A 56,050-nucleotide genomic window follows, 5' to 3' on the forward strand; every position below is an offset into this window, starting at 1 on the left:
ACGACGACAACCGCCGCGTCCTCGCCGTCCTCGCCTACCTGGACGGGACCCGCCAGGCATAGGAAGTCGGCCGGTCCGACTTCCTATGCCGGGGGCTTCGCGGCTGCGGGGGTGGTTGGCTGCTTCCCGGGGCCGGGTGGGTGGGGGCGTCGGTACGATCGCTGTATGGGTGGTGTGGAAGAAGAGGCCTGGGACACCGATGCGGCGGAGCGGGCGGTGGCAGTGCTGAAGGCGGTGGCGGACCCGTCGCGGTACCGGTTGCTGTGGGCGCTGAGCCGGCGGGAGCTGCCGGTCAGCGAGCTGGCCGAGCTGCTGGGTGCCCATGTGGCCGCGACCTCGCAGCACCTCGCGAAGCTGCGGGCGGCGGGCCTGGTGGTGGCCCGCCGGGAGGGGACGCGGATCTTCTACCGGGCCACCGAGGTGCGCGGCCTGCTGACCGAGGCCGCCGTGATCGCGAACGACCTGCCGGGTCGGGGCGGCGACGGCGGTGGAGACGGCGGCGCGGCCCCGGCCGCCGCGATGGTGGAGCAGCCCTTCGCCCGCGCCGCCCGGGCCGCCCGCGCCGTCCGGGGCGTGCGCCACCGGCCCGTGACCGATCAGCCTGCCTGACGGATCGTCATCTGCCGTGTGAGGTCGTGGCCCGGCTGCTCGTGGGGAGTCCGCAACGATTCGACGCCGTGCCGCTAGGACGGCTCCTCGCCGTCGCCGTCGCGGATGGCCTGGGCGCGGCGGAACAGTTCGTCGGTGCGGTCGGCGAGCACTCCGCCGAGGAGCAGTTGCGGATGGTAGAAGGACTTGGCGGCCTCGGCGACGGCGGTCGCGGACAGGTCGATCTGGTCGAGGCCGGTGCGGCGCAGGCCTTCGATCGAGGTGCCCCAGACGACCTGCGTGATGCCGGCCCATGCGCAGGCGCTCATGCACATGGGGCACGGTTCGGCGGTGGTGTAGAGGGCGGTGCCGGCCCATTCGGGGCTGCCGTAGGGCTGGGCGTAGTCCTCGATGGCGGCGATCTCGCCGTGCTGGATCGGGCTGTCCGCCGATGCGGTGCCCCGGGCCACCACCCGGCCTGCGCGCACGATGACGGCGCCGAAGGGGTAGCGCTCGTCCTTGCGTCCCTCCTCGATGGCCGCGGCCATGAAGCGTCCGTGGTCGTGGGAGGCCGCGGCGGGTGTCGCGGTCGGCAGTAGCAGTCCCGCCGCGCCGACCGTGCCGAGGAAGTGACGCCTGTTCAAGGGCATGGTGTCTCCGTCGGGTTGGGGTTCCGGTTACCGCGGCATTGTCCCCGGCTGGGCCTCGTCCAACCGGTATTCCTGCCGTGCCGCGTCGTAGCCGAACAGGCCCGCGTAGCGGCCCCAGTCGGTCGCGGTCTCCAGCTGCCGGTCGACCTGTTCGCTGGTGTAGTGGTGGGCGAGCAGGTCGCGGAAGAATCCGGCGCGGAGGGTGGTGCCGGGTGCGCCGCCGAGGCTGTTGGCGATCAGTTTGACCAGGGGGACGTCGAGGGCGGCGCCCGCGAAGAGGGCGCGGGAGTCCTGGACGTCGGCGTGGGCGAAGGCGGTGCCGTCCTCGGTGAGCAGGAGGTCGTCGCCGTGGATCTCGGCGAAGCCGAGCAGGTCGAGGGCGTCGACCTGGGGGAGCATGTCGTCGATGTCGAGGCCGAGTTCCTCGGCGAGGTCGGCGAGGTCGCAGCGGCCGTCGCGGTGGGCGATCATCTCGGCGAGGCCGGAGAGGCCGTCGACGCTGGCGGTGGGCAGCGGGGTGTTGGCCACCGTACGACGGTCCAGCCGTTCCGGGTCGGGGCGTTCCGGGTCCGGGCGGGCGGCGGGGCGGGTGTCCTTGGGGCGGCCGGTCATGATCCGGTAGACCCGGTCGACGAGTTCGTCGAAGGCGGCGGAGCCGCGGTCGCGCGGGCGTTCCAGGCCGACTTCGACGGTCTCCCGGATGGTGCCGTACGGGCGGGAGCCGAGGACGACGATGCGGTCGGCCATCAGCACCGCCTCCTCGATGTTGTGGGTGACGAGGACGACGGCGCGAGTGGGGAACTGGCCGGAGTCCCACAGCTCCATGAGTTCGCCGCGCAGGTTCTCGGCGGTGAGCACGTCGAGCGCGGAGAACGGCTCGTCCATCATCAGCACGTCCGGTTCGACCACCAACGCCCTTGCGAAGCCGACGCGTTGGCGCATGCCGCCGGAGAGCTCCTTGGGGTAGGCGTTCTCGAAGCCGGCCAGGCCGATCAGGTCGATGGCCTGCTCGGCGGCCCGGGCGCGTTGGCGCGGGGGCACTGCGCGGGCTTCCAGACCGAGTTCGACGTTCTGCCGGACGGTGAGCCAGGGCAGCAGGGCGAAGGTCTGGAAGACCAGCGCGGTGCCGGGGTTGGCGCCGGTGAGCGGGGTGCCGCGGTAGCGGACGGTGCCGGAGCTGGGCGGGAGCAGGCCGGCCAGGCAGCGCAGCAGGGTGGACTTGCCGGAGCCGGAGCGGCCGAGCAGGGCGACGATCTCGCCGGCCCGGACGGTGAGGTCGATCCCGGAGAGCACCGGCAGTTCGCCGTCGGCTCCGGCGTAGGACTTGGTCAGGCCGGAAGTCTCCAGCAGGATCCCGCCGTCGCCCGTTTCCGTAGCAGCGGTGGCGGGAGCGGGAACGGGAGCGGTACGGGAGAACGGGAAGCGCATCGGACGGAACCCCAGGGCTAGAGCGAGTAGCGGCGCTCGGCCAGCCGGTACAGGCGGCGCCAGAGCAGGCGGTTGAGGGCGACGACGTACAGGCTCATCACCGCGACCCCGGCGAGCAGGTGCGGGTAGTCGCCGCGTTCGGTGGCCCGGGCGATGTACGCGCCGAGGCCGGTGGCGGTGAGGGTGGTGCCGCCGAAGGTGACGACCTCGGAGACGATGGCGGCGTTCCAGGCGCCGCCGGAGGCGGTGATGCCGCCGGTGACGTACGCCGGGAAGGTCCCGGGGATGATGAGCCGGCGCCAGCGCTGCCAGCCGTGGACGCCGAGGTTGTCCATGGCTTCGCGCAGGTCGCTGGGGATGGCCATGGCGCCGGCGATGGCGTTGAACAGGATGTACCACTGGGCGCCGAGGGCCATCAGCAGGACGCCGCCGAGGTCGATCGACAGGCCGGTGCGCAGCAGCAGCCAGACCACCAGCGGGAAGAGGAAGTTGGCGGGGAAGCTGGCGAGGATCTGGACCAGGGGCTGGGCGATCCGGGTCAGTCGGGGGGAGAAGCCGATCTTCACGCCGATCGGCACCCAGACGACGGTGGCCACCGCGACCAGGACGACCACCCGGGCCAGGGTGGCGAGGCCGAGCAGCAGTGGTTCGCCGAAGACGCCGAGGCCGGTGGCGTGGGCGAGGTAGTGCCCGAGGTCGATCAGGCCCCAGAGCACGATGCCGCCGGAGACCAGGGCGAAGGCGAGGTCCCCGGTGCGCTGCCGTGCGGGGCTGACGGCGAGCGGCCGGTCGTCGGTGCCGAAGGCCCGTCCGGCCCGGTTGAGGGCGTGGCCGAGGGGCCGCAGCGCCCGGCCGAGCAGAGCGGGCAGGTGGGAGCGGCGCAGCAGGTCGAGGACGGTGGAGCGCTGGACCTCGGTGGCCTCGGACTGCTCGTTCTTGAAGCGTTCGGCCCAGGCGGTGAGCGGCCGCCAGAACAGGAAGTTGACGCCGATGACGAGGACGGCCATGGTGGCGATCGCCCAGCCGACCCGGCCGAGGTCCCCGGCGGCGATGGCGGCGCCCGCGTAGGAGCCGACCCCGGGCAGGGCGTAGCGCTGGTTGTCGACGCTGATGGCCTCGGAGGCGACCAGGAAGAACCAGCCGCCGCCGAAGCTGAGCATGCCGTTCCAGACCAGGCCGATCATGCCGGAGGGCAGTTCGACCTTCCAGAACCGCATCCACCGGCTGAACCGGAAGGAGCGGGACAGTTCGTCGAGCTCGCGCGGCAGCGAGACCAGTGAGTGGTAGAAGCCGAAGGTCATGTTCCACGCCTGGGACGTGAAGATGGCGAAGACGGACGCGCATTCGAGGCCGAGCATCGAGCCGGGGAACAGCGCGAGGAAGCCGGTCACGGCGACGGTGAGGAAGGCGAGTACGGGCACCGACTGGAGGATGTCCAGGGCGGGGATCAGCACCCGTTCCAGCCGTCGGCTGCGGGCGGCGGCGTAGGCGTAGCCGAAGGTGAAGCCGACGGAGACGACGAGCGCGGCGAACATCCGCAGCAGCGAGCGCGCCGCGTCGTACGGCAGCCGGGCCGGGTCGGTGTCCACGGCGGCGTCGCGGGCGGTGGAGAACCGTACGGTGGTGCCCTGCCCGACCCGCAGGGCGAGGTAGAGCAGGACCAGGACGGCGGCCGCCACGACCACGTCCACCCAGGTCATCCGGGCCAGGCGGCTCGCCGTCCGGGACGGCAGCGAGCCCCGGGACAGGCCCGGGGCGGACTTCGGGAGGGACACGACGGGGACCTCCGGTTCGCAAACCCGGGCAGTCTGCTCCCTCCCGACGTCCGTACGCAATTGAACCGGTGCTCAGACCGCTGTTCGGGCCGCCGTCAGGGCCTGCTGCTCGGCCGCCTCGACGAACTCCAGCAGGTTGCCGACCGGGTCGGTGGTGTAGAAGCGGCGCCGGGGCGGCAGGCTGTCGTCCCAGACCACCTGGGCGCCGAGTTCGGCGAGCCGCAGGGCGAAGTCCTCGATCTCGCAGACCGCCATTCCCGGATGGGCCTTGGTGTTCGGACGGAAGCGCTCCTCGATGCCGAGGTAGAGCCGCACCCGTCCGCCGTCGGCGGCGAACCAGCAGCCGCCGCGTCCGGTCAGCGGCTGGGGCTTGGGGATCTCCGCCATCTGCAGCACGTCGCCGTAGAAGGCGCGCAGCAGGGCCTCGCTGCCGGGCGGCGCGGAGAGCTGGACGTGGTCGAGGGCCGTGATCACTGCGGCCTCCTGTCGAAGGGGGTGGACGTGGCGTGCCGCCGGGCCGCGGTGACCAGCAGCCGGGCGGTCGGGGTGGGCAGGTCGAGGTGGTGGGCGATCCACTGGGGGTCGTGCCCGTGGGTGGCGAACACCCAGGCGGTGTAGAGCCGGTTGAGGCCGGGGGCACCGGGGGAGAGCAGGAGCGGGCGGACCTGCTCCATCGGGAAGCCATCCAGCGAGCGGGCGCTGAACCACTGGGCGTCGTCCTCCGGAGCGGCCTTTCCGTCCCGTCCCGCCGGGCTCGCCCGCTGCCGGCTGTGGGCCAGCAGCAGGGCGAGCAGCAGCCCGGCGACCGAGGCGCCGATGAGCACACCGGAGAGGAAGAGCCGCAGGGGCTCGGGGGCGACGCCGACGGCGAGGCACTGGAGGGTGAGCAGGAGCAGGACGCCGCCCAGGGCCGTCGTTCTGCCGGTCCGGGGGAACGGGATGGCTGCTCTGGTCATGCGGTGTCCTCCTTCTATGGTTCGGCGCGGTGGTTCGGTGCGATGGTTTTCGGCGCGGTGCTTCGGTGCGATGGTTCAGCGCGGTGGTTCCGCGCACTGGTGTTGTGCACCGGTTCAGGCGGCGCGGACCAGTCGGGGGTCGTACTTGTAGCCGATCTGCCGGACGGTGGCGATCGCCTCCCGGTGGCCGGGGCCGAGCTTGCGGCGGAGCCGGGCTATGTGGGTGGCGATGGTGCGGGTGTCGCCCGTGTCGGGCCGGCCCCACACGGTCTCCATCAGCTGGCGGCGGGAGTGCACCCGAAGCGGATTGCCGACCAGGTGTGCGAGGAGCTCGAACTCCAGGTACGGCAGGCTGAGTTGCTGGCCGTCGATGGTAACGGTGCGCTGCTCGGAGTCCACCACCAGGCCGCCCGGGCCGACCACGGCGGGCAGCGGAGCGGGGGCGGGGCGTCGGGCGGCGGGGGCGGGGGCGTGGTCCGAGAAGATGGCGTCGAGCCTGGGGTAGCGCACGGCCATGGCGATGCTCCTTCGGCTGGTGGGGTCGGTCGGTTCAGTGCCCGGCGTGCCAGGAGGCTTCCAGCCGGGGCGTCCCGTCGGGCGCGGTGACGGTCCGCCAGCTGGCCCGCCAGCTGGCCCGCAACGGCAGCGGGCGGTCGCCCGGCAGGGGCGCGGCCGGCGCGGCGGCGCGCAGGACGGGGCTGTCCAGCGGGCTCGCTGCCAGGCGTCGGCCCACCGCGGCGAGGGCGGCGCGCAGTCGGCCGCGGTCGGTGGACGGAAGGGTGGGCTGGAAAGCGGCAACGATGGACATGGCAGGTCACCTCCGTGACAGGGCGGCTGAAAGCGAACAAGTTCTCTGAAAGACACGTGAATTGATGGTGCTTCGGTCGGCGGCGCCGACGGGTCCGGGCCGACCTCAGTGATTGAGCGCGGTCTGGACGATCTTGATGATGACCATGATCATCGCGATCAGCAGGTAGGCCCGTAGGGCACCCATCCCGATCTTGCGGGCGGTGGACATGACCGGCTTCTCCAGGGTCTCCAGCGGGGGCATCCGCCAGTTCTCGCGGCCGGTGCGGTCGATCGGGTCCTCCTTGGTGCCCCGGCGGCCGAAGGTGAAGAAGTACCCGGCGACCAGCACGCCCGCGACCCCGCAGCCGGCCATGATCCACAGGATCGCGTCCGAGCTGATGTCCGGCCAGACCACGGCCGCGGTGAGGATCAGCGACAGCGTGACCAGCACGCCGACCACGGCGGCCGTGAAGGCGTTGGTCTTGGGGCCGTTGACCCAGGGGCCGAGCACGGCCTTGTCGTTGCAGAGCAGCAGCAGGAAGACCGTGGCGGAGGGCAGCAGCACTCCGGCCAGCACCTGGACGAACTGGGTCATCAGGCCCTGGGTGTAGTCGTTGGACAGCAGGGTGATGGCCGCCGCCGCGACCACCAGGCCGGCGTAGATGCCGTAGAAGCCCTTGGCGCCCTTGACCCCGCGGTGCAGCGAGTGCTTGATGCCGAACACGTCACCGATGGCGTAGGCGGTGGACAGCGAGACCGCGAAGGCGCCGATGATCGAGGCGTCCAGCAGCGCGATGGCGAACAGCACGCCGACCAGGTGCCCGGCCTTGTCCTCCAGGCCCTTGGCGACGCCGGCCGCGTCGGAGAACTGGCCGAAGCCGTCGGTGCCCGCGAAGGCGGCGGCGGTGAGGCCCATCATGGCGGCGGCGCCGATGATCACGATCGCGATACCGATCCACAGGTCGGCCTTCTCGTACTTCATGAAGCGCGGGGTGATCCGCTTGTCGATGACGTACGACTGCTGGAAGAACAGCTGCCAGGGGGCGACGGTGGTGCCGACGATCGAGATGATGACCAGCATCACGGCGGCCAGTTCACCCGTGGCGCCCGGCATGCTCGGCACCACGAAGTCGTGGGCCATCTGCGAGGTCTTGGGGTGGACCATGAAGTAGATCGGCACCAGCAGCAGCGAGCCGATGCACAGCGTCACGGCGACGCGCTCGAAGCGCTGGAAGGAACCGGTGAAGGCCGAGGCGATGATGATCGCCGCCGCCAGCACCACCGAGGCCGCCTTCGGCAGCCCGAGGTACCCGGCCGCGAGTGTCACCCCGATGAACTCGGTGACCAGGGTGAGGGCGTTGAGCAGGAAGAGGTCGATGACGCTGAACGCGCCCCAGAACTTGCCGAACCGCTCCAGGATCAGCCGGGCGTGTCCGACGCCGGTGACGGCGCCCAGGCGCAGCACCATCTCCTGGTTGACGTACAGCACCGGGACGAGCATGAGCAGGGTCCACAGCAGCTGGGTGCCGTAGTTCTGACCGGCCTGGCCGTAGGTGGAGAAGGCGCCGGCGTCGTTGTCGCCGACCATCACGATCAGGCCGGGGCCGATGATCGCCAGCAGGGTCTTGAGTCTCGCCGAGAGCCCGTGGCGCGGTGTGTCGTCATCGAGCCGGATGGTGCCGAGCGCGCCCTTGATGTCGCCGACGTGGGCGTCGTCGAGCACCGCCGAACGCGGCGGCGGGACCTTGGAGTTGAGGGTGGCGTTGGTGGTCATGGCGTTCCTCCCGTGAGCCCCGGGCAGGCGGGGCGGTTGGGGGCGCACGGCAGCAGCCCCCCTGCGTGCGGGCACGGCGCATCGGCCCGCGGCGGTGCGCGCGCCCGTACGGGCACGGCGGAGCCGCGTGCATGGGTGAGTGATGCCGACGTACCGTCAGATGGACGTGCAGGGAAGGTTGTTACCGCGTGCCGGAGGTGTACGGGGCGTACGAGGACAGGCGGGGGTAGGGGCTACTGTGGCCCGGACTACTGCAATCCATGTCTCTCGCCTCCTCCCGGTCGACGCACCCCGTGGTGCGTGTCATCGACGCGGCAAGGAGTTCGCCGGCGCGCGGAACGGCAACCGGTTCACCCCAACTCGTCAGAGCTTTGGCACTCCACGGCGTGTCCAACCCCCCTGGGCCGGAAGCCACTTCGGATCAACCCTTAGGTCGGGAGGATCTGTCCTAACCCTGGGCGTCTCTCGACGTCGTCGGATCAGTGGCCTGTGTCCGTGAAGAAGCCTCACCGAACGAGGTGCCTTCTTCAAACCTCCAGAAGCATAGACCGGCCGGAGCGCGATACTTGCGCACTTGGTAGAACCTTTACCCTTCCGGATGTGTGCCGGGTGCATGCCGGACGCGCCGGACGTCCCGGACGCATGCCGCGGGTGTGCCACCGCCCGGGTGACGCGGGTTTGACCACGACGCGACCACGGAACGACTTCCCGCCGTACCCGCAGCGGCACGGCACCGGCCCGTGCCCGAAACCGAGGGGTGGCATGGCGACCTCAGGCTCCCAGGGGGCTCCCCGGCAGGCGAGGGCACTGGCGCTCGCCCGGCGGCCGAAACTGTGGCTCTTCCCGGGCGTCCTGTGCGCCCTGGTGGCCGTGGTGCTCTCGCTGCTCTACATGGGCGGCATCGTCAACCCGAACGGGAACCTGCACCGGCTGCCGATCGCCCTGGTGAACGCCGATCAGGGCGCGCCGCCGCCCGGGCAGCCGGTGAACTTCGGCACCCAGCTGACCCGCGCGGTGGTGGCCGGAACGCCCGGGGAGACCGTCAACTGGAAGCAGACCGACGACGCGGGCGCGCACGACCTGATCTCCTCCGGCAAGGTCTACGCCGCGCTCTTCGTCCCCAAGGACTTCACCACCGCCATCACCAGGCTGGCCACCGGCGGGGCCACCGAGCGGCCCACCCTCACCGTCCTCACCAACCCGCGCCTCGGCAGCCTCGGCGCCTCGATGGCCGCGCAGATCGCCCAGGGCGCCGCCCACCAGGCCTCGCTCGCGGCCGGCAAGCAACTGCTGGCCGCCGTACCGGCCTCCGGCGCCCCTGGCCCGGACCGCGGCGCCATCGCCCGGCTGCTGCTCGCCGACCCGTTCGCCGTCACCACCCGGGTCGGCCCGATCGGCAGCCACAGCGGGCTCGGGCTGAGCGCCTTCTACTACACCCTGCTGTCCGTCCTGAGCGGCTTCATCGGCGGCAACATCATCCACAACGGCGTCGACGGCGCGCTCGGCTACAGCGACAGTGAGATCGGCCCCTGGCACACCCGCCGCCCGACCGTCCCGATCAGCCGCACCCAGACCCTGCTGCTCAAGATGGTGATGACCGCCGGGATCATGCTGCTCACCACCTCGCTGGTGCTGCTCTGCACGGTCGGCATCCTCGGCATGGACGCCCCGCACATGGCGATGCTCTGGCTCTTCGCCTACTGCGCCAGCCTCGCCGTCGGCCTCGGGGTGCAGGCGATCAACGCCGCGTTCGGCGGGATCGGGCAGCTGGTGTCCATGTTCGTCTTCATCGCGCTGGCCCTGCCGTCCTCCGGGGCGACCGTCCCGCTGCAGGCGGTGCCCGGCTTCTACCGCTTCCTCGGTGCCTTCGAGCCGATGCGCCAGCTGAGCGACGGCATCCGGGCGATCCTCTTCTTCGACGCGCGCTCCGACGCCGGGCTGGCCCGCGGCTGGATCATGATCGCCGTCGGCGTGGTACTGGCCCTGGCCTTCGGCTTCGGGATGACCCACTACTACGACCGCAAGGGCCTGCACCGCTGGACACCCCAGCCTTCCGACTGATCAGCTGCCCGACTGGCGGTCCGACTGGACGGCCGTCCGGCTGCCCTCGTCCGCGAGGGCGATCCGGTCCGTGCGGGTGTAGACGTTCATCGAGTCGCCGCGCAGGAAGCCGACCAGGGTCAGGCCGCTCTCCTCGGCGAGGTCCGCCGCCAGCGAGGAGGGCGCGGAGACGGCGGCGAGCATCGGGATGCCGGCCATCACGGCCTTCTGGACCAGCTCGAAGGAGGCCCGGCCGCTGACCATCAGCACCGTGCCGCGTGCCGGGAGCAGGCCCTCGCGCAGCGCGTGGCCGACCACCTTGTCCACGGCGTTGTGCCGGCCCACGTCCTCGCGCAGGCAGAGCAGCCGGCCCTCGGCGTCGAACAGTCCGGCCGCGTGCAGGCCGCCGGTGCTGTCGAAGACCTTCTGGGCGGCCCGCAGCCGGTCGGGCAGCGCGGAGAGCAGTTCGGGGGTGACCCGCAGCCCGTCCTCGGCGACGCTCCACGGCGCGGTGGTGCGCACCGCGTCCAGGCTGGCCTTGCCGCACAGGCCGCAGGAGGAGGTGGTGTAGAAGTTGCGCTCCAGCGAGGCGTCCGGGGCGGGCACGCCGGCGGCGAGCACCACGTCCACCACGTTGTAGCTGTTGCCGCCGTCGGCGGTGGCCCCGGCGCAGTAGCGGATCCCGGCCAGGTGGCCGGCGGCGTGCAGCACGCCCTCGCTCACCAGGAAGCCGGCGGCGAGGTCGAAGTCGCTGCCGGGGGTGCGCATGGTCACCGTCAGCGGGCGGCCGCCGACCCGGATCTCCATCGGCTCCTCGGCGGCCAGGGAGTCGGGGCGGTGCGAGGGGGTGCCCTGGCGCAGCCGCAGTATTCTGCGCGGAACGGTCACTCGGCCCATCGTCGTCGGCTCCTCGGGTTCGGTCAGGCCTGTACGGATGCATCCTCCCTCCTGCCGGCGGTGCATGGCTGCGGCGGTGCGTGGCTCGGGCAGGTGGCGGCGGCTGTGGGCGGCGGTGACCGTCAGGCTGAGCTCGCCCACCACGGCCAGGCCGACCACCTGTGAGTCGACAAGCCGCGCCTATCGGAGGTACGGCGAATATCCCCGAACGGTAATTCCGCCTTTGACCTACCGGCCGTTCCCCACGGCCAGCACGACCGCGCTCGCCGCGCCGCCCGGCGTCTCGTAGTTCACGGTCTCCCCGGCGTGGTGGCCCAACAACGCCTTCCCCAACGGGCTGTCGTAGGTCACCAGGGTCATTTCCCGTTCCTCCGCCAGCTCGGAGATCTCGACGGTCTCCTCCTCGCCGTCCGAGAACCGCACGGTGACGGTCGATCCCACCCCGATCACCTCCGTCGACGGCGCCCCGGCCACCTCGGCCTCCCGCAGCCGCCCCTCCAGCTCGGCGATCCGCCGGTCCAGTCGCGTCACGTCGGAGGCCCGCTGCAGTTCGTCGGCGGCATCCGCGGGATCACCCACCGGATCGTCCCCACGCAGCGTCGCGGCCACCTCCCCCCGCTCCACCCGCAGCTGCGCCAACTCCTCGCGCACCGCCCGCAGCCCCTCGGCACTGATCGGTTCCGGCCCACCGCTCATCACAAGCTCCCGGGTCTCTCACGGGACGTTGAAACACCGGCCGTCTCTCATTACCCCACCCCACCGCGCCCCCGGCAAATCCTCCGCCGGAGGCGGCGGCCGGGGGCGCGGTTGTATGGCCAAGTCCCCTGCCGCTGACGGGATCCGGAGGTGGTGGTGATCACCTTTGCGGGCGGGGGCGCGGAGGAAATCGCAGGTGGGAGGCCCGGGCGAGGTGGGGGAGGAGGGGACCGGCCGCTGGGGCGCGGGCGGGCGAAGCTACCATGTGGGCAACACCCTCAGCTCGAAAGATGGACTTGTGACTGTCAACGACGACGTGTTCACGGACTGGAAGAACCGCGAGGAGATCGCGGAGTCGATGATCCCGATCATCGGGCGGCTGCACCGGGAGAAGGACGTGACCGTCCTGCTCCACAGCCGTTCCCTGGTGAACAAGTCGGTGGTCAGCATCCTCAAGACGCACCGCTTCGCCCGGCAGATCGCGGGCGAGGAGCTCTCGGTCACCGAGACCATGCCGTTCCTGCAGGCGCTGACCGCCCTGGACCTCGGCCCCTCGCAGATCGACCTCGGGATGCTCGCCTCGACCTACCGGGCGGACGACCACGGCCTGTCGGTGGAGGAGTTCACCGCCCAGGCCGTCGCCGGTGCCACCGGTGAGAACAAGCTGGAGCGCCGGTCCGCGCAGGACGTCGTGCTGTACGGGTTCGGCCGCATCGGCCGGCTGGTCGCCCGTCTGCTGATCGAGAAGGCCTCCGGCAACGGTCTGCGGCTGAAGGCCATCGTCGTGCGCAACGGCGGCGGTGACGACCTGGTCAAGCGCGCGTCGCTGCTGCGCCGGGACTCGATCCACGGCCAGTTCCAGGGCACCATCACCGTCGACGAGGCGAACAACAAGATCGTCGTCAACGGCAACGAGATCACGGTGATCTACTCCAACGACCCGAGCGAGGTCGACTACACGGAGTACGGGATCAAGGACGCGATCCTGATCGACAACACCGGCAGGTGGCGTGACCGCGAGGGCCTGTCCAAGCACCTGCGCCCCGGCATCGCCAAGGTCGTGCTGACCGCCCCGGGCAAGGGTGACGTGCCGAACATCGTGCACGGCGTCAACCACGACATGATCAAGCCGGACGAGCAGATCATCTCCTGCGCCTCCTGCACCACCAACGCCATCGTCCCGCCGCTGAAGGCGATGGAGGACGAGTACGGCGTCGTGCGCGGCCACGTGGAGACCGTCCACTCGTTCACCAACGACCAGAACCTGCTGGACAACTACCACAAGGCCGATCGCCGTGGCCGCTCGGCGCCGCTGAACATGGTGATCACCGAGACCGGTGCCGCCTCGGCCGTCGCCAAGGCCCTGCCGGACCTCAAGGCGAAGATCACCGGCAGCTCGATCCGCGTGCCGGTGCCGGACGTGTCCATCGCGATCCTCAACCTGCAGCTGAAGCGGGAGACCAACCGCGAGGAGGTCCTCGACTACCTGCGGAACATCTCGCTGACCTCGCCGCTGAAGCGGCAGATCGACTTCATCGACTCGCCCGACGCGGTGTCCAGCGACTTCATCGGGTCGCGCCACGCCTCGATCGTGGACGCCGGGGCGACCAAGGTCGACGGCGACAACGCGATCCTCTACCTGTGGTACGACAACGAGTTCGGCTACTCGTGCCAGGTCGTGCGGGTCGTGCAGTACATCTCGGGCGTCGAGTACCCGACGTTCCCGGTCCCGGCGGTCTGATCCTTTCGGATCGTTCCGGATCGTTTTGGATTGCCCGGTGGGGCGGTGGCCGTGGAGGCCGCCGCCCCTTCGGCGTTCCACGGGGTGGGGCGGTTCGTGTGCGGGGGACCCGGGGCGGGTGGGGTGCGGGGTGGTCGCTATCTTGAGGGGTCACGGACAGCCGTAAGGGAGCGCGCTATGGGGATGGGTGGTCGGCGGATGGTCGCCGTCGTGGCGGGCGGGGTGCTGGTGGGGGTGCTGGCGGGGTGTTCGTCCGGGGGGTCGGGGGATGCCAAGGGGGCTGCGGGGGCCGCGAGTTCGGCGACTTCGGCGGGCTCGACGGCGACGAGTGCGGCTGCCGTGCCGACGGGGAGCGGGGGCTCGGCGTCGGCTGTGGCGTCTGCGCCTTCGGGTGGGGCCGCCGGTGCCGGCGGGAGCGCGGCGCCCGCGCCGGCGGCTGCGGTGCCCAGTGCGGACCTGGAGGGGGCCCTGCTGGATGACAAGGTGGTCGGGCAGGTGTTGCCGGACGCCAAGGTGATGGCCGGCTGGGACGAGGAGAAGCGCAAGGTCGACACCGCCGACCACGCCGTCACCTGCTCGGCGGCGGCGCCGTGCACGGGCAAGCCGCTCAGTGGGTCGGTCCGGTTCTCCTCGGGGGACTTGGTGACCCGGTTCCTGGTGGAGACGCTGCCCAGTCGGGACGCGGCCAGGAACCGGTTGAAGGAGACCTACGCGTCGTATCCCGTCGGGCCGTTCCACAAGGCCGACGCCCCGGCGCTGGGCAGTGAGAGCCAGGCCTTCGTCGGGCCGCTGTCGGCGGGGGACGGGGTGAGCATCGTGGTGCGCTCGGGCACCGTGGTGGCGAGCGTGACGACGGAGGGCGGTCCGGTGGACCTGCCGGCCGCGCGGCGGTTCGCCGTGATGCTGGTCAACCGGATCGAGCAGGCGCAGTCGGGGAAGACGCCGGACGCCGGGCTCGGCGCGGCCTGACGGGGCTCAGGTCACGAGCAGGCCGGGAGTTCGTGCAGGCCCAGGGCCAGCAGGGTGTCCAGGGCGCAGTGCGGCACATCCCAGCCGGGCGGCAGTCCGGTCCGGCCGGTGGGGGTGGCCCGGTCGGTGACGTGCGCGGTGTCGGAGAACTGTCAGGCAGCAAGATGCCAACGGTTCCCGGACGGCGCTGGGCTGGGGAAAGTGACCTCAGCCGCCCGTGATATGTACTCACGTGGGTGGCCGCAGTGGGGCCATGCGACAGATGCCGATGATGTTCGAGGGGGCCACACATGCCGCTGTTCCGACGCCGCACGGGCGGGGAGGGCGGGCAGGACCGCGCCGGTCGGCGCGGGTTCGGGTTCGGGCTGGGCCGACGGGCCGCCGGGGCGCCCGCCGCCGACCGGGCGGCCGAGCCGAGGTTCGACCCGGCCTTCGGGGACGAGTCCGTCCGCCAGGTGCTCGGGCAGGCCGCCGCCGGGGACTGGACGGCGCTGCGCCCGGCGCTGGCCGCGGCGGACGGCGCCGAGCTGACCTGGCTCGCCGGGGCGGTCGCGGACGTCGCCGGGGTCGAGGAGTGGACGGCCCGCGCGGTGGCGGACGACCCGCAGGACGCGCTGGCGCTGCTGCTGTCCGGCGCCCGGCACGTCAGCTGGGCCTGGGAGGCGCGCACCCGCGCCCAGGCCAAGCAGGTCACCGAGGAGCAGTGGAAGCTGTTCCACCAGCGGCTGGACGTCGCCGAGGAGCAGCTGCTGGAGGTCGCCGAGCGGGAGCCGTCCTGGCTCGCCCCCTGGTACTTCCTGCAGATCAGCGCACGCGGCGCCTCGCTGGGCCCGGAGGTCGCCGACTGCCGCTTCGAGGCCGCCGTGCGCCGGGTACCCGGGCACCCCGCCTCGCACCGCCAGCGGCTCCAGCAGCTGTGCGCCAAGTGGGGCGGCTCGCACGAGGCGATGCACGGGTTCGCCCGCTCCGCGATGCTGGCCGCCCCCGAGGGCAGTCAGCTCGGCGAGCTGGTCGCGCTGGCCCACCTGGAGCGCTGGCTGGACCTCCCGGACGGCGAGGACCGCGCCCACCTGGCCGACCCCGCCGTGGTGGCCGAGCTGCAGGAGGCGGCGTTCCGTTCCGTCCTGCACCCGGACTTCGTGCCGGTCCGCGGCTGGCAGGCGAGCTTCAACACCTTCGCGATGGCCTTCTCGCTCGCCGACCAGCCCAAGACGGCGCGGCTGCTGTTCGACGCGCTGGACGGCTTCGTCACCGAGTCGCCCTGGCACTACCTGTCCGGCGACCCGGTCAGGACCTTCCGCGCCCACCGCGACCGCTGCGCCGCGTACTGAACCCCTTCCGCATTCCGCGACCGAAAGAGCCTCCGGTGTCCCCATCCGACAACCCGACGAGTGCGCACACCTTCCAGGTGGACCTGCGCGGACTGGTGGACCTGCTCTCCCACCACCTCTACTCCAGCCCGCGTGTCTACCTGCGCGAGCTGCTCCAGAACGCCGTGGACGCGATCTCCGCGCGCCGCGCCCTCGACCCCGAGGCGCCGACCGCCATCACCGTCCGCGCCGACGACGAGCTGTCCGTCACCGACACCGGCATCGGCCTGACCGAGAAGGACGTCCACACCTTCCTCGCCACCATCGGCCGCAGCTCCAAGCGCGACGCCGACGGCCGGCTGGACGGCGCCGGCCTGGCCGCCGCCCGCGGCGACTTCATCGGCCAGTTCGGCATCGGCCTGCTCGCCTGCTTCGTGGTCGCCGACGAGATCACCGTGGTGACCCGGCACGCCGGGAGCCCGGACGCGCCGGTGATCGAGTGGCGCGGCAGCTCCGACGGCAGCTACACCATCCGCACCCTGCCCGCCTCGGCCAAGCCCGAGCCCGGCACCACCGTCACCCTCGCCCCGCGCGCCGACGCCGCCGAGTGGACCCGCTCCGCCCGGGTGCTCTCCCTCGCCCGGGACTTCGGCAGCCTGCTGCGCCACGACGTCACCGTGATCGACGCGGCCGGCACCGCGCACCAGATCAACCGCACCCCGCCGTGGGCCGCCCGGCACGGCTCCCCGCTCGCCCGGCGCGACGCGCTCGCCGAGTACTGCCGCGCCACCTTCGACTTCACCCCGCTCGACACCATCGAGCTGGACCTTCCGCTGGTCGGCCTGCGCGGCGTCGCGTACGTCCTGCCCGACGCCGCCCCGCCCTCGCGCCGCAACGGCCACCGGGTGCACCTCAAGGGCATGCTGCTCTCCGACCAGGCCGACGAACTGCTGCCGGACTGGGCGTTCTTCGTCCGCTGCGTGGTGGACACCGACGGGCTGCGCCCGACCGCCTCACGCGAGGGCCTGTACGCCGACGAGACGCTGGCCGCCGTCCGCGACGCGCTCGGTGCCCGGATCCGCGACTGGCTCACCGGCCTGTCCGCGAGCGACCCGGCGCTGCTGCACCGCTTCCTCTCCGTGCACCACCTGGCCGTCAAGGAACTCGCCCGCTACGACGACGAGTTGCTGCGGATGATGCTGCCCTGGCTGCCGTTCGAGACCACCGACGGCAACGTCACCCTGGACGAGTTCGCACGCAGCCACCCGGTGGTGCTGGTGACCCGTACGGTCGAGGAGTTCCGGCAGGTCGCCCCGATCGCCGGCGCGGCCGGGCTCGGCGTGGTCAACGGCGGCTACACCTACGACCGTGACCTGGTGCACCGGCTGCCGGAGATCCGCCCCGGCGTCTCGGTCGCCGACCTCGACCCGGGCACCGTCACCGCGCACCTGGACACCGTCGACCCGGCCGCCGAACTGGCCGCGGGCGTCTTCCTGGCGATCGCCCGCGAGGTGGTCGGCCGGTTCGACTGCGACGTCGCCCTGCGCAGCTTCCACCCGACCAACGCGCCCGCCCTGCTGCTCGACAACCGGGAGGCCCGGCACGAGCGCACCCGCGCCCAACTCGCCGACGAGGCCGACGGGTTGTGGGCGGACATCCTGGGCTCGCTGCGCGCCGAGGTGCCCCGCGCCCAGCTGGTGCTGAACCACCTCAACCCGCTGGTGCGCCGCGCCGCCACCGTCACCGACCGCGAACTGGCCGTCACCGCCGTCGAGGCGCTGTACGGGCAGGCCGTGCTGATGACCCGCCGCCCGCTCAAGGCCAGCGAGTCCGCGCTGCTGAACCGCTCCTTCATCAGCCTGCTCGACCACGCGATGCTCGGCCACGAGGCGGCGGGCGCGGCCGGTGCCGGTTCCGCGGGCACCGACGAGAAGGAGGCGTGATGCTGGACACCCCCGACGCGGTGATGGCCGCGCTGCGCGAGAACGACGCCCGCCCGTACGGTCGCACCCGCACCGTCACGGCCGAGGAACTCGTCGACGCCGCCGAGCAGTTCGAGGACACCGGGGTCCGCTCGATGGCCCTGCTGGAACTCATGGAGGCCTACGAGTACGACGGCGAGCGCAGCAAGACCCCGGTGGTCTTCGCCCGGGTGCTCAAGCTCTGGGACGCCGACCCGGACGGCTTCGGCGAGTGGGCCCGCCACCAGGTGTTCTGGCGCTTCAAGTGGGTGGCCGTCGCGCTCCTGGACACCCCGGACGTCCCGCTGGCCGCGATCCGGCGCTGGCACACCGAGCTGCGGGACCGCTACCGGGCGGCCGGCTTCGACCTCCAGCCGTACTACGCCCAGCGCTACCACCTGGCCGTGCACACCGGCACCGACGTCCAGAACGCCTACGAGCTGTGGACGGCCCGCCCGCGCTCCGAACTCAGCGACTGCCACGCCTGCGAGACCCGCGCCCGCGCCGACCACCAGGTCGCCGCCGGGGACGACGCGCGGGCACTGGAGATCCTCAGGCCCGTCCTCGACGGCCAGAGCACCTGCGCGGAGGAGCCCTACCGCAGCCAGGCCGCCGCCCTGCTGCCGCTCCTGCGCGAGGGCCGCCTCGACGAGGCCTGCTCCAGCCACCTGACCGGCTACCGCTTCGCCCGCGGCAGGGCGGGGATGGTGCGGCCGGTCGGCCAGCACATCGAGTTCTGCGCCCTGACCGGCAACGAGCCGCGCGGCCTGGAGCTCCTCGCCGAGAACCGCGACCTGTTCGCCGTCACCGGCGACCCGCTCGGGGTCCTCGACTTCCTCACCGGCGTCGAGGTGCTGATCGCCGCCCTGGCCCGGGCCGGGCACGGTTCGCTGGCGGTCAGCGGTCCGGCCGGCACCGCTTGGACGGTCGACACCCTGCTCGTCCACCTGCGCACCGAGGCCGACGCACTGGCCGCCCGGTTCGACGCCCGCAACGGCACCGACGCGGTGAGCGCCGCCCGGCGCGCCCGGCTGGCCGCCCGGCCGCTGCTGGCCGAGCCGCTGGCACTGGGCGTGCGGGCCGCCGCCGCGCCGGAGCTCGGCGCGGCTCCGGCCGTCGCTCCTGCGGCGCGCCGGGTGGTCGAGCCGGAGCCGGAGGACTTCACCGCCCTGGTGCTGCGGGCCCGCGAGCTGGAGGTGCTCGGACACCCGGACGCCGACCGGCTCTGGAAGCGGATCGCCGAGCGCGCCGCGGCCCCGGACTTCGTCCACCCCGAGGACGCCGAACTCGGCGCTCCCGAGCGGCTGAGCGCCGAACTCGCCGAGCAGCGCGCCCACGACGCGCTGCAGCGCGACGACCACGCCGAGGGCGCGGCGGGCCTGCTGGAGGCCGCCGAGCTGTACGAGCGGGCCGGGCTGCCCGGCCCGGCGCTGATGACCCGCACTCGGACGCTGATCGTCGAACTCGGCGACGTCGAGGGAGCGGTGGTCGACTGGGCGGGGCTGGACGCCGCGCTGGCCGAGGCCGAGGCCCTGCGCGCCGAGGGCCGGATGCTCGACGACGACTACCTGATCATCCTGCAGTCGCGCGCCTACGCCGCCCACCACGACCTGGTCGAGGCGCTGCCCGAGCCCTCCGAGGAGACCGCCGGGCGCTTCGAGGCCGCCGTCGGCGGGTACCACCGGACCGCCGTCGAGCTGGGCTCCGCCCGCCGGGCCGCCACCTCCCGCCAGTACACCGCGGACGCCGCCGCCCGACAGGGGCGCCTGGCCGAGGCGACGGCCGAACTGCGCGAGGTGCTGGCCCAGTTGGAGGCGGCCGAACTGCCCTGGCACACCCCGCGGGTGCTCGGCCTGCTCGGCCAGGTGCTGCTGCAACAGGGCGAGCCCGGCCAGGCCGTCGAGGTGTTCCACCGGGCCCTGGCCGAGGCCGTGCGCTGGGGCGAGGACGCCTACCCGTACGCGCCGACGTACATGATGCTCGGCCACGCGTGCATGCGGGTGGAGGACTACGGCGGGGCGATCCGGGCGCTGTCGGAGGCCGCCGCGCGCTACGACCGGAAGGGCGTCGAGGCCGTCGAGGAGGCGGCCCAGGTGCGGATCCAGCTGGCCGACGTGCTGCGCGGCACCGGCCGGGCGGCGGACGCGGTGGCCGTGCTGGAGTCCGTGCTGGACGCCTCGGCGGCCGGGCTGGACGTCCGGATGCTCGCCCAGGCCCGGCTGGACCTCGCCCGCGGCCTGGTCGATCTGGAGGAGTACCGGGACGCGGCCGAGGAGTACCTGCGGCTGGCCGACCTGGTCGCCGACTGGGAGGACCAGGAGACCCACACCATGGTCGCCTGCGAGGCCACCCTGACCCTCGCCCGGGCGGACCGCTGGGACGCCGCCGAGGCCGCCCTCGGACGGGCCCGCCAGGCGCACGGCAAGGCCCCGCGGGTCGACCAACTGGCCGCCACTCTCCGTGAGTTGGCCCAGCTCACGATGCGCACCCGGGGTGCCGAGGGGCTGGACGCGGCACTGGCGCTGCTGGCCGAGGCGGACGGGCTCGGCGAGGCGGCCGAGCAGTCCGGCCAGGAGTACGACGACTGGTACCTGCGGGGCGGTTCGCACTACGAGCGGGCGCGCTGCCTGGCCATCGCCGACCGGCACGAGGAGGCGCTCGCCGAGGTCGAGCGGGCGATCGCGGTGTACGGGCGGGTCGGAGAGCCCGCCGAGTCGCCGCTGTCCGCCGAGGAGACGCGGTCGGAGTCGCTGCGGTCCGAGTCGCTGCGGGCGGAGGCCGTCCGGCTGGCCGCGCTGATCGAGGGCGGCGACCTGGGCCGCCCCCGGGCGGCGGTGGACCGGCTGACCGCCGGGATCGCCCGCTGCGAGGCGGCCGGGCTGCCCGAGGCGGCGCAGGTGCTGGCCTCGCTGCGGGAGCGGTTCGGCTCCGACTGATGCGGAAGGGGCGGGCGTTGTGGACGCCCGCCCCGTGGTCACTCGGGTGTCGACGTCAGCAGGGGCCGTCGTCGGCCCAGACGCCCCACTGGCCGCTGGCGCTCGGCACCTCGTTCAGCGTCCACCACTTGGCGTGGTAGTCGTGCCCGTTGTACGAGACCTTGGCGCCCGCGGTGTACGTGGTGCTCGCGCTCCACGCCGGGGCGGTGCAGACACCCGGGTTGCCGGTCGGGCTGCCGGTCGGCGGGGTGGACGGGGGCGTGGTCGGCGGGGTGGTGGGCGGCGTCGCCCCGGCGAACTTCACCGTGTACCTGGTGAAGTCCCAGTCGTTCTGCGCGACGCTGGAGCAGGAGCCGGACAGGCCCGGGTCGACGTTGCCCGCGCACTGGCGGTCCCGGTTCACCGACCAGTAGGTGTAGCGGGCCAGGCCGTGCGCGGTGGCGAAGTCCAGGACGGCCTGGAAGTCGGCCTGGCGGAAGTACTCGGCGGCGTCGGTGCGACCGTTCATCATCGACACGCCCTCGTGGGCGTACGCGGTGGCCTCGTTCCAGCCGAAGGTGGTCTGCAGGATCTGGTTGAACTTCACCAGCGCGTCGGTCTGGGCGGCGGCGCCGTTGAAGCCGCCGTCGAACGGCATGATCGAGTAGTTGTTCGGCGTGAAGCCCTGCGACTTGGCCTCGTTGAGCATCTGGGTGCCGAACCAGCCGGTGCCCGCGGTGGTCCCGGCGGTGGTGATCGAGATGTACAGGCCGGGGTTGTTCTGCTGGAGGATGCGGGCGGCGCCGATCTCGTTGTGGATCGCGGCGGTGTTCTCGTACTCCGGCTCCTCCAGGTCGAAGTCGATCGCCTTGAGGTTGTACTTGGTGATCACCTGCTGGTAGCCGGCGGCGGTCGCCTCCGGCGTGCCGCAGACCTGGCCCAGCTTGGTGCCGCCGTACCCGCCGACCGACACCGAGACGTCCCCGCCCTTGCCGCGGATGGTCTGGATGACGCCGGGCATGGTGGTGTCGGAGTCGATCGAGGAGGTGCCGCCCCAGGCGGGCGAACAGCTGTTGCCCTGGGCGAGGATGAAGGCCAGCTGGAAGGCCCGCTGCCCGGTCGCGTCCATCACGGCGGCGGCGTCCGGCGGGGTGTTGTCCTCGGGCATCAGATACGGCGCCGAGGCGTACCAGTTGCTGCCCAGGCCGGTGCCGCTGTCGGTGGTGGCGGCCGAGGCGGCGCCGGTGGCGGTCAGCGCGGCGACCGCGCCGGCGACCAGGCCGAGCACACCGGCCACGGCGAGGGCGGCGCGGCCGGAGCGGCGTCTGCGGGGAGTCGAGGGGGCGGGGCGTGGGGGAAGAGCGCGTTCCATCGGAAGCCTTTCCAGGAAGCGGCAGTGGGGTCGGTGGGCCTGATCGCGCCGGATGTGGGGGCGGCGGGACGGCCGAACGGACCCTCGGCGGCGGGTAGTTGCCGAAGGTCATCACTGGTATAGACCTATTGGGGAAGGGTGGTCAACCCCCAAAAGGTCAAGCTCCGGCGCGCCCGGCCGGAACGGTGAAAAGCTCCACCAGCCGTGCCCGCGGCGGCGAAAAGCGCTACTCAGGCCGGGACGGTCACCGCCACCCCGGCGAGCAGACCGGTGACCGCCGGGGACCAGGGGCGGCCGGTCGGCCCGGTGAGGGTCAGGGTCCGGTGCACGGCGGGCCGGATCGGGACCAGGACGCAGTCCGGCGGCAGCATGGTCAGCGCCAGCGCGGGCATCACCGAGACCCCGACGCCCGCGTGCACCATGCCGATCAGCGTGTTGAGGTCGCGGATGCGGTGCCGGGGCGCGAAGCGGGTGCCGGCTCGGCGGTAGGCCTCGCGGATGTGGCGTTCGCAGCCGCCCTCGGAGAGCAGGAAGTCGTCGTCCTCCAACTCGCCGACGTGGATGGTCTCCTGACCGGCGAGCGGGTGGTCGCGGCGCAGCAGCGCGTGCATCGAGTCGGCGCCGAGCGCGACCGCCCCGGGTGCCGGCCGATCGGCGTCGACCAGGACGGCGGCGTCCACCGTGCCGGCCTCCAGCCAGGTGGGCAGCTCGACGTCCTCGCCCTCGAAGACCCGTACGGTGACCTGCGGGTGCGCCGCCTTCCAGTCCCGCAGCAGCCCGGGCAGCAGCGCCTGGCAGACGGTGGTCGGCGCCGCCAGCCGCACGGTGCCGGTGAGGCCGCCGGAGTGCCGGGTGGCGATGGCGCGCACCGCGGCGGCGGAGGCGACGGCGGTGCGGGCGTGCGGCAGGACCTGCTCGCCGAGCGGGGTGGTCCGGCACGGGGTGCCGCGCCGCAGCACCGGTGCGCCGAGCGAGCGCTCCAGCGCGGCGACGGCGTGCGAGACGGCGGACTGGCTGATGCCCAGTTCGTCGGCGGCCGCGCCGAAGCCACCGGTGTCGGCGACCGCGACCAGCGCCCTGAGCTGGGCCAGATTGACCTCCGAGGCCATGAGAGTTCCTCATCCTCCCCGCACCGCCACTTGTTGGACTCATGTTCCGCCGCTGGGCCACGCTCTGTCCAGGACAGCGGAACGGGTCCGGGAACACGGAACGGACGGACGGGGAGGTGGTCGGGGTGCGGCGCTGGTTGCCGGGCTTCGTGGCACTGTCGGCGATCTGGGGCGCCAGCTTCGCCCTGATCAAGGTGGCGGTCGACGCGGGTGTGCCGCCGGTGTGGGTGGCGCTGTGGCGCAGCGCGCTGGGCGCCACCACGCTGTGGGCGGTCCTGCTGCTGCGCGGCGAGCGGGCCCCGCGCGACCGGGCGCTGTGGGGGCACTCGGCGGTGGTCGCGGTGCTGCTCAACACCGTGCCGTTCACCCTGTTCTCGTTCGGCGAGACCAGGGTCAGCTCGGTGCTCGCCGGGGTGATGAACGCGACCACCCCGCTGTTCACCATGCTGTTCGCGGTGCTGACCGTCCCCGAGGAGCGCCGCCCCGGTGTCCGCCGGCTCTCCGGCCTCGCGCTCGGCTTCGTCGGCGTGCTCACCGTCCTCGGCGTCTGGCGCGGCCTCGGCTCCGGCGCGACCGTCGGCGCCCTCGCCTGCCTGTCCGCCGCCTGCTGCTACGGCGCGGGCTTCGCCTACCTGCGCCGCTTCCTGTCCGGCCGCCCGGAGACCGTCACCGCCCTCTCCACGCTCCAGATCACCTGCGCCACCGCAGAGTTGGCCCTTTTCGCCCCGGCAGCCGCAGGCCTCCCGCACTGGCCCGGCGGCCCGGCCGCCGGCGCCCTGCTGGTGCTCGGCGCGCTCGGCACGGGCCTGGCGTACCTGCTCAACCTCGGCCTGGTCCGCACGGCCGGCACCGCCGTCGCCTCCGCCGTCACCTACGTCATGCCCCTGTGGTCCACCGCGCTCGGTGCGGCCCTGCTCGCCGAGCCGGTCGGCTGGAACGCCCTGGCCGGCGGCATCCTGGTCATCGCCGCCGTCGCCCTCACCCGCCCCCGCCCCCGCCCCCGCCCCCGCAACACCCCGGCCCCCGCGGCCCCGAGGGCGCTCGGGGCCGGCCGGGTGACCGGCCCGGGGGAGGGGCGGGCAGACTGCACCCGCGAGGGCCCCGGCCGGACTGACGTTCGGTGTCCGGTGGATTACGGGTCGTGCCCGGAGGACCGCTAGGGTGGCCCCCGTGGTGAGGTCGTGGGATGCGGCGGTCGGGCGGGCGCAGGACCGGTTGGCGGCTGGGGTGCGGTTGCGGGCAGCCGCCGACGGGGAGGAACGGCGGTTCGCCCTCTGGGACTTGGCGTCCCTGGCGGAGGGCGAACTGGGCGAGGTGGTGGACCCGGACGCGCTGGCGCCGCGGGCCGAGCGGGCCTGGCGGGAGCGGCTGGGGGAGAGCGGCCGGGAGTGGCCCGGCGGGGAGCTGTACCGGCGCCGGTACTGGATCCTCGACGAGCGGGGCGCGGTCGCCGGGACGATCGCGGTGGACAACTGGACCAGGGGCCCGAGCCAGCTCGCCGTGTCCTCCCTCTATCTGCGGCCGCGGTCGCGCGGCCACGGGCTGGCGGCCGCCGCGCTGGACGAGGTGTACGCGGCGGCCACCGCCGAGGGCCTGCCGGGCTTCCGGCTGGAGGCGCACTGGAGCTGGCAGCCGGCCGTCCGCTACTACCTGCGCCGCGGGCTGTGGGTGGTGGGCTGGAAGCGCTCGCTGTCGTTCGCCCGGATGCCCCAACTCCCGCTCCACCGGGTGCGCGAGGAGGACGGGCGGCTGCTCCTGCTGGTCGCCGACCGGCAGCGCGGCTGGGTGCCGATACTGGCCGCCGGGCAGGAGGGCCGCTGGCTGCGGCTGGACGAGACGGCCGACTACCGGGGCTGTGACGGCTGGGTGCACGAGTACGCCCGTTCGACGCTGGCGCTGTACCTGGCGCTGGCGGGCCGTCCGCTGGTGCGCGGGCCGCAGTGGTGGGCGGAGGCGTGGCGCTGGGCGGACGCGGGCGAGCCGGAGGGGCTGGCGGCCAGGATCGAGGAGTTCGAGCGGGCCGCCCGGACCAGGGCAAGCCGTACGGTCGTCGGCCCGTACCGCGCGGTGGCGCTGCCGGAGCCCGCGCTGCCGGAGCCGGCGCCGCCGGCGTCCCCGCAGCTGGCAGACTCGGGGGATGGGTGAGATCGAGATCGACGGCGCGCCCGCCGACCCGGCGCGGCTCGCCGCCCTGGGACTGCTGAACTACGGGCACTTCACCACGCTGCGGGTCGAGGCGGGCGGCGTCCGCGGTCTGGCGCTGCACCTGGACCGGCTGGTCCGGGACTGCCGGATGCTCTTCGCCGCCGAGCTGGACCGGGCGGTGGTCAGGGAGCGGATCCGCGCGGTGCTGCCCGCGGACGGCGCGCCGGTGATCGTCCGGGTCACCGTCTACGACCCCGCGCTCGGCCTGGAGCGCCCCGCCGCCACCGCCGACCCCGCCCTGCTGGTGACCACCCGCCCGGCCGCGACCGCCGAGCCCGCCCCGCTGCGGGTGCGGACGGTGGCCCACCGGCGCGAGCTGCCCGAGGTGAAGCACGTCGGCCTGTTCGGCCTGGTTCACCACCGCCGCACCGCCCAACTCGCCGGGTACGACGACGTGTTGCTCACCGACGACGACGGCCTGGTGACCGAGGGCGCGACCTGGAACGTCGGCTTCCTGGCCGGGGACCGGCTGGTGCGGCCCGCGGGCCCCAGCCTGCCCGGCGTCACCGAGAAGCTGCTCGCCGGAGCGTACGACGGCCCGCAGTCCCGCGAGCCGGTCCGCGCCGCCGACCTGGCGCGCTTCGACGCGGCCTTCGCGCTCAACGCGGGCGTCGGCCTGCGCCCGCTGGCCGCCGTCGACGGCACCGCCTTCGACCCCGCCCACCCGCTGCTCGCCGAACTGCGCGCCGCCTACCTCGGGATCGCCGCCGACCCGGTGTAGCGGCGACCGCCCCGGACCGGTGCGGGGGCCGCGCGCCGGAGGACCGCTCCGGCGAATCGCTCGCACGGGTGACAAACCCCGTGGCAACCGGCGCAACGGGATGGCGGAACGGTCCAGGATCCCTGCAGGTAACTGATCATGACGAGGGATCAGCTACGCTCCAGCCCGCCCGTCCGACCCGCCGAAGCAGAGAGGGTAGCCCCCGACATGAGCAGTCCCCCCGCCGCCTCCGCGCCCCGCTGGCCGCTGATCCTCCTGCGCGTCACCGCCACCTCCCTGGCGCTGCTGGCCGTGCTCCAGGTCATGCTCGCCGGAAGCTTCCTCAACGGCACCTACGACTCCCTCAAGGACCACGAGGGCAACGCGATGACGCTGGGCACCGTGGTCGTGATCCAGCTGGCGGTGGCCTTCCTCGTGCACCGGCCCGGGCGAGGCCCGCTCTGGCCGCTGTGGACCACCGCCGTGCTCACCGTCGCCGTGACCGGCCAGATCGGCGCCGGCTACGCGCGGGCGACCGGGGTGCACGTCACCCTCGGCGTGCTGCTGGTCAGCGGCATCCTGTTCGGCCTGGTCGGCGCCTGGCGGCTGCCGCTGCCCGCCCGCGAGGCCGAGCGCGCGGAGGGACCGGACGGCGGCGGACGGCTGCCGCGCCCCGGCGGGCCGGTGGAGGTGAAGCGGTGAACCGCCGCCGGTTCCTCGGCATCGGCGCCTCCGTGCTCGGTACGGGGGCGCTGGCCGCCGTCGCCGTCCCCTCGGCGGCCTACCTGTTCTCGGAGGGCCGCCCCGGACGGCTGCTCAGCAGCGACCTCGACCTGCCCGCGGCCTTCCAGGTCCCGCTGCCGGTGCCGCCCGTGCTCCAGCCGGTGCGCACCGACGGCACCAACGACTACTACGAGATCACCCAGCAGGTCGCCAAGCTGGAGATCCTGCCCGGGGTGAGGACCGAGGCGTGGACGTACGGCGGCACCTACCCCGGGCCGACCGTGGTCACCCGCTCCGGCCGGGCCGCGGTGATCAAGCACCGCAACCAGCTGCCGGTGCCGTCCGTGGTCCACCTGCACGGCGGGCACACGCCCGCCGACAGCGACGGCTACCCGATCGACCTGCTGCTGCCCGTCGGCTCCACCGCCCCCGCCGCCGGATCGATGGACGGCATGCCGGGGATGCGGCACACGGCGGGCCACGACCTGGTCGGCGAGCGCACCCACACCTACCCGGGCAAGCAGCGCGCCGCCACCCTCTGGTACCACGACCACCGGATGGGCTTCACCGGCCCCGGCGTCTGGCGCGGCCTGTCCGGGTTCCACCTGGTCCACGACGACGAGGAGGGCGCCCTGCCGCTGCCGCGCGGCGAACGCGACCTCCCCCTGATGCTCGCCGACCGCGCCTTCGCCGCCGACGGCTCCTTCCGCTACCCGTCCACCGACGCCTCGCTCGCCGTGCCCGGCGTCACCGACGACTACATGGACGGCGTCCTCGGCGACGTCATCCTGGTCAACGGCGCGCCCTGGCCGCGACTGGACGTGGACCGGGCGCACTACCGGCTGCGGCTGCTCAACGGCTCCAACGCCCGGCTCTACCGGCTCGAACTGGACCCCCAGCCCTCCGGCGGCGACGCGCTGGTCCAGATCGGCTCCGACGGCGGCCTGCTCGCCGCCCCGGTCACCCACGACGCGATCGAGATCGCCCCCGCCGAACGCTTCGACGTGGTGATCGACTTCTCCCGCTACCAGCCCGGCACCCGGGTGCGCCTGCTCAACCGCTTCGGCAGCGGCCGCACCGCCGAGGTGATGCGCTTCGACGTCTCCTCCCGGGCGGTGAACGACGACGCCAAGGTGCCCGACAAGCTGGCCGCCGTCGAGCAACTGGACGCCTCCGCCGCCGTCGCCACCCGCGACTTCAAGTTCCGGCGCAGCCGCAGCGACGGCTGGACCATCAACGGCGACCCGTACCAGCCCGGGCGCAGCCTCGCCACCCCCGCCCTCGGCAGCATCGAGCGGTGGCGCTTCTCCAGCGACGTGCACCACCCCGTGCACGTCCACCTCGACCACTTCCAGGTGATCGGGCGCAACGGCAAGGACCCGGGCCCGTGGGACGCGGGCTGGAAGGACACCGTCGACCTGCGGCCGGCCGAGGCGGTGGAGGTACTGGTGCGCTTCACCGACTACGCGGGGACGTACATGATGCACTGCCACAACCTGGAGCACGAGGACATGGCGATGATGGCCGACTTCACGGTCGGGTGAGCCGGGCTCACCCGGACGGCCGTGTGCCGGAGGGCGCTCGCTGCGCCCTCCGGCACTCTTGTCCTAGCGTCGCGCAGAGGTGTAATCGTTGAAGGTTGCCTGGTGACGGACGGAGCCGCCGCATGACCACCCCCGCCGAACGCCGCCGCACCGGGCGGGCCGCCCGGGAGCGCGTCTCCCGCTCCGAGCACGGCCGGTGGATCCCCGCCGCGGACCGGCCCGACCCGCTCGGCGTGCTGGAGGCCCAGGGCGCGGACCGGGTCGCCCGGCTGCTGCCGATCCGGTACGGGCGGATGGCCGACAGTGCGTTCAGCTATCTGCGCGGCGCCGCCGCCGTGATGGCCGCCGACCTCGCGGCCGTCCCCGAGACCGGACTGACCGTCCAACTCTGCGGCGACGCCCACCTGGTGAACTTCGGGGTGTACGCCTCGCCGGAGCGCGCGCTGCTCTTCGACGTCAACGACTTCGACGAGACCCACCCCGGGCCCTTCGAATGGGACGTCAAGCGCCTCGCCGCCAGCGTCGCGGTCGCCGCCCGTGACAACGGCCAGGACGACCAGCGCGCCCGACGTGCCGCCCGGACCGCCGTCCAGGGCTACGCGACCGCGATGCGCCGGCTGGCCGGGCTCGGTGAACTCGACGTCTGGTACAGCCGGATCGACACCGCCGAGCTGCTGTCGCTGATCCGGAAGACCAGACGGCGCAAGGCCGTTGAGGCCGACCTCGCGCACGTCCGGCGCCGCACCAGCCTGCAGGCCTTCGGCAAGCTCACCGAGGAACGGGACGGGCGGCGGCGGATCATCAGCTCGCCGCCGCTGATCGAGGAGCTGGCGCAGACCGAATTGCGCAGCCTCGGCAAGGTGTTCAGCGACTACCGGGCCACCCTCGCCGAGGACCGGCGGGTGCTGCTCGACCGCTACCGATTCGTCGACGCGGCGATGAAGGTGGTCGGCGTCGGCAGCGTCGGCACCCGCTGCTACATCGTCCTGCTGGAGGGCCGGGACATCCGCGACCCGCTGTTCCTGCAGCTCAAGGAGGCCGGCCGGTCGGTGCTGGAGGACCACCTGCCGCGCACCCGGGTAGACGCCGAGGTCGCCGTCCACCACGGCGGACGCCGGGTGGTCACCGGGCAGCACCTGATGCAGGCCGCCAGCGACATCTTCCTCGGCTGGACCACCGGCCCCGCCGGGCGCCACTACTACGGCCGCCAACTCCGTGACATGAAGGGCTCGGTGGAGATCGACACGCTGACCCCCTCCAGCCTGCGCGCCTACGCCGACCTGTGCGGGCGCACCCTCGCCCGCGCCCACGCCCGCACCGGCGACCGCCTCGCCATCGCCGGCTACCTGGGCGCCGCCGACACCTTCGCCGAGGCCGTCGCCGACTTCGCGCTGCGCTACGCGGACCGTACGGCGGCCGACCACCGGGAGCTGGTCGGGGCGATCGAGGCGGGGCGGATCACCGCGACCCGTGGCGTGTGAGGGCTGTCAGGCCCTGTCCGGCGGACGATCCTCCGCCGTGGCGCGGCATGGGCTCGATTCCCGAGGAGGAATGGCGGGGTGTGCGGCGCCCGGGTAGAAGTGGAGGATGGACTTCCCCAGGGCGCTGCGCGAGCGCCGTACCGACCGCCGGCTCAGCCAACTCGACCTCGCCACCCGGGCGGGCACCACCCAGCGGCACCTCAGCTTCATCGAGTCCGGTCGCTCCGTCCCCGGCCGGGGCATGGTGGTGCGCCTCGCCGAGTCGCTCGACCTGCCGCTGCGCGAGCGCAACGAGCTGTTGTTGGCGGCCGGTTACGCCCCCGTCTACCCGGAGAGCCCGCTGGACGGGCCGCAGCTGGCCCCCGTCCGGGCGGCGATCGACCACCTGCTGGCCGGGCACCTGCCCTACCCCGCGCTGGTGGTGGACCGCCGCGGCGACGTGGTGGCGGCGAACGAGGCGGTGGACGTGATCACGGCGGGCGCCGACCCGCGCCTGGTCGGGCCCGGGACCAACGCCTACCGGCTCGCCCTGCACCCGGACGGGCTGGCGCCACGCATCCTCAACTTCGCCGCCTGGGGCCGGCATATCGTCGAACGCACCCGTCATCTGGGCGAGCTGCACGATGAGTTGAGCTCATACGTGCCAGAAGTCGAGGTGGGAGAGCAGCACTTGGGCTTCGCGGTGCCACTGGAACTGCGGACCGGGCTCGGTGAGCTGCACCTGATGACGACGGTGACCACCTTCGCCACCGCCGTCGACGTCACGCTCGCCGAACTGATGCTGGAGGCCTTCCTGCCCGCCGACGCCCGGACCGCGGAGCTGCTGCTCAGAGCCCGGGGAACTGGTAGTCGGCGGTGATCCGCCCGTCGGCGCCCAGGACGACGAACTCCACGCCGCCGCCCGCGAGGTCACCGGTCTCGACGGACACCATCTCCCAGGTGAACCGGACGACGTCGCGCAGCCGCACGGCGTCCTCCCGGGCCCGGAAGGTGAACTCCCCGGGTGCCACGAACTCCTGGTACGCCCGGGTGACGCGGAACTCCAACTCCCGGTAACCGCGCGCCTCCAGCACCGGCTCCGGGAAGCCGACCCGAACGGCCTCGGTGCGGATCTCCTCCGGCGGGTGCACCAGGTGCACGCCGTCCTCGGACCATAGCCGCTCGATCGCCTTCCGGCGTGCTCCGGCGTCCGGCTCCGTCCACAAGGCGGCGTAACGGTCGGCGAGTTGCTGGGCAGTGTTGGTCATCATCGACTCCTCGGGGTGTCCGGTCGGTCACGGTGCACCCCATCCTCGGAGGGGCGCCGCAGCCGGACAATTCCCGCCCAGGAATGGCACCGTCGGCGGTTGACCTCCGGGCCGGCGGTGCGGTCAGGCGCGCGCCCGCAGGCCGTCGAGCACCAGCGTGAACAGGTGGTCGCGGCGCTCGGCCAGGGCGGGGGTCTGGTGGTCGATCCAGCTCAGCGCGTTGGCGAGGGCGAAGAGGTCGACCGCTTCGACGTCCGGGCGGATCACCCCCTCCCGCTGGGCCGCGGCGAGCAGCCGGCCACCGGCCTGCCGCATCCGCAGGCAGCTGGCGTGCAGGGCGGAGTCCGGGTCGTGCAGGGTGGCCAGCAGGGTGGCCGGGAGGCCGTGGTAGGCGCCCGCGCCGAGGGTGAACTCGTGGAGCCAGTCGGCCAGGGCGGCTTCGGCCGGTGCCTCTGCGCCGAGGGCGTCGGCGCGCTCGGCGAGCTGCTCGAAGCGGCGGCCGAGCAAGGCCGCGAGCAGGTCCTCCCGGGTGGGGAAGTGCCGGTAGAGCGTGCCGAGGCCGACCCCGGCGCGGCGGGCGACGTCGCGCAGCGAGGCCTGGGTGCCCTGCTCGGACACCAGGGCGGTCGCTTCGACCAGGATCCGGTCGCGGTTGCGCTGGGCGTCGGCGCGCGGCGCGCGCGGCTCCTCGGACATGGCTCTCCTCGACGTTGACAATCGGAGCACTGCTCCGGTTAATCTTTTCCGGAGCAGTGCTCCGGATTCTATCCGGGGCCGTCCGTCCTGCGTTGGGGGAGACACATGGGAACCGGAACGACCATGCGTGCCGTCCGGCTGCACGCCTTCGGCGAGCCCGAGGTGCTGGTGTACGAGGAGGTGCCGCGGCCGGTGCCGGGGCCCGGCGAGGTGCTGGTCCGGGTCCACGCGGCGGGCGTCAACCCGCTCGACTGGTACGCGCGGCAGGGCTTCCCGAACCTCCCCCGGGACCGGCGTCCCCCCTGGCGGCCGCCGCTCGTCCTCGGCAGCGACGTCTCCGGCACGGTCGCGGCGCTCGGCGGCCCCGACACCGGGTGGCGCGTCGGCGAAGAGGTCTTCGGACTCGTCAGGTTCCCGGGCCTCTCGTCCGGCTACGCCGAGTACGTCGTCGCCCCGGCCGCCGCCCTTGCCCGCAAGCCGGCCTCCCTCGGGCACCTGGAGGCCGCCGCCGTCCCGATGGCGGGGCTGACCGCGTACCAGTTCCTGCACCGGTACCTGGGCTACGCCGGGGGAGGGCCGGCCGTGGTCAACGGCGCGGCCGGCGGAGTCGGGCACTTCGCGCTCCAACTGCTGCGACTGGCCAGGGCGGAGGAGGTCGTCGCGGTCGCCTCCGGGCGGCACGAGGAGTTCCTGCGCGGGCTCGGCGCCGACCGCTTCGTGGACTACACCCGCACCCCGGTCGCCGAAGCCGTCCACGACGCCGACCTGCTGTTCGACACCGTCGGCGGCCCCGACGCCCACCGGCTGCTGCCCGCCCTGCGGCGCGGCGGCCGGGTCGTCCCGGTCTACCTCGGCGACTACCGGCCGCAGCGGGCGGCCGAACTCGGGGTGGTGCTGCACGAAGGCCTCTGGCAGGTCCGCTCCAGCGGCGCCGACCTCGCCGAACTGGCCGCCCTGCTGGCGGACGGGCGGCTCCGGGTCGCGCTGGACAGCACCTACCCGCTGCCCGAGGCGGCGGCCGCCCACCGCAGGGCGGAACGGGGGCACATCCAGGGCAAGATCGTCCTCCGGGTGCGCGAGTAGCGCTGCGGGCCCTTCCGCTCCGGGTCTGGGGCGCCGAGGGCTTCCCCGGCATCGTGGCCTGGTCCAGCGGCTTCACCGTGCTGGCCGGGAGTCCGGGGCTGGGCCATGGCCGGGTTGGGCGAGCACCGGAGCACCGGAGGTCTCAGGGCACCAGCAGTCGCAGGGCCTCCCGCCGTACCGTGACCTCGACCGGGAGGGTGGTGATGAACTCGCCGTCGGCGTAGGCGGTGATGCCCGGGGACTCGATCCGCAGCGACTCGGTGCGGAGCGTGGTGACCTCGGGGTGGTCGGTGTGGGTGCCCTTGAAGAGGGTGGGGAAGAAGCGGGCGATCCGCAGGCGGGGCATGGCGTCGACCAGGGTGAGGTCGAGCAGGCCGTCGTCGGGCAGGGCGGAGGGGCAGATCAGCATGCCGCCGCCGTAGCTGCGGGTGTTGCCGACGGCGGCGAGGGTGAGGTCGCGTTCGATGACGGTGCCGTCGGCGAGGGTGATCCGGAAGGGCAGGGGCCGCAGGTTGGCGAACTCGGCGAGGATGGCGAGGTTGTAGCGCATCCGGCCGCGGGGCCAGCGCAGCCGGTTGGCGCGGTCGCTGACCAGGGAGTCGAAGCCGGTGGCGAGGACCGAGCCGTACCAGCGGACCGCGCCGTCCGGGCCGGTGATCCGGCCGAGGTCGATGGTGCGGGTGCGGCCGGCGGCGATGACGTCGGCGGCGGCCTCGGGGTCGCCGAGCGGCAGGCCGTACTCGCGGGCGTGGTCGTTGCCGGTGCCGGCCGGTACGACGCCGAGCGGGACGGTGCCGTCGGCGAGGGCCTGGAGGGCGAGGTTGATCATGCCGTCGCCGCCGACGACGACCACCGCGTCCGCACCGCCGGCCGCCGCCTCGCGGGCGAGGCGGACGGCGTCGTCGGCGGAGCGCCCGGCCTGCGGTTCGACCTCGACGCCGAGGGCGCGCAGTCGGGCGACGGCCCGGTGGGCGGCGGGTTCGGCGTGGCCGATGCCCGCCGCCGGGTTGGTGAGAACGGTGACCCTGCGGACAGCGGTTCTCCGCCCGGTCACGGGATCAGCTTGCCGGGGTTGAGGATGCCCGCCGGGTCGAGCTCGGCCTTGACGGCGCGCAGGATGCGCACGCCCAGGTCGCCGATCTCCTCGGTCATCCAGGGCCGGTGGTCGGCGCCGACCGCGTGGTGGTGGGTGATGGTGCCGCCAGCGCCGATGATGGCGTCGCCGGCGGCCTGCTTGGCGGCGCCCCACTGGGTGAGCGGGTCCTCGCCGAGGGCGGCGACGACGGTGAAGTAGAGCGAGGCGCCGGTCGGGTAGACGTGCGAGATGTGGCACAGGACGAGCGCGCCGGGCAGGGAGCCGGTCAGGGCCTCGGTGACGGCGGTGCGGAGCTGCGCCAGGTCACTCCAACCGGCCGCCGTCTCCAGGGTCTCGCACAGCGCGCCCGCGTTGAGCAGCGAGTCGCGCAGGTAGGGGGCGTTGAACCGGCCGTGCTCCCAGGCCCGGGCGGGCGCCTCGCCGAGCGAGGTGCCGCCGGCGGCGAGCAGGGCCTCGCGGGTGAGGTCGTGCCGGGCGGCGACCTGCTCGGCGTCGCCCTCGAAGACGGTGACGGCCAGGCAGCCGCTGACCGCCGGGGAGCCGCCGATCTGCTCGGTCATGGCGAGGTTGACCATGGTCTCGGCCTCGTCGGAGAGCCGGATGACGGTCGGGCCGGTGCCCTGCTGCTCGACGGCGCGCAGCGCGGCCGTTCCGGTGGCGAAGTCGGGGAAGCTCCACGCCTCGTAGGCCTTGACGGCGGGCAGCGGGTGGACGCGCAGGCGGACGGCGGTGATCACGCCGAGGGTGCCCTCGGAGCCGAGGAAGAGCTGGCGCAGGTCGGGGCCGGCGGCCGAGGCGGGGCCGCGGCCGAGTTCGAGCGTCCCGGCGGGGGTGACGATGCGCAGGCCGCGGACCATCTCGTCGAAGCGCCCGTAGCCGGCGGAGTCCTGGCCGGAGGAGCGGGTGGCCGCGAAACCGCCGATGGTGGCGAAGCGGAAGCTCTGCGGGTAGTGGCCGAGTTCCCAGCCGCGTTCGGCGAGCAGGGCTTCCGCGGCGGGCCCGGTGAGGCCGGCGCCGAGGACGGCTTCGCCGGAGGTCTCGTCGAGGGCGTGGAGGCGGTCGAGGCGGCGCAGGTCGAGCGAGACGACGGCCTCGAAGCCGCCGCGCTCGGGGTCCAGGCCGCCGACGACGCTGGTGCCGCCGCCGAACGGGACGACGGCGATCCGGCGTTCGGCGCACACGGCGAGGACGGCGGCGATCTCGGTCTCGTCGCCGGGCACGACCACGGCGTCCGGCGCGTCCTGCGGCTCGCGGCTGCGGCGGCGCAGCAGGTCGGGGGTGGACTTGCCGCCGGCCCGGGGCAGGCGGTCGGCGTCGGCGGCGCTGACGTGCGCCTCGCCGACGGCGGCGGCCAGCGCCTTGAGGGCGTCGGCGGTGATCCGGGAGGGACGCAGCACGACCTCGGCGGCGCTCGGCCCGGGGGCGGCGTCGCCGGTGACGCCGAGGGCGGCGGCGAGCAGTCCCTTGATGTCGGCGGACAGCTCCTTGGCGAGGGCCGGGTCGCCCCAGGCGTCCCATTTCATCGGGGGGAGCGGCAGCGCGGCGCCGGCTGCCCCTGCTTGCGTCTCAGGTGCCATGCGTTACAGTTTCACACATCATGTCAAGTAGTAACGCCACGGCCGGAGTGCCGCGCAGTACCGACGACGCGATCCTGGACGCCGCCGCCGACCTGATCGTCCACCTCGGCGTCCGCCGCACCCAGCTGGCGGAGATCGCGCGCCGCGCCGGGGTCAGCCGCCCGACCGTCTACCGGCGCTGGCCGGACGTCCAGGCGGTGATCGGCGCGCTGCTCACCCGCGAGATCCTGGCCACCCTGGAGGGCACCCCGCTGGACGTCCGCGACCGGGAGACCTTCGTGGACCGGGTCGTCGAGGTCGCCGTACGGCTGCGCGACCACCCGGTGCTCGGCGCGCTGCTCCACTCCGACGACTCCGACCTGCTGCTCCAGTACGTGGTCGAGCGGCTCGGCGCCAGCCAGCGCGGCCTGCTGGAGGCGTTGCGCACCGGCATCGAGCGGGGGCAGGCCGAGGGCTCGATCCGGGCCGGCGAGCCGACCGAACTGGCCGCCATGGTCCTGCTGATCGCCCAGTCCACCGTCCAGTCGCACCGCATGGTCGCCTCCCTGCTGCCCGAGGCGGCCTGGCGGCGCGAACTGGCCAGAGCGCTGAACGGATACCTCGCGCCATGACCTCCCATGCAGGCCGCACCGCCGGTCCGTCCGGTTCGTCCGGTCCGTCCGCTCGTCCGTCCGCCGGCCCCTTCGCCGGAACCGGCCAACTCAACGGCGTCCGCCGGACGGTGGAGCTCGACGCACTCGCCGAGGACCCGCGCGTCGACCTGCTGGTGATCGGCGGCGGCGTCACCGGCGTCGGGGTGGCGCTGGACGCCGCCGCGCGCGGCCTGCGGACCGTCCTGGTCGAGGCCCGCGACCTCGCCTTCGGCACCAGCCGCTGGAGCTCCAAGCTGGTGCACGGCGGCCTGCGCTACCTCGCCTCCGGGCGGGTCAAGGTGGCCCGGGAGAGTGCCGTCGAGCGCGACGTGCTGATGACCCGCACGGCCCCGCACCTGATCCGCGCGCTGCCCCAACTGGTCCCGCTGCTCCCGGACTTGCTGCGCCCTGGCCAGGCCTCGCTGATCCGCGCGGGCTTCCACGCCGGGGACGCGCTGCGGCTGAGCGCGGGGACGCCGGGCGCCCTGCTGCCCCGGGTGCGCCGGATCGACGCGGCCCGGACGCGCCAGCTGGTCCCGGGCGTGCGGACGGCCGGCCTGCGCGGGGCGCTGGTCGCGCACGACGGCCAACTGGTGGACGACGCCCGGCTGGTGGTCGCCCTGGCGCGCACCGCCGCGCAGTACGGGGCGAGCGTGCTGACCCGGGTGCGGGCCGAGTCCGTCACCGGGACGTCCGCCCGGCTGGTCGACGCGCTGAGCGGCCAGACGCTGACCGTCACCGCGGGCGCGGTCGTCAACGCCACCGGGGTGTGGGCGGGCGAGGTGGACACCTCGATCAAGCTGCGGCCCAGCCGCGGCACCCACCTGCTGGTGGACGCCGCGACCCTCGGGTACCCGGTGGCGGCGCTCACCGTGCCCGTCCCCGGCTCCACCAGCCGCTTCGTCTTCGCGCTGCCGCAGCAGCTCGGCCGGGTGGCGATCGGGCTGACCGACGAGGACGCCCCGGGCCCGATCCCGGACGAGCCGCAGCCCACCGAGGCCGAGCTGACCTTCCTCCTGGACACCGTCAACGCGGCCCTCGCCACCGCGCTGACCAGGGCGGACGTACGCGGCGCCTACGCCGGACTGCGTCCGCTGATCGACACCGGGGGCGGCAGCACCGCCGACATCTCCCGCGAGCACGCGGTGCTGGAGTCCCCGTCCGGGATGATCACCGTGGTCGGCGGCAAGCTCACCACCTACCGGCGGATGGCCGAGGACGCGGTGGACGCCGCCGTCCGGCTGCGCGGCCTGCCCGCCCGGACCTGCTGGACGGCCCGCCTGCCGCTGGTCGGCGCCCCCGGCCACCGCGACAGCCGCCCGGCCCCGGCCGGCGGGGTGCCCGCCTCGCTGCTCGCCCGGCACGGCGGAGTGGCCCACGAGGTGCTGGCGGCAGGGGAGTTGTCGCCGCTGGCGGAGGGCCTGGACGTGACCCGCGCCGAGGTCGCCTACGCGGTCACCCACGAGGGCGCCCTGGACGTCGCCGACGTCCTCGACCGCCGGACCAGGATCGGCCTGGTCGCGGAGGACGCAGAGCGGGCCCGGAAGGCGGTCGAGGAGATCATCGCGGAGACCGTGGCGGAGTAGCGGTAGCGGCAGCGGCAACGAAGGCCGGTACGGCGATCCGCCGTACCGGCCTTCGTGTGGGCGGACGCCGCTACTCGGCCCTGGCCGGTGCCTGGAGGTTCCAGAGCCGGCCGTCGGGGTCGCGGACGGTCGCCAGCCTGCTCCCGAAGTGGGTGTCCTCGAACGGGGTACGGAAGGACGGAAGGGCAGAAGAGCAGAAGCGGTGCTTCAGCGGGCGGTGTGCTCCGGCATCGGGTGTTCGGCGCCCGCGAGTTCCAGCACGCAGGTCAGCGGGTGCTCCGCCCGGCCCGTGCGGTCCAGCCGTACGGCCAGCGGCCGCGGCGGTTCCTCGGAGAGTTGCCCGGACAGCGTCAGCGGATAGCTGCCGTGGCCGTGGACGCGGTGGAAGGCGCACTCCTTGCCGTCCACCAGCAGTTCGGTCTCGGTGATCCAGCCGGAGCGGACGTTGACGGTGACCGAGTGTCCGCTCTGGTCGAGGTGGAAGCTGTACCGCTGGCGCATGGGAACCTCCCGCGAAGGCCCCGGCAGATCGAGGGCCTCGGAACCGAAGGCCTCGGAACGGCGGCGGCCAGGGGATCCACCGCCAGTCTAGGGCGGCCTCACCCGCCCGGCGCCCCGGCCGGTACGGTGATCGGCGTGCGGAGGGATCCGGGCCGGGGGTGATCGGTTCCCTTCCCCGCCCCTGAGAAATCCCCGGGGCGGGCCCCGCCTGCAGGCGGATTCTCGTGATCTCTACAGTGCTGTAGATTCGTCCGCAGGGAGAGATCCGAGGAGGGCATTGTGGGAGTTTCGCTGGCCAAGGGCGGCAACGTCTCGCTGAGCAAGGAGGCGCCCGGTCTGAGCGCCGTGATCGTGGGTCTCGGCTGGGACGTTCGCACCACCACCGGGGCCGACTACGACCTGGACGCCAGTGCGCTGCTGTGCAACGCGCTCGGCAAGGTGGTCTCGGACCAGCACTTCGTCTTCTTCAACAACCTTCGCAGCCCCGAGGGTTCGGTCGAGCACAGCGGCGACAACCTGACCGGTGGCGGCGACGGCGACGACGAGCAGATCAAGGTCGACCTGGCCCGGGTGCCGGCCGACGTCGCCAAGGTGGTCTTCCCGGTGTCGATCTACGACGCCGACGCCCGGCTGCAGAACTTCGGCCAGGTCCGCAACGCCTTCATCCGGATCGTCAACCAGGCCAACGGGCAGGAGATCGCCCGCTACGACCTGACCGAGGACGCCTCGACCGAGACCGCGATGGTCTTCGGCGAGCTGTACCGCAACGGCGTCGAGTGGAAGTTCCGTGCGATAGGCCAGGGTTACGCCTCCGGCCTGCGCGGCATCGCCACCGACTACGGCGTGAACGTCTGATCCACCCGGTTCAGCGGGCGGGCCGGCTCAGCCGGTCCGCCCGAGCGCGTGCCCGCCGAACCCGCCGCTGCCGGTGAGCTGTTCCCGCCACCAGACGGCCATCGCCGGCTCGTCCATGGCCGACCAGTCCGGCGCCGCGGTGACCTGCGCCCGGCCCAGCGTCCGGCCCAGGTTCACCAACTCCAGCCCTGCCACGGTCCGTTCGCGGTCGTAGGCGGCCAGCAGGGGCGACCACGATCCGCCGCCGAGCCGCCGTCCGGCCTGCTCGAAGGCGTGGGCGTCCTGGAGGGCCTTCACCGCGCCGCTGGTGTTGTGCGGGCGCACGACGGTCGCCGCGTCGCCGCCGATGAACAGTCGCCCGGCGATGCGGTGCGGGGTCGCCAGGTCGTAGACGGGCTGCAGCAGAGTGCGTTCGCGCGGGGTCAGCGCGATCACGCCCGCCCAGTACGGCGGCAGCTGTCGCTCGGCGAACTCCCGCATGCCGTCCAGCTGTCGGTCGGTGAGGGCGCCCGCGGCGACGGCGGTCGGACCGTCCAGGCGCAGCCAGTCCGGGGTCGGCGCGTAGAAGACCCAGTTCACCTGGGTGGTACCGGGGGTGAGTCCGGGGATGCGGTAGATCACCACCTGGCCGCCGCGGTAGCAGACGGTGATGCACTCCTCCTCCGGCCAGACCCCGGCCCCGCCGGGCAGTCCGGCCAGCAGCGCGGAGTCGAAGCTGCCGCGCCAGCACACGTACCCGGCGTACTCGGGCACGGCCTGCGGGCAGACGGCCGCGCGGACCACCGACCGGTAGCCGTCCGCGCCGATCACCAGGTCGTACGGGGTGCGGGTGCCGTCGGCCTCCTCGACCCAGGCGCCGCCGTGCCCGCCGTGCCCGCCGCTCTCGTTGCTCCCGCCGTGCCCGTCGGTCCGGCGGCTCTCGTTGCTCCCGTCGCTCTCGTTGCCGACGGCCGTGACCGTGGTGCCCAGCCGGTACTCCACCGCCGCGGGCGCGCTCTCGCGCAGGGCCTGCCAGAGCACCGCCCAGTGGTGGGAGTGGAACGGGAAGGGCTGGGCCCAGAGCAGCCGCCCGCGCCCCTGGGGGCCGTCGCCGCGCCCGGTCGGCTTCCGGGTGACCCAGCTGCGCACGGTGAGCCGGTGGCGGCGGGTGTCCGGGGCGAGATGACCGGCGTCGACCAGCTCGGCGAAGCGGTCGTTGTGGGTGCAGATCCCCAGGCCGCGGTCCTCCAGCCGGCCCGGGCTGCGTTCCAGCACCACGACCCGCTCCGCGCCGAGCCTGGCCGCCGCCCCGGCGAACGCGCTCCCGGCGATGCTGCCCCCGACCACGGCCACCGAGCCACCCCGCACGGCCGCCCCCTCTCCCGAGCCCGTGATGCCGGTGCCGGCGCTGTCGGGACACGACGATACGCCGCCGGGTCGGGGCGCGGGGCCGGTACGGACATCCTCGGCGGACGGAGCCTATGCAACTAGTTGCATAGCGCGGCAACCGTCCCCTACTCTGCGGTAACAATCCGGGAGACACCTCCCACCGGCCACCCCTTCAGGAGACGTCGATGAGTGCGAACCCCGGCAGCAGCCGCTACCCGCACCTGCTCAGCCCGCTCGACCTCGGCTTCACCACCCTGCCCAACCGGGTGATCATGGGCTCGATGCACGTCGGCCTGGAGGAGGCCCCTGGCGGCTACGAGCGGATGGCCGCCTTCTACGCCGAGCGCGCCCGCGGCGGCGTCGGCCTGATCGTCACCGGCGGCATCGCCCCCAACGAGGCCGGGCGCCCCTGGGACGGCGGCGCGATGCTGACCACCGAGGAGGAGGCCGACGAGCACCGGGTGGTCACCGACGCCGTGCACGCCGCCGGCGGGAAGATCGCCCTGCAGATCCTGCACTTCGGCCGCTACGCCTACCACCGCGACCTGGTCGCCCCCAGCGCCCTGCAGGCCCCGATCAGCCCCTTCGTGCCCAACGAGCTCACCGCCGAGCAGGTCGAGCAGACCATCGAGGACTTCGCCCGCTGCGCCGAACTCGCCCGCCGGGCCGGCTACGACGGCGTCGAGATCATGGGCTCCGAGGGCTATCTGATCAACGAGTTCATCGTCGCCGCGACGAACCGCCGCGAGGACGAGTGGGGCGGCCCCTACGAGCGGCGGATGCGCTTCCCGGTGGAGATCGTCCGCCGGGTCCGCGAGCGGGTCGGCGAGGACTTCATCATCGTCTACCGGCTCTCCATGCTCGACCTCGTCCCCGGCGGCTCGACCCTGGACGAGGTCGTCCGGCTCGCCCAGGCCGTCGAGGCCGCCGGGGCCAGCATCATCAACACCGGCATCGGCTGGCACGAGGCCCGCATCCCGACCATCGCCACCTCCGTGCCGCGCGGCGCCTTCGCCTGGGTCACCCGGCGGGTGATGGGCAAGGTCGGCATCCCGCTGGTCACCACCAACCGCATCAACACCCCCGAGATCGCCGAGCAGTTGCTCGCCGAGGGCAACGCCGACCTGGTCTCGATGGCCCGCCCGCTGCTCGCCGACGCCGACTTCGTCGCCAAGGCGCGCGAGGACCGCGCCGACTCCATCAACACCTGCATCGGCTGCAACCAGGCCTGCCTGGACCACACCTTCAACCTCCAGATCACCTCCTGCCTGGTCAACCCGCGCGCCTGCCACGAGACCGAACTCGTCCTCGCCCCCACCAAGTCGCGCAAGAGCATCGGTGTCGTCGGGGCTGGACCGGCCGGCCTCGCGTTCGCCGTCTCCGCCGCCGAACGCGGCCACGCCGTCACCCTGTACGACGCCGCCGAGAGCGTCGGCGGGCAGCTGAACATCGCCCGGCGGATCCCCGGCAAGGAGGAGTTCAACGAGACGCTGCGCTACTTCCGCACCCGGCTGGCCGAGTTGGACGTCACGCTGCGGCTCGGCGCCCTGGTGACCGCGGAGCAGCTGGCCGGTGCGGGGCACGACGAGATCGTCCTCGCGACCGGTGTCACGCCCCGAACTCCCGCCGACATCCCGGGAATCGACCACCCCAGCGTGCTCGGCTACCTGGACGTGCTGCGGGACGGCGCACCCGTCGGCGAGCGGGTCGCCATCCTCGGTGCGGGCGGGATCGGCTTCGACGTGGCCGAGTTCCTCACCGACCAGGGCGACGAGGCGAGCCTCAACCCGCCGGTGTTCCAGGCGAAGTGGGGCATCGACCCGGAGTACCGCGAGCGCGGCGGCCTGCGCGCGCCCGAGCGGCCGAAGCCCCCGCGCAGCGTCCACCTGCTGCAGCGCAAGATTGGCAAGGTCGGCGCCGGACTCGGCAAGACCACCGGCTGGATCCACCGCACCGAGCTCAAGCACCGCGGCGTCACCATGGTCGCCGGCGCCACGTACGACCTGATCGACGACGCCGGCCTGCACTTCACCGTCGACGGCGAGCGCCAACTCCTGCCCGTGGACACCGTGGTGCTCTGCACCGGCCAGGAGCCGCGCCGCGACCTCGACGAGGCGCTGCGCGAGCGCGGCCTGTCCGTGCACGTGATCGGCGGCGCGGACGTGGCGGCCGAGTTGGACGCCAAGCGGGCCATCAAGCAGGGCACGGAGCTGGCCGCGGCCATCTGACGTCGGGTAGCCGGGGGGCTACCCGGCGCACCGGGGCCCGCAGCGGCGAGCTGCGGGCCCTGCTGCTTCTGCCTTCCGGTCGTCGTCGTTGACCTGCGACGATGACCGCCCGCGCGCCCTGCCCGGCGGCCGGTGGGAGACTGGTGCCCTGTCCCTGCCCGACCTCTCGACCGGGGGCCAGCATGTCCCTCCCGAGGCGTATCCACGCCCTCACCGTCGCGGTCCTGGTCGCGGCGGCCACCCTCGGCCCGGCGTGCGCCGCCGGTGCCGCTGACGTCGCCGATGACGCACCCGCTCAGGCGCTGCCCTCCGCCGACCAGCTGAAGTCGGCGCTGCTCACCGTGAACGACCTCGGCCCGGGCTACACCGAGGTGCCGACCACCGGGAGCCCCAGCCCCAGCCCCAGCCCGAGCGCGAACCCGACCCCCGTCAGCGGCTGCGACGCGCTGAGCGCCCTGATCAACATGCACGCCACCGCGCCCGGCCCCGCGACCCCGCACGCCGAGACCGAACTCGACGGCCAGGACGGCAATCCGATGGTGACCGAGTCCCTCACGGCCGAGGACCCCGCCAGACTCGCCACCGATCTCAACACCGCCACCGACGCGTTCAAGACCTGCCACACCATCACCTTCAACGCAGGCACCGAAGAATCGGTGACCTTCACCGTCACCCCCGTCACCCTCGGCGACCGCCAGGACGCCCCCGCCGTCCGCCTCGACGGCACCCTCGCCGGCGTCCAGCTCAACGCCTACGTCGGCATCGAACGCTTCGGCACCGTCGGCATGGTCTACGGCTTCTTCCAGCGCCAGGGCTCTGACGGCCAGACCGCCTCGATGCAGTACCGCACCGCCGTCGCCAAGGTCGAACGCGCCCTCGGCACCACCGCCGGCAGCACCACCCCGCCCACCGCCTCCGCCACCCAGGGCATGTCGGTCTGACGCCGGCGGCCTCGGGCACGAAGGGGGACGGGCGGCCGCACCCCCGTTGCGGCCGCCCGTCCCCGGTGTCACGGCAGGAACTTGACCTCCGGGAAGCGCGGAGACGGCCCGTCGAGCAGGGAGCCGCGGCGGTGGCGGAGGTGGAGGTCGAAGAAGGCGAGCGGGTAGGCCTGCTGGATGCGGACCGAGCTGTCGGTGGGGAGCGTGCCGACCATCTGCTGGACCTGCTGCTCGGGAATACCGAGCAGCTTGCCCACCTGTGGCATCAGCACCGCGGCGTCGCCGTACGAGTTGTGGCGGACGCCGTCGGCCTGGATGTTGAGCCGCCAGCCGCGCAGGTGGTTCCAGAAGGCCACCGCCTCCGGGTCCTGGTCACGGCCGAATTCGGCGGTCAGCATCAGGAACGGGCGGTCGAGGTCGGTGACGGTGATCCCCTGCATCGGCCCGTCGATGCTGAAGCCGGCCCGGACGCGGCGGTCGGCCATCATGGCGGCAGCGGTGGCCGAGCCGCCCTTGGACCAGCCGAACATGCCGATGTCGAGCGGGTCGGGGGCACCGAGCAGGCCGTCGGGCAGGGGCTTGCCGTCGACGTCGGGGTTGCGCCCGGCGGCGATCTCCTCGATGCAGTCCAGCACGAAGCGCGCGTCGGCGGCGTAGTCCCGCGGGCCCAGGTTGGGCGCGCCGTCGATCCATGGGGTGAGGACGCGGCCGTCGGGGAACTCGGTGAAGGCGTCCCAGGTGTGGTCGACGGTGACCACGACGTAGCCGTGGCTGGCGAGTTCCTGGACGACGACGGTGTTGACGGCCCGGTGGGTGTGGGCGCCGTGCGAGTAGACGACGACGGGCGGGCGGTGGCCGGTGCGGTGGACGGGCGCGCCCAGGCGGGCCGCGGTGAGCGGGGTGCAGGAAGGTGGGAGCTTGAAGCCGAAGTCGTCCAGGTAGGCCTTCATGGCGCCGTCGGTCATCCAGGGCGCGAGCGGCAGCTCGTCGGCCCGCTTGGCCGGGTACCAGACGCTCGCCATCAGCTCGCGGTAGCGGCCGGCCCCGGCGAACGGGTCCGGCCGGGAGATGTCGCGCAGGTGCAGGGCGACCGTGCCGACGCGGTGCGGGCCGGTGGGCTCGGGCAGGGTGAGCCGCCCGGGCGCGGGAGCGGGGGTCGGGGCCGGGGCGGGGGCGTCCGCCCGGGCGGTGGAGGCCAGGCCGAGCGGGGCGGCGGCACCCAAGGCGAGGGCGGTGCCCAGCATGCGACGGCGGGTCAGTCCGTTGGGGCTGGTGAACGGCGTGGTGTCCATGCGCCGAACGCTGTCATGCGGCGCGGGGGAGCGGCATCGGCCCACCGGTTGATCTCCCGGCCGCCCGCATTGGCCCACGGGTTTACATCCCCGGTCTGATGCGCGACCGGTCCAACCTGCTGTCATGGTGCGGTGATTGACGGTTCCTAGATCCGGCTGTGCCGACGTGGCGAAAACGGCGGGAGTGGGAAGTCGGTCGGGCCGAGTTCCCACTCCCGTTGTTCCGCGCGCGTCGGGGTCTGCTCAGTTGAAGACCAGGACGTCGGTGCGCATCGGCAGCGAGCTGCCCCAGTCGATGTTGATCTTGAAGGTCACCACGCCGTTGCCGGGGGCGATGCTCGACACCTGGAGGGCGGCGGCGCCGACGAACCGGTTCCCGTTGGAGTCGATCTCGGAGGCGGTGATGACGACGGTCGAGTTGATCCCGATGACGTTCCACGGGAGCCGGAGGTTGAAGATCCCGTGCGACGGGGTCCAGGTCCACCAGGCCCGCCACACGGCACCGACGTTGCCGCCGATGTCCGCGAGGTTCTGGCCGTGGACGGTGGGCTGGGAGTGGTCCGCGATCTGCGGGATCTCGGAGGCGGAGGATTCGGTCGCGGTCATGGCGGCAACTCCTTGCGCCGGGAGAGCCTCAAGCGCTCTCCGAATACTCCGAGTGTCGGTCAGTGTGCGGAGCGTCGCAATCACTCGTGCGGGTGAAGCTCCCGCGCGCCGCGCGCAGCGCGTCACCGTCCACCGGTTCCGGGCCTAGAAGCACGAAGCGACCGGGGGCGTGCTCTTCTCCTCCGCCCCGGTGGCGTTCGGGGGTGTGCCCGATGTGGTCGAGGCGAACCGGGCGGAATCGAGGAGTTCGGCGAAATCGACGCGTCATCAAGACCCCCCTCAAGGGATTGCCCTTGTTTCAAATTGCTTTCGTAGAAGCATAGTGACAATCTGTCATTTTCGGCGTACTCCCAGTGGTCGGTCTGGATGAAGGTTCCATGACAGATCCCCGCTGGTCGGACGGTGGTGCCGTGATGATTCACCAGCTGGTCGGTGATTTGCCGGTATACGCGCGCAGTGTGCCGATTCGTCGGAGTGTCGGGCACTCGGGCGGGCGGCTGGGCTGGTGAAATCCGCCGCTCACGCACTCTTAATGCACATGTTCCTTGTCGAGTGGCCTGCGCCACAGTGCGTATGAAGTCGACCAAGGTACGGTTCTGCTCGCACCTCCGATCGGAGGGGTACCTGCATGCGAGAGCAACAAGGGGGAGCTCAGTCATGTCCGCAATCCAGGACCGCAAGCTCAGCTACTCGAACACCGTCCCGTGCGGCAGCGTCCACCGCGCCGCCATCTGCGAGGTCTTCCTCACCGACTCCGTCCGGGTCTCCGAGGACGAGTACCTCATCGCCGCGCAGCTTCCGCGCGTGCACAGCTACTACAGCGACCACGTCGCCGCCCCGGCCGCCTACGACCCGCTGCTGCTGGTCGAGGTGTTCCGCCAGGCGTCCATCTACGCGGCGCACACCTTCCTCTCCGCCCCGCTCGACAACAAGTTCATCTTCGTCAGCGGCGAGTTGAACATCATGGACCCGGAGGCGCTGCGCATCGGCGCCCGCCCCGGCCGGGGCGAGATCCGGGCCCACCAGGCCGAGCTGAAGCACCGGGACGGCGTGGTCACCGGCAGCACCCTCGACCTCACCCTCTCGGTCGACGGCACGGAAGCCGCGACCATGCGCACGGTGTGCCAGTGGATGCCCGGCACCGCCTGGGACCGGATGCGCGAGAAGGGCCGCGCGGCCCTGACCCTGACGCCGGCCCGGCCGCACCACACCGGCCGCCGGGTCGCCCCGATCGCGGTCGGCCGCACCTCCGCGCAGAACATCGTCCTCGCCGAGGCCGAGGTGCGGGACTGGGAGGTCCGGACCCAGGTCGTGGTCGACCAGACCAATCCGGCCCTCTTCGACCACCCGCTCGACCACATTCCCGGCGCGCTGATCTTCGAGGGCTTCCGGCAGTCCGCGATCTACGCCGCGAACGAGCTGTTCGGCCTCTCGCCGCGCAGCCTGCTGCTCTCCCGCGTGGAGACCGACTTCACCCGCTTCGGCGAGTTCGAGCTGCCCACCGACTGCGTCGTGCGCGTCGTCGAGTCGCCGGTTCCGGACACCGTCGCCTTCGAGATCAGCATGGTCCAGGAGGACCAGCAGATCGCCCGGGCCCGGGTGCACCTCGCCCGGACCAGCCCGATCACGGGCGCTCTGGAGGATCGGTTCGCCTACGCCGCCAGCGCCTGACCAGTGCGACCGGCCTGATCGGCCTGATGGGCAGTCAGCCTGACCGGCGACCGGCCCGGGCGAGCCTGCACGGCCCCGGCATCCCGATCAGCAGCCCGCATCGCTCGACCAGCCCGCACTGCCGTCCCGGCACCACAAGGAGACGCTGCATGTCCAAGCCCATGATCTGGTTCGACTTCGGGGGTGTCCTCTCGCCGCCCCTGGAGGACCTCTTCGACTCGTACCACACCCGTACCGGCATCACCCCCCGCCAGCTGAAGACCGCGCTGGGCACGGTCGCCGGCGAACTGGGCGTCGAGCCTCTCGCGCCCATCGAACTGGCCATGCTCACCGAGGCCGAGTGGGGCCGGTCCATGGTCCGCGCCCTGCGGGACGCCAACCCCGGCATCGACCTGTCCCGGGCGCGCTTCGAGCGCTTCGGCGAGCAGTGGTTCGAGGGGGTGAGCGCCAACCCGGTGATGACCGCGACCGTCCGCCACGCCAAGGAGCAGGGCTTCCGGGTCGGCATCCTCAGCAACAACGTGGCCGAGTGGGAGCCCTACTGGCAGGCGATCGTCGCGCCCGCCGGCGAGGTCGACTGCGTGGTCGACTCCTGCAAGGTCGGGTTCCGCAAGCCCGATCCGGAGATCTTCCGCCTGGCCGAGCAGGAGGCGGGTGTGACGGCCGAGGAGTGCGTGCTGGTGGACGACCTGCCCGAGAACTGCGTGGCCGCCCGCCGTTGCGGCTGGCGCGCCGTGCACTTCCGCAACAGTGCCCAGGCCGTGCGCGAGCTGTCGGGCCTGACCGGCCTGCCCGCCCTCACCTGACCCCTCTGGAGGACGCATGACCACCGTTGTCCGACCCTCGACCGTCACCGCCGTGGACATCCCGAACCTGGACCCCGTCCCGCCGTTCACCCCGCTCGCGGAGCCCGGTCCGGGCGGCCTGCCGATGATCCAGCTGCCCAGCGGTCACCGGGCCGTGCACCTCACCCGGTACGCCGACGTGCACAAGCTGCTCACCGATCCGACGTCCGGCCGCGCCGAGACCAACGTCGACGGCGGGCCGAGCTTCCTGCCCACGGTGATGCCGAAGGAGCTGCTGCTCAACCTCGACGCCCCGGACCACGCCCGGGTGCGCGGCTTCGTCGCCGCCGACTACAGCGCGGCGGGCGTCGAGGGGCTGCGCGGGGTGCTCGACCGGGTGATCGACGAGGGGATCGAGAGACTTCGGCAAGCGCACTCCCCGGACCTGTTCGCCGACCTGGTGGACCGCGTCCCGGTGGCCGTCAACTGCCACTTCCTCGGGGTGCCGGTCGAGGACGTGGACTACTTCCGGCCGTCCTCGCGGGTGATCCAGCTCGCCTCGCACGAGAACGTGCCGGACCTCGTCCAGAACTTCCACCGGGTCTACGGCTACGTCCAGGACCTGGTCACCGGCGCCCGCCCGGTGGTGGCCGGCGGGCTGATCGAGAAGTTCCGGGCCGACCGGGACCGGGTCGAACCGCCGCTGGACGACGCCGAGTTGACCGGCATCTTCTTCGGCTCGTTGCTCGGCGCCGACCAGAACATCGTCTCCGTGCTCACCAAGTCGCTGTACGCCCTGCTCGCCGCCCCGGGGCTGTGGCGACGGCTGGCCGAGGAGCCCGGGATCGCGCCGCGGCTGGCGGAGGAGCTGATCCGGCTCATTCCGCTCGGCACCATCTCCGCGTTCCCGCGCATCGCGGGCCGTGACCTGGAGACCAGCGTGGGCCTGGTGCCGCAGGGCAGCGTCGTCTATCCGGACGCCTTCGCGGCCAACCGCGACCCGGAGGTCTTCCCGGACCCGCTGGTGATCGACCCCGACCGCCAGCCGGCCAAGCGGCACCTGCAGTTCGGCTACGGCATGCACCACTGCATGGGCGCCGCGCTGGCCCGGATGGAGATCGTGGCCGTCCTGACCAGGCTGGCCCGGGAGTTCCCGGGGTTGACGCTGGACGTCGAGCCGGCGGCCGTGCCGTGGGACAGCGGCACGGTCCTGCGCCGGCCGACCGCGCTGCCGGTGCGGTGGTGACACTCCGGTAGGAACGCGCCGAAGGGCGGGTACGGGACGCCGTACCCGCCCTTCGGCGCGCGCGTTCGGGGCCGGCCGCGCCCTATGGCTCGCCGAACCACTCGCGGAGCGTCCCCGCCAGCGGGCCGCCGTCGGAGGCCCAGGCGAGGTAGCCGTCCGGGCGGATCAGTACGGCGTCCCACGGGAGTTGTCGGCTGCTGGTGGCCCGTACGGTGCGCACGACGTGGGACCAGCCCTCGGCCTGCTTGCGGTGCGCCTCCTGGTCGGCGCCGAGGAGCAGGAGCACCGGGCGTCCCGGCTGCAGCAGGCGGGTGACGTCGGTGGGGCCCTCGTCGGTGGTGAGGGGCAGGTTGGGCAGGAACTGGCCCTCCCAGGAGGACCCGTCCGAGGTGCGCGGGGGGTAGGCGGTGTCCTGGGCGCTGATCATGTTGGCCAGGTGGTCGTTGGCCGCGCTCACGCCGAGCAGTTCGGTGAACAGCTCGCGCAGCGGGTCGAGGCCGGGATCGGGCCGCATCAGGGCGAGTTGGGCCCGGGTGTTGTCGACCACCCGGCGGGCGACCGGGCGGCGTTCGGCGTCGTAGGTGTCCAGCAGGTCCTTGCCGGCCGTGCCCTTGATCGTGAGGGCGAGCTTCCAGGCGAGGTTGAGGGCGTCCTGCAGGCCGAGGTTGAGGCCCTGGCCGCCGACCGGGAAGTGCACGTGGGCGGAGTCTCCGGCCAGGAGGACCCGGCCCTTGCGGTAGTCGCTCACCACGCGGGCGAAGTCGTTGAACTTGGAGAAGAACACCGGGTCGGTCATCGGCACCGGGTGGCCGAGGATGCGTTCGGCCTCGGCGCGCAACTCGGCCAGGGTCAGCGGGGAGTGGCGGTCGGCGTGCGGGCCGCGGAAGTCGATGGTGAAGAAGCGGCTGTGTCCGTACGGGTTGACGCCCGCTATGGTCCAGCCGCGGGGGGTGCGGTTCCAGCCGGAGGGCACGCGGTAGGGGTCGGCCAGGCGGACCACGCCGAGCAGGGCGGAGACGGTCGCGGCGTGGGTCTCGGCGGCGAAGCCGAGCTGTTCGCGCACGGTGCTGCGGGCCCCGTCCGTGCCGATGACGTACTCGGCGGTGAACTGCCGTACGCCGTCCGGTCCTTCGGCGGTGACCTCGACGGTGTCCGGGCCCGGCGCGAGTTCGGTGACCCGGTGGCCGCGGAGCACGGTGACGCCCCGGGCGCGGGCACGGTGCTCGAAGTCCCGTTCCAGGTCGGCCTGGGAGCGGCCGACGATGGGGCTCGGCTCGGTGCCGGGGGCGGTGATGACCAGGCCGGGCATGCCGGCGAAGTGGAAGGCGTCGGCGGACGGTCGGGCGAGGGCCGCGTCGGTGCCCTGCGGTGCGCGCAGGTGGCCGCGGCGGGCCAGGCCTTGGACGGTACGGGCGTGCAGGGTGCCGGCCTTGGGCTGGTCGACGGTCTCCGGGTTGGTCTCCAGGACGATCGTGGAGATGCCGTGGTGGCCGAGTTCGGCCGCGACCAGCATGCCCACGGGGCCGCCCCCGACGACGACGACTTGGGCGGTGGTGTGCTTGTGCATGGGGTGGAGCCCTTCGACTGGCGCTGGGGTGACGGACGAGGGCCCGGCACCGCTCGGGGGGGATGCGGTGCCGGGCCGGCTTTCGGGGTGGCAGGTGCCGGGGTGGCTGTTGCCAATGCGTGGTGGGGGTGCGGGAGGGCGGTTCGGGGGTGGCCGCCCTCCCGCGGTCATGGACGGCCCGTCGTTCAGGCCGTGGTCTGCGGTTCGGTCTTCTGCCCGCCGCGGAGCAGGGCGGCGATCACCACGAGCAGCACCACGCCGACGGCCGCGAGTCCCCACAGGACGGAGTGGAAGGCGGAGTCGTAGGCGTTGGCGAGGAAGTCGGTGAAGCCCTTGCGGTCGGTGGCACCGGACAGTTCGGCCGCCCCCGCGAGGTCGCCGCCGGCGGCCTTGGCGGTGACCTGGGCGGCCTGGGTGGCGCCCTCGTGCGCACCGATCCCGTCGGTGACGCGGGTGCCGAGCACGGTCGCCAGCGCGGAGCCGTACACCGCGACGGCGACGGCCTCGCTGCCGAGGCGCAGGGTGTTGAGGAAGCCCGCTGCCATGCCGGCCTTGGCCGGGTCGACCATCTCCAGCGCCTGGCCGTCGACCAGACCGGCCGACAGGCCCATGCCGGCGCCGGTGACCAGCATGGGGGCGGCGAGCGCGAGCACGGTGACGGAGGGGGAGAGCAGGGTGAGCGCGAGGTCGCCCACGACGAGGCAGACCAGGCTCAGGTAGATCAGGGTGAGCGCGGAGACGCCGCGGCCGACCAGCTTGGCGGCGAGCATCGGCAGGATCAGCACCGGGGCGGTCAGCAGCAGCATGAGCAGGCCTGCGGCGCCGGTGTCGCGCCCGGTGACGGCGGTGAGGTAGCTCGGCAGGTAGGTGAGCATGGTGACGAAGCCGAAGGAGGCGGCGACCGGGACGAGGCACAGGCCGACGAAGCGGCGGTTGCGCAGCACGCTCAGGTCGAGCATCGGGTGCGCGCTGCGGTTCTCGACGGCGACGAACACGACGAGGACGACGACCGCGCCGACGAACAGTCCGAGCACGCCCGCGCTGCCCCAACCCCACTGCGAGCCCTGCACGATGGCGGTGGTGAGCAGCACCATGGCGACCACGAACAGCGCGCTGCCGGGGACGTCGATCCGCCCGCCGCTGCCGCCGTCGGAGGGCATGGCGCGGGAGACGGCGGGTACGGCGAGCAGCACCAGGGCCAGGGCGACGGCGTGCACCGCGAACACCCAGCGCCAGCCCAGGCCCTGCACCAGCGCACCGGCCAGGGACGGGCCGATGGCGACGCCGATGCCGGCGATGGTGCCGAACATCGCGAAGGCCTTGGCGCGGGCGGGGCCGTCGAAGACGGTGGAGATGATCGCGGCGCCGCAGGAGAAGATCGCCGCGCCGCCGATGCCGGTGAGGGCGCGGGCGGCGTCCAGCCAGACCACGTTGGTGGCGACGGCGCTGGCGAGCGAGCCGAGGGCGTAGAGAGCGACGCCGGCGGCGAAGGCCTTGACCCGGCCGATGACGTCCGCGATCGAGCCCCAGACCAGGGTGAAGCAGGCGAAAGCGACGTTGAAGGCGTTCACCACCCACTGCAGCGGGGCCAGGTCGGCGTGGGTGCTGGTGCCGATGTCGGGGAGGGCGACGGCGGTACCGGAGATGGACATCGGTACGACGAACACCGCGAGGAGAACCGCCGCGAGGGTTAGCGTACGGCCGGGCGCTGGCCCGTCCGTTGCGACGGCGGGCGTGGCAGACGACGTGGTCTGCGTACTCATGTGGCACAACTCCAGGCTTGGCCCGGCCGCTGGGCGGCCAGGTAAGGATTTGATCGAACCTTACGGTGCCATGAGAACGAGGTACGATGCAACCCATACCTCATGGAGGAGGAGTCGATTCCGATGCCCGACGCCGAAGGCCACCCCTCGATCGAGGAAATGGACCTGCGCACCGTCCTGAACGCGCTCGCCGATCCACTGCGCTACGGGGTGGTCGCGGCCCTGCTGCGGGAAGCGGAGGGGACGGCCCGCACCTGCGCCTCCTTCAACCTCCCGGTCTCCAAGTCCACGATCACCCACCACTTCCGCGTCCTGCGCGAAGCCGGCCTGGTCCGCCAGGTCGACCGCGGCAACAACCGCGCGGCGACCCTGCGCCGGGAGGACCTCGACAAGCGCTTCCCCGGGCTGCTGGACCTCATGCGCGCCAACCCCTGACCCGCCCTGAGGTGTGCCGACGGGCCGAACTCCCGTCGGCACGGCCCGAGTTGCCGGACGGGTATCAGGCCGGTTCGTGCGTCGCCCGCCGGACCAGGGCCTGTGCCTGTTCCCCGTCCATCGGGCGGGCGAAGAGGTAGCCCTGCCCCAGGGGGCAGCCCATGGCGGCGAGGAGGTCGCGCTGGTCGGGGTGTTCGATGCCCTCGGCGATGACCTGGACGCCGAGGGTGTCGGCGATCCGGGTGATGCCCTCGACCAGTGCGTGCTGCTGGGGGGAGAGGCCGAGTCCGTCGATGAAGGACTTGTCGATCTTCAGCAGGGAGATCGGGAACTCCCGCAGGTAGGACAGCGAGGAGTACCCGGTGCCGAAGTCGTCGATGGCGAGGCCGATGCCGAGGTCGCCGAGGGTGTCCATGTCGGCGCGCAGCCGGTCGTCGCGGCGCATCAGGACGGATTCGGTGAGTTCCAGGACGAGGGTGCGCGGGTCGATGCCGGAGGAGTCCAGGGCGTGGCGGACGACGTCGACGAATCCGGCGTCGCGGAACTGGCGGGCCGAGACGTTGACGTTGACCTGCAGCGGGGGGCGGCCGGCGGTGGCGCGGGCGGCGGAGCTGGCGGCGTGCCAGGCGGCGGCCTCCTCGGCGGCGCGTTCCAGGACCCAGGCGCCGAGCGGGACGATCTGGCCGCTCTCCTCGGCGAGGGCGATGAACTCGTCGGGCAGCACCATGCCGCGCCGGTCGTGCGGCCAGCGGACCAGGGCCTCGAAGGCCACCAGATCGCCCGTGCGCAGGTCGACGATCGGCTGGTAGTACAGCTGGAAGGCCGATTCCGCGATGGCGGAGTCCAGGTTCTCGTTCAGCTCGTGCCGTTCCACCAGCCCGGCCTGCAGGGCCGGCCGGTAGTGGCACCACTGGCGGCGGCCGGCCGCCTTCGCCGAGTAGAGCGCGAGGTCGGCGTGGGTGAGCAGTTCGGCGGCGTCCACGCTGTCCTCGGTGGTCGCCACGCCGATGCTGGCGCTCACCCGGACGGCGCCCGCGCTCAGCTTGAACGGTTCTGCGAACACCGCGAGCACCACGCCCGCGATGGTGTCCACGTCGGTCGGGCACAGCGCGTCCTCGACCAGGACGGCGAACTCGTCGCCGCCGAGCCGGGCGGCGGTGTCCGAGCTGCGCAGCGCGGTGGAGATCCGCAGCGAGACGGCGACCAGCAGTTCGTCGCCCACCGCGTGGCCCTGGGTGTCGTTGACCACCTTGAAGTCGTCCAGGTCGATGAACAGCACCCCGGTGACGGCCCCGCTGCGTTCCGCGCGCGCGAGCGCGTGGCCGACCCGGTCCTGGAACAGCACCCGGTTGGCGAGGCCGGTCAGCGAGTCGTGGAAGGCACGGTGGGTCAGCTCGCGCTCCATCTGGCGCTGCTCGGTCACGTCGCGCAGGGTGAGCACCAGGCCGCCGACCGTCGGGTCGTCGCGCAGGTCGGTGTAGCGGACCTCGGCCTCGATCGGGGTGCGGTCCTGGCGCAGCAACCGCCAGTGCTCGCGCGGCTGGTCGCCCCGGGGCGCGTCGGCGGGGCCGCGCATCCGGGCCAGCGCCTTGCCGACCTCCCGGCTGTCCTCGGGCGGGACGAGGTCGGTCAGCAGGGTGCCGTCCAGGCTGGGGTGGCCGAGCACGCGCTCGGCGGAGGACGAGGCGTACCGGATGCCGTCGTCGGCGTCGAGGATCAGGATGACGTCGCTGGCGTTCTGCACCAGGGCGCGGAAGTACAGCTCGCTGTTGCGCCGGGTGACCTCCTGGCTCAGCACCACGCGTTCGACGGCCAGGGCGGCCTGGGCGGCCAGGATCTCCAGTGAGCCCCAGAGACTGGTCAGCTCCTGCTCGGTGCCGGTGACCACGAGCGCGCCGATCAGCGGGTCCCCGGAGGGGCGTTCGGCCAGCGTGAGCGGGCAGACCAGGGCGGCGGGCATGCCCCCGAGGTGGGCGGGCAGGTCGACGGAGCCGACGGGCAGCAGGCGGGTCGCCCGGTGGGCGGCGAGGCGGGTGCGGACCTCGTCTTCCCGGGGCGGGTCGGAGCTTCCGCCCTGCCCGGGGCCCTTGCCGCCCTTGCCGTCGCCCGCCTGCCCGGTGTCCTTGGCGTTCCCGGCCCGCCGGACGTGCAGCACGCCCGACTCGGCGACCGCGAGCAGCGCGACGTGCCCGCGCTCGGCGGGCATCAGGGTGGAGGCGGCGGACTGGACGGCGTCCGCGACCTCCGCCACGGTGACGGCCGCGGTCAGCCGGGCACCCGCCTCACGCAGCGTCCGTTCGCGGGCCACCGCCTGGCGGCGGGCGACCACCACGACGGCCAGCCGGGCCAGCACCAGCAGGTAGAGCAGGGCGGAGAAGGCGCCGATCACGCCCGCGTCGGCGGTGTTCCCGGCCAGCGACTCGATGATCAGGATGGCGGGCGCGATCAGCGAGGCCATGGTCAGCAGGGCGAGCCGGGTGGCGGAGAGGTCGGGCTGCTGGGTGGGGACGGGCCTGGTCAGCTCGACCATCGAGGGGTGCAGCGCGGCCGCGCCCCAGGCGGTGTAGAAGGCGGCCCAGCCGAGTTCGACGCCGGTGCCGATGTGCCAGGTGCCGTGCAGCTGGATCAGCCCGTAGAGGACGTCCGAGGTGAGCAGGCCGAGGGCGCCGACGGTGAGCAGTTGCAGCGAGCGGGAGTTGCCGCCGCGCGGGGTCAACAGCCGCAGCAGCAGGGCGAGCACGACCACGTCGCCGAGCGGGTAGGCGATCGAGACGGCCTTCTGGAACCAGGTGAGGTCCGGGTTCAGGGCGTACGGGAGGATCAGGTAGATCCAGACGAGCAGGGCCAGGCCGAGCGTGATGATCAGGGCGTCGAGCAGTCCGGCGCGGTCCTGACGGGCCGTGCGCCAGCGGATGAAGCCGAGCAGGCCGACGGCGTACAGCACGAACTCGGCGAGGTAGAAGCCGTCGGCGACGGACGGGAACGGGTTGTTCAGGTGCAGGATGTCGAGTTGGAGGGCCTGCACCGCCTCGCCGGTGGTGAAGCTGAGGTTGGCCAGTGCCAGCAGGTACCAGAACACCGGGTGCCGGGGCCGGTTGAGCCGGACGCCGACCACGACGGCGGCGACGCCGCCGAGGCCCATGCCCGTCCACCAGATGATCCGCAGCCCGGGGTCGGCGAAGTAGATGCCGGTGAACAGCACCATCCAGCACAGGTAACACACCATCAGGCGTTGTCGCCGGAGAGTCAACG

The 56,050-nt window shown here is 73.1% G+C and carries 48 protein-coding genes and 1 riboswitch (1 of these 49 running past the window's edge); of the genes, 25 read left to right on the forward strand and 23 right to left on the reverse strand.

The genetic code is table 11. From position 1 onward, the window contains the following. Positions 1–62 carry the 3' end of a LuxR C-terminal-related transcriptional regulator gene (locus tag ACIG5E_RS00245; protein WP_396530496.1) on the forward strand. 595 nt of this gene lie to the left of the window's left edge, so 62 of the gene's 657 nt are visible here — the last part of the coding sequence; its start codon lies off the left edge, out of view; its stop codon occupies positions 60–62. Between the two features lie 103 nt (positions 63–165). Continuing rightward, a complete protein-coding gene (locus ACIG5E_RS00250) occupies positions 166–609 on the forward strand; it encodes an ArsR/SmtB family transcription factor (protein WP_396530497.1) in 444 nt (147 codons plus the stop codon). A 74-nt stretch (positions 610–683) separates the two neighbouring features. Here the strand turns inward: ACIG5E_RS00250 and ACIG5E_RS00255 are convergent, their stop codons facing one another. The 8 genes from ACIG5E_RS00255 to ACIG5E_RS00290 all read right to left on the reverse strand — a co-directional run bounded on the left by ACIG5E_RS00255 (position 684) and on the right by ACIG5E_RS00290 (position 7,960). Further along, positions 684–1,238, reverse strand: a complete 555-nt coding sequence (locus ACIG5E_RS00255) for a nucleoside deaminase (RefSeq protein WP_396530498.1) — start codon at positions 1,236–1,238, stop codon at positions 684–686. 27 nt (positions 1,239–1,265) lie between these two features. Next, positions 1,266–2,666: a nitrate/sulfonate/bicarbonate ABC transporter ATP-binding protein gene (locus ACIG5E_RS00260; protein ID WP_396530499.1), complete on the reverse strand. Its 1,401-nt coding sequence runs from the start codon at positions 2,664–2,666 to the stop codon at positions 1,266–1,268. Between the two features lie 17 nt (positions 2,667–2,683). Then, positions 2,684–4,366: an ABC transporter permease gene (locus ACIG5E_RS00265; protein WP_396530991.1), complete on the reverse strand. Its 1,683-nt coding sequence runs from the start codon at positions 4,364–4,366 to the stop codon at positions 2,684–2,686. A 147-nt stretch (positions 4,367–4,513) separates the two neighbouring features. Continuing rightward, a complete protein-coding gene (locus tag ACIG5E_RS00270; RefSeq protein WP_396530500.1) occupies positions 4,514–4,915 on the reverse strand; it encodes a glyoxalase in 402 nt (133 codons plus the stop codon). Continuing rightward, positions 4,912–5,397, reverse strand: a complete 486-nt coding sequence (locus ACIG5E_RS00275) for a hypothetical protein (RefSeq protein ID WP_396530501.1) — start codon at positions 5,395–5,397, stop codon at positions 4,912–4,914. Before ACIG5E_RS00275 ends, ACIG5E_RS00270 begins: the two co-directional genes overlap by 4 nt. A gap of 114 nt (positions 5,398–5,511) precedes the next feature. Continuing rightward, the gene (locus ACIG5E_RS00280; RefSeq protein ID WP_396530502.1) at positions 5,512–5,913 is read right to left on the reverse strand and encodes a winged helix-turn-helix domain-containing protein; all 402 of its coding nucleotides are present in this window, start codon (positions 5,911–5,913) and stop codon (positions 5,512–5,514) included. Positions 5,914–5,947: 34 nt separating this feature from the next. After that, positions 5,948–6,205 carry a hypothetical protein gene (locus ACIG5E_RS00285; protein ID WP_396530503.1) on the reverse strand — a complete coding sequence of 86 codons (258 nt, stop codon included), beginning with the start codon at positions 6,203–6,205 and terminating at the stop codon, positions 5,948–5,950. 105 nt (positions 6,206–6,310) lie between these two features. Continuing rightward, positions 6,311–7,960, reverse strand: a complete 1,650-nt coding sequence (locus ACIG5E_RS00290) for an NRAMP family divalent metal transporter (RefSeq protein WP_396530504.1) — start codon at positions 7,958–7,960, stop codon at positions 6,311–6,313. Positions 7,961–8,307: 347 nt separating this feature from the next. Continuing rightward, positions 8,308–8,485: riboswitch (M-box (ykoK) riboswitch) on the reverse strand. Between the two features lie 237 nt (positions 8,486–8,722). Between ACIG5E_RS00290 and ACIG5E_RS00295 the strand changes: the two genes are divergently transcribed. Next, a complete protein-coding gene (locus ACIG5E_RS00295; protein WP_396530505.1) occupies positions 8,723–10,021 on the forward strand; it encodes a YhgE/Pip domain-containing protein in 1,299 nt (432 codons plus the stop codon). Here the strand turns inward: ACIG5E_RS00295 and fdhD are convergent, their stop codons facing one another. Both fdhD and ACIG5E_RS00305 read right to left on the reverse strand, forming a co-directional pair. After that, positions 10,022–10,897, reverse strand: coding sequence for a formate dehydrogenase accessory sulfurtransferase FdhD (gene fdhD / locus ACIG5E_RS00300; protein WP_396530993.1), 876 nt, complete (start codon positions 10,895–10,897; stop codon positions 10,022–10,024). Positions 10,898–11,125: 228 nt separating this feature from the next. Next, positions 11,126–11,593 (reverse strand): GreA/GreB family elongation factor, encoded by a 468-nt coding sequence (locus tag ACIG5E_RS00305; RefSeq protein WP_396530506.1) that lies wholly within the window; start codon positions 11,591–11,593, stop codon positions 11,126–11,128. Between the two features lie 298 nt (positions 11,594–11,891). Here ACIG5E_RS00305 and ACIG5E_RS00310 point away from each other — a divergent pair, with 298 nt between their 5' ends. From ACIG5E_RS00310 to ACIG5E_RS00330, 5 genes are all read left to right on the forward strand, one after another. Beyond that, positions 11,892–13,334, forward strand: coding sequence for a glyceraldehyde-3-phosphate dehydrogenase (locus ACIG5E_RS00310; protein ID WP_396530508.1), 1,443 nt, complete (start codon positions 11,892–11,894; stop codon positions 13,332–13,334). Between the two features lie 441 nt (positions 13,335–13,775). Further along, complete coding sequence (locus ACIG5E_RS00315) at positions 13,776–14,303, forward strand: hypothetical protein (RefSeq protein ID WP_396530509.1); 528 nt, start codon at positions 13,776–13,778, stop codon at positions 14,301–14,303. A 290-nt stretch (positions 14,304–14,593) separates the two neighbouring features. Next, complete coding sequence (locus ACIG5E_RS00320) at positions 14,594–15,634, forward strand: hypothetical protein (RefSeq protein WP_396530510.1); 1,041 nt, start codon at positions 14,594–14,596, stop codon at positions 15,632–15,634. A 35-nt stretch (positions 15,635–15,669) separates the two neighbouring features. Beyond that, entirely contained in the window at positions 15,670–17,556 is a 1,887-nt protein-coding gene (locus tag ACIG5E_RS00325; RefSeq protein ID WP_396530511.1) for an HSP90 family protein, read from the forward strand. Next, positions 17,556–20,510 carry a hypothetical protein gene (locus ACIG5E_RS00330; RefSeq protein ID WP_396530512.1) on the forward strand — a complete coding sequence of 985 codons (2,955 nt, stop codon included), beginning with the start codon at positions 17,556–17,558 and terminating at the stop codon, positions 20,508–20,510. The genes ACIG5E_RS00325 and ACIG5E_RS00330 overlap by 1 nt, the downstream gene beginning before the upstream one ends. Positions 20,511–20,565: 55 nt before the next feature. Here ACIG5E_RS00330 and ACIG5E_RS00335 read toward each other — a convergent pair whose 3' ends face one another. Together ACIG5E_RS00335 and ACIG5E_RS00340 are read right to left on the reverse strand one after the other, a co-directional pair. Then, positions 20,566–21,861, reverse strand: a complete 1,296-nt coding sequence (locus ACIG5E_RS00335) for a carbohydrate-binding protein (protein ID WP_396530513.1) — start codon at positions 21,859–21,861, stop codon at positions 20,566–20,568. A gap of 230 nt (positions 21,862–22,091) precedes the next feature. After that, complete coding sequence (locus ACIG5E_RS00340; protein WP_396530514.1) at positions 22,092–22,970, reverse strand: LysR family transcriptional regulator; 879 nt, start codon at positions 22,968–22,970, stop codon at positions 22,092–22,094. A gap of 125 nt (positions 22,971–23,095) precedes the next feature. On the opposite strand from ACIG5E_RS00340, the gene ACIG5E_RS00345 reads away from it, so the two are divergent. The 7 genes from ACIG5E_RS00345 to ACIG5E_RS00375 all read left to right on the forward strand — a co-directional run bounded on the left by ACIG5E_RS00345 (position 23,096) and on the right by ACIG5E_RS00375 (position 30,482). Next, the gene (locus ACIG5E_RS00345) at positions 23,096–24,130 is read left to right on the forward strand and encodes a DMT family transporter (RefSeq protein ID WP_396530515.1); all 1,035 of its coding nucleotides are present in this window, start codon (positions 23,096–23,098) and stop codon (positions 24,128–24,130) included. A gap of 10 nt (positions 24,131–24,140) precedes the next feature. Continuing rightward, positions 24,141–25,115, forward strand: coding sequence for a GNAT family N-acetyltransferase (locus ACIG5E_RS00350; RefSeq protein WP_396530516.1), 975 nt, complete (start codon positions 24,141–24,143; stop codon positions 25,113–25,115). Further along, positions 25,108–25,896 (forward strand): aminotransferase class IV, encoded by a 789-nt coding sequence (locus ACIG5E_RS00355; RefSeq protein WP_396530518.1) that lies wholly within the window; start codon positions 25,108–25,110, stop codon positions 25,894–25,896. The genes ACIG5E_RS00350 and ACIG5E_RS00355 overlap by 8 nt, the downstream gene beginning before the upstream one ends. A 207-nt stretch (positions 25,897–26,103) precedes the next feature. Beyond that, entirely contained in the window at positions 26,104–26,577 is a 474-nt protein-coding gene (locus ACIG5E_RS00360) for a hypothetical protein (protein ID WP_396530519.1), read from the forward strand. Continuing rightward, positions 26,574–28,142 (forward strand): multicopper oxidase family protein, encoded by a 1,569-nt coding sequence (locus ACIG5E_RS00365; RefSeq protein WP_396530520.1) that lies wholly within the window; start codon positions 26,574–26,576, stop codon positions 28,140–28,142. The genes ACIG5E_RS00360 and ACIG5E_RS00365 overlap by 4 nt, the downstream gene beginning before the upstream one ends. A 122-nt stretch (positions 28,143–28,264) precedes the next feature. After that, complete coding sequence (locus ACIG5E_RS00370; protein ID WP_396530521.1) at positions 28,265–29,623, forward strand: DUF2252 domain-containing protein; 1,359 nt, start codon at positions 28,265–28,267, stop codon at positions 29,621–29,623. Positions 29,624–29,729: 106 nt separating this feature from the next. Continuing rightward, positions 29,730–30,482 (forward strand): helix-turn-helix domain-containing protein, encoded by a 753-nt coding sequence (locus tag ACIG5E_RS00375; RefSeq protein ID WP_396530522.1) that lies wholly within the window; start codon positions 29,730–29,732, stop codon positions 30,480–30,482. Here ACIG5E_RS00375 and ACIG5E_RS00380 read toward each other — a convergent pair. After that, positions 30,451–30,870 carry a hypothetical protein gene (locus ACIG5E_RS00380; protein WP_396530523.1) on the reverse strand — a complete coding sequence of 140 codons (420 nt, stop codon included), beginning with the start codon at positions 30,868–30,870 and terminating at the stop codon, positions 30,451–30,453. The two genes, ACIG5E_RS00375 and ACIG5E_RS00380, sit on opposite strands and share 32 nt — an antisense overlap. A gap of 123 nt (positions 30,871–30,993) precedes the next feature. Further along, positions 30,994–31,566: a TetR/AcrR family transcriptional regulator gene (locus ACIG5E_RS00385; protein ID WP_396530524.1), complete on the reverse strand. Its 573-nt coding sequence runs from the start codon at positions 31,564–31,566 to the stop codon at positions 30,994–30,996. Positions 31,567–31,671: 105 nt separating this feature from the next. Between ACIG5E_RS00385 and ACIG5E_RS00390 the strand changes: the two genes are divergently transcribed. After that, complete coding sequence (locus ACIG5E_RS00390) at positions 31,672–32,649, forward strand: NADP-dependent oxidoreductase (RefSeq protein ID WP_396530525.1); 978 nt, start codon at positions 31,672–31,674, stop codon at positions 32,647–32,649. Positions 32,650–32,791: 142 nt separating this feature from the next. On the opposite strand, the gene ACIG5E_RS00395 is transcribed toward ACIG5E_RS00390, so the two are convergent. Together ACIG5E_RS00395 and ACIG5E_RS00400 are read right to left on the reverse strand one after the other, a co-directional pair. Continuing rightward, positions 32,792–33,703, reverse strand: a complete 912-nt coding sequence (locus tag ACIG5E_RS00395) for a diacylglycerol kinase (RefSeq protein ID WP_396530527.1) — start codon at positions 33,701–33,703, stop codon at positions 32,792–32,794. Continuing rightward, positions 33,700–35,322: an FAD-binding oxidoreductase gene (locus ACIG5E_RS00400; protein WP_396530528.1), complete on the reverse strand. Its 1,623-nt coding sequence runs from the start codon at positions 35,320–35,322 to the stop codon at positions 33,700–33,702. Before ACIG5E_RS00400 ends, ACIG5E_RS00395 begins: the two co-directional genes overlap by 4 nt. Before the next feature lie 20 nt (positions 35,323–35,342). Between ACIG5E_RS00400 and ACIG5E_RS00405 the strand changes: the two genes are divergently transcribed. Then, positions 35,343–35,933 (forward strand): TetR/AcrR family transcriptional regulator, encoded by a 591-nt coding sequence (locus tag ACIG5E_RS00405; RefSeq protein ID WP_396530529.1) that lies wholly within the window; start codon positions 35,343–35,345, stop codon positions 35,931–35,933. Continuing rightward, entirely contained in the window at positions 35,930–37,540 is a 1,611-nt protein-coding gene (locus ACIG5E_RS00410; protein WP_396530530.1) for a glycerol-3-phosphate dehydrogenase/oxidase, read from the forward strand. The genes ACIG5E_RS00405 and ACIG5E_RS00410 overlap by 4 nt, the downstream gene beginning before the upstream one ends. Positions 37,541–37,747: 207 nt before the next feature. On the opposite strand, the gene ACIG5E_RS00415 is transcribed toward ACIG5E_RS00410, so the two are convergent. Beyond that, the gene (locus tag ACIG5E_RS00415; protein WP_396530531.1) at positions 37,748–38,041 is read right to left on the reverse strand and encodes a hypothetical protein; all 294 of its coding nucleotides are present in this window, start codon (positions 38,039–38,041) and stop codon (positions 37,748–37,750) included. Positions 38,042–38,320: 279 nt separating this feature from the next. On the opposite strand from ACIG5E_RS00415, the gene ACIG5E_RS00420 reads away from it, so the two are divergent. Next, the gene (locus ACIG5E_RS00420; protein WP_396530533.1) at positions 38,321–38,896 is read left to right on the forward strand and encodes a TerD family protein; all 576 of its coding nucleotides are present in this window, start codon (positions 38,321–38,323) and stop codon (positions 38,894–38,896) included. Positions 38,897–38,923: 27 nt separating this feature from the next. Here the strand turns inward: ACIG5E_RS00420 and ACIG5E_RS00425 are convergent, their stop codons facing one another. Further along, entirely contained in the window at positions 38,924–40,228 is a 1,305-nt protein-coding gene (locus ACIG5E_RS00425) for a monooxygenase (protein ID WP_396530534.1), read from the reverse strand. Positions 40,229–40,449: 221 nt separating this feature from the next. Between ACIG5E_RS00425 and ACIG5E_RS00430 the strand changes: the two genes are divergently transcribed. Together ACIG5E_RS00430 and ACIG5E_RS00435 are read left to right on the forward strand one after the other, a co-directional pair. After that, positions 40,450–42,492 carry an FAD-dependent oxidoreductase gene (locus ACIG5E_RS00430; protein ID WP_396530535.1) on the forward strand — a complete coding sequence of 681 codons (2,043 nt, stop codon included), beginning with the start codon at positions 40,450–40,452 and terminating at the stop codon, positions 42,490–42,492. A 182-nt stretch (positions 42,493–42,674) separates the two neighbouring features. Next, positions 42,675–43,433 (forward strand): hypothetical protein, encoded by a 759-nt coding sequence (locus tag ACIG5E_RS00435; RefSeq protein WP_396530537.1) that lies wholly within the window; start codon positions 42,675–42,677, stop codon positions 43,431–43,433. Between the two features lie 68 nt (positions 43,434–43,501). On the opposite strand, the gene ACIG5E_RS00440 is transcribed toward ACIG5E_RS00435, so the two are convergent. Together ACIG5E_RS00440 and ACIG5E_RS00445 are read right to left on the reverse strand one after the other, a co-directional pair. Then, positions 43,502–44,725 carry an acetylhydrolase gene (locus tag ACIG5E_RS00440; RefSeq protein WP_396530538.1) on the reverse strand — a complete coding sequence of 408 codons (1,224 nt, stop codon included), beginning with the start codon at positions 44,723–44,725 and terminating at the stop codon, positions 43,502–43,504. A gap of 243 nt (positions 44,726–44,968) precedes the next feature. After that, positions 44,969–45,331 (reverse strand): hypothetical protein, encoded by a 363-nt coding sequence (locus ACIG5E_RS00445; protein WP_396530539.1) that lies wholly within the window; start codon positions 45,329–45,331, stop codon positions 44,969–44,971. A 657-nt stretch (positions 45,332–45,988) separates the two neighbouring features. Here ACIG5E_RS00445 and ACIG5E_RS00450 point away from each other — a divergent pair. The 3 genes from ACIG5E_RS00450 to ACIG5E_RS00460 all read left to right on the forward strand — a co-directional run bounded on the left by ACIG5E_RS00450 (position 45,989) and on the right by ACIG5E_RS00460 (position 49,033). Continuing rightward, positions 45,989–47,002 carry a ScbA/BarX family gamma-butyrolactone biosynthesis protein gene (locus ACIG5E_RS00450; RefSeq protein ID WP_396530540.1) on the forward strand — a complete coding sequence of 338 codons (1,014 nt, stop codon included), beginning with the start codon at positions 45,989–45,991 and terminating at the stop codon, positions 47,000–47,002. A 149-nt stretch (positions 47,003–47,151) separates the two neighbouring features. Beyond that, positions 47,152–47,808, forward strand: a complete 657-nt coding sequence (locus ACIG5E_RS00455; RefSeq protein WP_396530542.1) for an HAD family hydrolase — start codon at positions 47,152–47,154, stop codon at positions 47,806–47,808. Positions 47,809–47,824: 16 nt separating this feature from the next. Continuing rightward, positions 47,825–49,033, forward strand: a complete 1,209-nt coding sequence (locus tag ACIG5E_RS00460) for a cytochrome P450 (protein ID WP_396530543.1) — start codon at positions 47,825–47,827, stop codon at positions 49,031–49,033. 82 nt (positions 49,034–49,115) lie between these two features. Here the strand turns inward: ACIG5E_RS00460 and ACIG5E_RS00465 are convergent, their stop codons facing one another. Then, positions 49,116–50,600 (reverse strand): FAD-dependent monooxygenase, encoded by a 1,485-nt coding sequence (locus tag ACIG5E_RS00465; protein ID WP_396530545.1) that lies wholly within the window; start codon positions 50,598–50,600, stop codon positions 49,116–49,118. A 185-nt stretch (positions 50,601–50,785) separates the two neighbouring features. Continuing rightward, positions 50,786–52,363 (reverse strand): MFS transporter, encoded by a 1,578-nt coding sequence (locus tag ACIG5E_RS00470; protein WP_396530546.1) that lies wholly within the window; start codon positions 52,361–52,363, stop codon positions 50,786–50,788. Between the two features lie 123 nt (positions 52,364–52,486). On the opposite strand from ACIG5E_RS00470, the gene ACIG5E_RS00475 reads away from it, so the two are divergent. Continuing rightward, positions 52,487–52,798 (forward strand): ArsR/SmtB family transcription factor, encoded by a 312-nt coding sequence (locus ACIG5E_RS00475; RefSeq protein ID WP_396237273.1) that lies wholly within the window; start codon positions 52,487–52,489, stop codon positions 52,796–52,798. Positions 52,799–52,862: 64 nt separating this feature from the next. Here the strand turns inward: ACIG5E_RS00475 and ACIG5E_RS00480 are convergent, their stop codons facing one another. Further along, positions 52,863–56,003 carry a putative bifunctional diguanylate cyclase/phosphodiesterase gene (locus ACIG5E_RS00480; RefSeq protein ID WP_396530547.1) on the reverse strand — a complete coding sequence of 1,047 codons (3,141 nt, stop codon included), beginning with the start codon at positions 56,001–56,003 and terminating at the stop codon, positions 52,863–52,865. Positions 56,004–56,050: the final 47 nt, after the last annotated feature.

It is taken from the genome of Kitasatospora sp. NPDC053057 (assembly GCF_044546945.1).
Lineage (GTDB): Bacteria > Actinomycetota > Actinomycetes > Streptomycetales > Streptomycetaceae > Kitasatospora.

What these genes read in the sequence shown, in the direction of transcription:
- ACIG5E_RS00250 (WP_396530497.1), top strand. Translation starts at nt 166, where the DNA reads ATGGGTGGTGTGGAAGAAGAGGCCTGGGACACCGATGCGGCGGAGCGG.
- ACIG5E_RS00255 (WP_396530498.1), bottom strand. Translation starts at nt 1,238, where the DNA reads ATGCCCTTGAACAGGCGTCACTTCCTCGGCACGGTCGGCGCGGCGGGA.
- ACIG5E_RS00260 (WP_396530499.1), bottom strand. Translation starts at nt 2,666, where the DNA reads ATGCGCTTCCCGTTCTCCCGTACCGCTCCCGTTCCCGCTCCCGCCACC.
- ACIG5E_RS00265 (WP_396530991.1), bottom strand. Translation starts at nt 4,366, where the DNA reads ATGACCTGGGTGGACGTGGTCGTGGCGGCCGCCGTCCTGGTCCTGCTC.
- ACIG5E_RS00275 (WP_396530501.1), bottom strand. Translation starts at nt 5,397, where the DNA reads ATGACCAGAGCAGCCATCCCGTTCCCCCGGACCGGCAGAACGACGGCC.
- ACIG5E_RS00280 (WP_396530502.1), bottom strand. Translation starts at nt 5,913, where the DNA reads ATGGCCGTGCGCTACCCCAGGCTCGACGCCATCTTCTCGGACCACGCC.
- ACIG5E_RS00285 (WP_396530503.1), bottom strand. Translation starts at nt 6,205, where the DNA reads ATGTCCATCGTTGCCGCTTTCCAGCCCACCCTTCCGTCCACCGACCGC.
- ACIG5E_RS00290 (WP_396530504.1), bottom strand. Translation starts at nt 7,960, where the DNA reads ATGACCACCAACGCCACCCTCAACTCCAAGGTCCCGCCGCCGCGTTCG.
- ACIG5E_RS00295 (WP_396530505.1), top strand. Translation starts at nt 8,723, where the DNA reads ATGGCGACCTCAGGCTCCCAGGGGGCTCCCCGGCAGGCGAGGGCACTG.
- fdhD (WP_396530993.1), bottom strand. Translation starts at nt 10,897, where the DNA reads ATGGGCCGAGTGACCGTTCCGCGCAGAATACTGCGGCTGCGCCAGGGC.
- ACIG5E_RS00305 (WP_396530506.1), bottom strand. Translation starts at nt 11,593, where the DNA reads ATGAGCGGTGGGCCGGAACCGATCAGTGCCGAGGGGCTGCGGGCGGTG.
- ACIG5E_RS00320 (WP_396530510.1), top strand. Translation starts at nt 14,594, where the DNA reads ATGCCGCTGTTCCGACGCCGCACGGGCGGGGAGGGCGGGCAGGACCGC.
- ACIG5E_RS00330 (WP_396530512.1), top strand. Translation starts at nt 17,556, where the DNA reads ATGCTGGACACCCCCGACGCGGTGATGGCCGCGCTGCGCGAGAACGAC.
- ACIG5E_RS00335 (WP_396530513.1), bottom strand. Translation starts at nt 21,861, where the DNA reads ATGGAACGCGCTCTTCCCCCACGCCCCGCCCCCTCGACTCCCCGCAGA.
- ACIG5E_RS00340 (WP_396530514.1), bottom strand. Translation starts at nt 22,970, where the DNA reads ATGGCCTCGGAGGTCAATCTGGCCCAGCTCAGGGCGCTGGTCGCGGTC.
- ACIG5E_RS00355 (WP_396530518.1), top strand. Translation starts at nt 25,108, where the DNA reads ATGGGTGAGATCGAGATCGACGGCGCGCCCGCCGACCCGGCGCGGCTC.
- ACIG5E_RS00360 (WP_396530519.1), top strand. Translation starts at nt 26,104, where the DNA reads ATGAGCAGTCCCCCCGCCGCCTCCGCGCCCCGCTGGCCGCTGATCCTC.
- ACIG5E_RS00370 (WP_396530521.1), top strand. Translation starts at nt 28,265, where the DNA reads ATGACCACCCCCGCCGAACGCCGCCGCACCGGGCGGGCCGCCCGGGAG.
- ACIG5E_RS00375 (WP_396530522.1), top strand. Translation starts at nt 29,730, where the DNA reads ATGGACTTCCCCAGGGCGCTGCGCGAGCGCCGTACCGACCGCCGGCTC.
- ACIG5E_RS00380 (WP_396530523.1), bottom strand. Translation starts at nt 30,870, where the DNA reads ATGACCAACACTGCCCAGCAACTCGCCGACCGTTACGCCGCCTTGTGG.
- ACIG5E_RS00385 (WP_396530524.1), bottom strand. Translation starts at nt 31,566, where the DNA reads ATGTCCGAGGAGCCGCGCGCGCCGCGCGCCGACGCCCAGCGCAACCGC.
- ACIG5E_RS00390 (WP_396530525.1), top strand. Translation starts at nt 31,672, where the DNA reads ATGGGAACCGGAACGACCATGCGTGCCGTCCGGCTGCACGCCTTCGGC.
- ACIG5E_RS00400 (WP_396530528.1), bottom strand. Translation starts at nt 35,322, where the DNA reads ATGGCACCTGAGACGCAAGCAGGGGCAGCCGGCGCCGCGCTGCCGCTC.
- ACIG5E_RS00405 (WP_396530529.1), top strand. Translation starts at nt 35,343, where the DNA reads ATGTCAAGTAGTAACGCCACGGCCGGAGTGCCGCGCAGTACCGACGAC.
- ACIG5E_RS00410 (WP_396530530.1), top strand. Translation starts at nt 35,930, where the DNA reads ATGACCTCCCATGCAGGCCGCACCGCCGGTCCGTCCGGTTCGTCCGGT.
- ACIG5E_RS00415 (WP_396530531.1), bottom strand. Translation starts at nt 38,041, where the DNA reads ATGCGCCAGCGGTACAGCTTCCACCTCGACCAGAGCGGACACTCGGTC.
- ACIG5E_RS00430 (WP_396530535.1), top strand. Translation starts at nt 40,450, where the DNA reads ATGAGTGCGAACCCCGGCAGCAGCCGCTACCCGCACCTGCTCAGCCCG.
- ACIG5E_RS00435 (WP_396530537.1), top strand. Translation starts at nt 42,675, where the DNA reads ATGTCCCTCCCGAGGCGTATCCACGCCCTCACCGTCGCGGTCCTGGTC.
- ACIG5E_RS00440 (WP_396530538.1), bottom strand. Translation starts at nt 44,725, where the DNA reads ATGGACACCACGCCGTTCACCAGCCCCAACGGACTGACCCGCCGTCGC.
- ACIG5E_RS00445 (WP_396530539.1), bottom strand. Translation starts at nt 45,331, where the DNA reads ATGACCGCGACCGAATCCTCCGCCTCCGAGATCCCGCAGATCGCGGAC.
- ACIG5E_RS00450 (WP_396530540.1), top strand. Translation starts at nt 45,989, where the DNA reads ATGTCCGCAATCCAGGACCGCAAGCTCAGCTACTCGAACACCGTCCCG.
- ACIG5E_RS00455 (WP_396530542.1), top strand. Translation starts at nt 47,152, where the DNA reads ATGTCCAAGCCCATGATCTGGTTCGACTTCGGGGGTGTCCTCTCGCCG.
- ACIG5E_RS00460 (WP_396530543.1), top strand. Translation starts at nt 47,825, where the DNA reads ATGACCACCGTTGTCCGACCCTCGACCGTCACCGCCGTGGACATCCCG.
- ACIG5E_RS00465 (WP_396530545.1), bottom strand. Translation starts at nt 50,600, where the DNA reads ATGCACAAGCACACCACCGCCCAAGTCGTCGTCGTCGGGGGCGGCCCC.
- ACIG5E_RS00470 (WP_396530546.1), bottom strand. Translation starts at nt 52,363, where the DNA reads ATGAGTACGCAGACCACGTCGTCTGCCACGCCCGCCGTCGCAACGGAC.
- ACIG5E_RS00475 (WP_396237273.1), top strand. Translation starts at nt 52,487, where the DNA reads ATGCCCGACGCCGAAGGCCACCCCTCGATCGAGGAAATGGACCTGCGC.
- ACIG5E_RS00480 (WP_396530547.1), bottom strand. Translation starts at nt 56,003, where the DNA reads ATGGTGCTGTTCACCGGCATCTACTTCGCCGACCCCGGGCTGCGGATC.